Annotated in this window: 43 protein-coding genes and 1 pseudogene; 19 read left to right on the forward strand and 25 right to left on the reverse strand. The window is 45.4% G+C overall.

Translation table 11 applies throughout. The features are described from left to right. Positions 1 to 526: 526 nt before the first annotated feature. On the reverse strand, positions 527 to 922 hold the full coding sequence (locus L5M18_RS16035; protein WP_263149029.1) for a VOC family protein: 396 nt from the start codon (positions 920 to 922) through the stop codon (positions 527 to 529). A 185-nt stretch (positions 923 to 1107) separates the two neighbouring features. Here L5M18_RS16035 and L5M18_RS16040 point away from each other — a divergent pair, with 185 nt between their 5' ends. The 3 genes from L5M18_RS16040 (at position 1108) to L5M18_RS16050 (ending at position 4592) form a co-directional block, all read left to right on the forward strand. After that, a complete protein-coding gene (locus L5M18_RS16040; protein ID WP_028760527.1) occupies positions 1108 to 1689 on the forward strand; it encodes a DUF502 domain-containing protein in 582 nt (193 codons plus the stop codon). A gap of 398 nt (positions 1690 to 2087) precedes the next feature. Next, a complete protein-coding gene (locus tag L5M18_RS16045; protein WP_105249669.1) occupies positions 2088 to 4064 on the forward strand; it encodes a BCCT family transporter in 1977 nt (658 codons plus the stop codon). A 165-nt stretch (positions 4065 to 4229) separates the two neighbouring features. Further along, complete coding sequence (locus tag L5M18_RS16050; protein ID WP_028760525.1) at positions 4230 to 4592, forward strand: YajD family HNH nuclease; 363 nt, start codon at positions 4230 to 4232, stop codon at positions 4590 to 4592. A gap of 26 nt (positions 4593 to 4618) precedes the next feature. On the opposite strand, the gene L5M18_RS16055 is transcribed toward L5M18_RS16050, so the two are convergent. Further along, the gene (locus L5M18_RS16055; protein WP_219256120.1) at positions 4619 to 4852 is read right to left on the reverse strand and encodes a DUF1289 domain-containing protein; all 234 of its coding nucleotides are present in this window, start codon (positions 4850 to 4852) and stop codon (positions 4619 to 4621) included. Positions 4853 to 5011: 159 nt separating this feature from the next. On the opposite strand from L5M18_RS16055, the gene L5M18_RS16060 reads away from it, so the two are divergent. From L5M18_RS16060 to L5M18_RS16085, 6 genes are all read left to right on the forward strand, one after another. After that, a complete protein-coding gene (locus L5M18_RS16060; protein WP_263197728.1) occupies positions 5012 to 6361 on the forward strand; it encodes an SAM-dependent methyltransferase in 1350 nt (449 codons plus the stop codon). A gap of 253 nt (positions 6362 to 6614) precedes the next feature. Continuing rightward, on the forward strand, positions 6615 to 7664 hold the full coding sequence (locus L5M18_RS16065; protein ID WP_028760522.1) for a 3-oxoacyl-ACP synthase III: 1050 nt from the start codon (positions 6615 to 6617) through the stop codon (positions 7662 to 7664). A 168-nt stretch (positions 7665 to 7832) separates the two neighbouring features. Then, positions 7833 to 8744, forward strand: coding sequence for an alpha/beta fold hydrolase (locus L5M18_RS16070; RefSeq protein ID WP_263197729.1), 912 nt, complete (start codon positions 7833 to 7835; stop codon positions 8742 to 8744). Beyond that, positions 8744 to 10600, forward strand: a complete 1857-nt coding sequence (gene oleC, locus L5M18_RS16075; protein ID WP_263197731.1) for an olefin beta-lactone synthetase — start codon at positions 8744 to 8746, stop codon at positions 10598 to 10600. Before L5M18_RS16070 ends, oleC begins: the two co-directional genes overlap by 1 nt. A gap of 149 nt (positions 10601 to 10749) precedes the next feature. Further along, positions 10750 to 11895 (forward strand): 2-alkyl-3-oxoalkanoate reductase, encoded by a 1146-nt coding sequence (gene oleD, locus L5M18_RS16080; protein ID WP_263197733.1) that lies wholly within the window; start codon positions 10750 to 10752, stop codon positions 11893 to 11895. A 35-nt stretch (positions 11896 to 11930) separates the two neighbouring features. Further along, positions 11931 to 12170 carry a DUF3624 domain-containing protein gene (locus tag L5M18_RS16085; protein WP_105249662.1) on the forward strand — a complete coding sequence of 80 codons (240 nt, stop codon included), beginning with the start codon at positions 11931 to 11933 and terminating at the stop codon, positions 12168 to 12170. A gap of 25 nt (positions 12171 to 12195) precedes the next feature. On the opposite strand, the gene L5M18_RS16090 is transcribed toward L5M18_RS16085, so the two are convergent. Further along, positions 12196 to 13821: a peptide MFS transporter gene (locus L5M18_RS16090; protein WP_263197734.1), complete on the reverse strand. Its 1626-nt coding sequence runs from the start codon at positions 13819 to 13821 to the stop codon at positions 12196 to 12198. 690 nt (positions 13822 to 14511) lie between these two features. On the opposite strand from L5M18_RS16090, the gene L5M18_RS16095 reads away from it, so the two are divergent. From L5M18_RS16095 to L5M18_RS16130, 8 genes are all read left to right on the forward strand, one after another. Next, positions 14512 to 15498 carry a TerC family protein gene (locus L5M18_RS16095; RefSeq protein WP_028760515.1) on the forward strand — a complete coding sequence of 329 codons (987 nt, stop codon included), beginning with the start codon at positions 14512 to 14514 and terminating at the stop codon, positions 15496 to 15498. A gap of 195 nt (positions 15499 to 15693) precedes the next feature. Further along, on the forward strand, positions 15694 to 17232 hold the full coding sequence (locus L5M18_RS16100; protein ID WP_263197736.1) for a hypothetical protein: 1539 nt from the start codon (positions 15694 to 15696) through the stop codon (positions 17230 to 17232). Between the two features lie 253 nt (positions 17233 to 17485). Next, positions 17486 to 18364 carry an ABC transporter ATP-binding protein gene (locus L5M18_RS16105; protein ID WP_263197738.1) on the forward strand — a complete coding sequence of 293 codons (879 nt, stop codon included), beginning with the start codon at positions 17486 to 17488 and terminating at the stop codon, positions 18362 to 18364. Positions 18365 to 18376: 12 nt separating this feature from the next. Further along, entirely contained in the window at positions 18377 to 21934 is a 3558-nt protein-coding gene (locus L5M18_RS16110; RefSeq protein WP_263197740.1) for an ABC transporter permease/M1 family aminopeptidase, read from the forward strand. A 172-nt stretch (positions 21935 to 22106) separates the two neighbouring features. Then, positions 22107 to 23828, forward strand: a complete 1722-nt coding sequence (locus tag L5M18_RS16115; RefSeq protein ID WP_263197743.1) for a phospho-sugar mutase — start codon at positions 22107 to 22109, stop codon at positions 23826 to 23828. Between the two features lie 174 nt (positions 23829 to 24002). Continuing rightward, entirely contained in the window at positions 24003 to 24386 is a 384-nt protein-coding gene (locus L5M18_RS16120) for a VOC family protein (protein ID WP_263197744.1), read from the forward strand. An 88-nt stretch (positions 24387 to 24474) separates the two neighbouring features. Further along, the gene (locus tag L5M18_RS16125; RefSeq protein ID WP_173497884.1) at positions 24475 to 24924 is read left to right on the forward strand and encodes a GyrI-like domain-containing protein; all 450 of its coding nucleotides are present in this window, start codon (positions 24475 to 24477) and stop codon (positions 24922 to 24924) included. Positions 24925 to 25033: 109 nt separating this feature from the next. Next, positions 25034 to 25747: a helix-turn-helix transcriptional regulator gene (locus L5M18_RS16130; protein WP_028760503.1), complete on the forward strand. Its 714-nt coding sequence runs from the start codon at positions 25034 to 25036 to the stop codon at positions 25745 to 25747. 116 nt (positions 25748 to 25863) lie between these two features. Here the strand turns inward: L5M18_RS16130 and L5M18_RS16135 are convergent, their stop codons facing one another. The 9 genes from L5M18_RS16135 to L5M18_RS16175 form a co-directional block, all read right to left on the reverse strand. Further along, the gene (locus tag L5M18_RS16135) at positions 25864 to 27174 is read right to left on the reverse strand and encodes an aerolysin family beta-barrel pore-forming toxin (RefSeq protein ID WP_263197746.1); all 1311 of its coding nucleotides are present in this window, start codon (positions 27172 to 27174) and stop codon (positions 25864 to 25866) included. 701 nt (positions 27175 to 27875) lie between these two features. Then, positions 27876 to 28178, reverse strand: a complete 303-nt coding sequence (locus tag L5M18_RS16140; RefSeq protein WP_011789923.1) for an AzlD domain-containing protein — start codon at positions 28176 to 28178, stop codon at positions 27876 to 27878. Further along, a complete protein-coding gene (locus L5M18_RS16145) occupies positions 28175 to 29014 on the reverse strand; it encodes an AzlC family ABC transporter permease (protein ID WP_212599864.1) in 840 nt (279 codons plus the stop codon). Before L5M18_RS16145 ends, L5M18_RS16140 begins: the two co-directional genes overlap by 4 nt. Positions 29015 to 29139: 125 nt before the next feature. Then, a complete protein-coding gene (locus L5M18_RS16150; RefSeq protein ID WP_263197748.1) occupies positions 29140 to 29976 on the reverse strand; it encodes an AraC family transcriptional regulator in 837 nt (278 codons plus the stop codon). Positions 29977 to 30166: 190 nt separating this feature from the next. Continuing rightward, complete coding sequence (locus L5M18_RS16155) at positions 30167 to 30823, reverse strand: Vat family streptogramin A O-acetyltransferase (RefSeq protein ID WP_168823624.1); 657 nt, start codon at positions 30821 to 30823, stop codon at positions 30167 to 30169. Between the two features lie 30 nt (positions 30824 to 30853). Next, positions 30854 to 31369, reverse strand: a complete 516-nt coding sequence (locus tag L5M18_RS16160; RefSeq protein WP_263197751.1) for a ClbS/DfsB family four-helix bundle protein — start codon at positions 31367 to 31369, stop codon at positions 30854 to 30856. 57 nt (positions 31370 to 31426) lie between these two features. Next, on the reverse strand, positions 31427 to 31735 hold the full coding sequence (locus L5M18_RS16165; RefSeq protein ID WP_263197753.1) for a hypothetical protein: 309 nt from the start codon (positions 31733 to 31735) through the stop codon (positions 31427 to 31429). 353 nt (positions 31736 to 32088) lie between these two features. Continuing rightward, positions 32089 to 32541 (reverse strand): hypothetical protein, encoded by a 453-nt coding sequence (locus L5M18_RS16170; protein WP_028760494.1) that lies wholly within the window; start codon positions 32539 to 32541, stop codon positions 32089 to 32091. Between the two features lie 137 nt (positions 32542 to 32678). Next, positions 32679 to 33161, reverse strand: a complete 483-nt coding sequence (locus L5M18_RS16175; protein ID WP_263197754.1) for a DUF2938 family protein — start codon at positions 33159 to 33161, stop codon at positions 32679 to 32681. Positions 33162 to 33259: 98 nt separating this feature from the next. Here L5M18_RS16175 and L5M18_RS16180 point away from each other — a divergent pair, with 98 nt between their 5' ends. Then, positions 33260 to 33649, forward strand: a complete 390-nt coding sequence (locus L5M18_RS16180; RefSeq protein ID WP_263197755.1) for a helix-turn-helix domain-containing protein — start codon at positions 33260 to 33262, stop codon at positions 33647 to 33649. A 366-nt stretch (positions 33650 to 34015) separates the two neighbouring features. Here the strand turns inward: L5M18_RS16180 and L5M18_RS16185 are convergent, their stop codons facing one another. Both L5M18_RS16185 and L5M18_RS16190 read right to left on the reverse strand, forming a co-directional pair. Continuing rightward, on the reverse strand, positions 34016 to 34219 hold the full coding sequence (locus L5M18_RS16185) for a hypothetical protein (protein ID WP_263197756.1): 204 nt from the start codon (positions 34217 to 34219) through the stop codon (positions 34016 to 34018). A 97-nt stretch (positions 34220 to 34316) separates the two neighbouring features. Further along, entirely contained in the window at positions 34317 to 34589 is a 273-nt protein-coding gene (locus tag L5M18_RS16190; RefSeq protein ID WP_263197758.1) for a hypothetical protein, read from the reverse strand. Positions 34590 to 34653: 64 nt separating this feature from the next. On the opposite strand from L5M18_RS16190, the gene L5M18_RS16195 reads away from it, so the two are divergent. Further along, entirely contained in the window at positions 34654 to 34821 is a 168-nt protein-coding gene (locus L5M18_RS16195) for a hypothetical protein (protein WP_263197760.1), read from the forward strand. 110 nt (positions 34822 to 34931) lie between these two features. Here L5M18_RS16195 and panP read toward each other — a convergent pair whose 3' ends face one another. The 11 genes and pseudogenes from panP to L5M18_RS16250 form a co-directional block, all read right to left on the reverse strand. Further along, positions 34932 to 36581 carry a pyridoxal-dependent aspartate 1-decarboxylase PanP gene (panP, locus tag L5M18_RS16200; RefSeq protein WP_263197761.1) on the reverse strand — a complete coding sequence of 550 codons (1650 nt, stop codon included), beginning with the start codon at positions 36579 to 36581 and terminating at the stop codon, positions 34932 to 34934. A 546-nt stretch (positions 36582 to 37127) separates the two neighbouring features. Beyond that, entirely contained in the window at positions 37128 to 38342 is a 1215-nt protein-coding gene (locus L5M18_RS16205) for a glycerate kinase (RefSeq protein ID WP_263197763.1), read from the reverse strand. Positions 38343 to 38574: 232 nt separating this feature from the next. Further along, positions 38575 to 39933 (reverse strand): GntP family permease, encoded by a 1359-nt coding sequence (locus tag L5M18_RS16210; protein ID WP_173245672.1) that lies wholly within the window; start codon positions 39931 to 39933, stop codon positions 38575 to 38577. Positions 39934 to 40258: 325 nt separating this feature from the next. Next, entirely contained in the window at positions 40259 to 41266 is a 1008-nt protein-coding gene (locus L5M18_RS16215) for a catalase family peroxidase (RefSeq protein WP_263197766.1), read from the reverse strand. A gap of 209 nt (positions 41267 to 41475) precedes the next feature. Next, positions 41476 to 42714 carry a sugar diacid recognition domain-containing protein gene (locus L5M18_RS16220; RefSeq protein ID WP_263197767.1) on the reverse strand — a complete coding sequence of 413 codons (1239 nt, stop codon included), beginning with the start codon at positions 42712 to 42714 and terminating at the stop codon, positions 41476 to 41478. A gap of 8 nt (positions 42715 to 42722) precedes the next feature. Further along, positions 42723 to 43421, reverse strand: coding sequence for a uracil-DNA glycosylase family protein (locus tag L5M18_RS16225; RefSeq protein ID WP_263197774.1), 699 nt, complete (start codon positions 43419 to 43421; stop codon positions 42723 to 42725). A 110-nt stretch (positions 43422 to 43531) separates the two neighbouring features. After that, positions 43532 to 44137, reverse strand: coding sequence for a hypothetical protein (locus tag L5M18_RS16230; protein WP_263197769.1), 606 nt, complete (start codon positions 44135 to 44137; stop codon positions 43532 to 43534). A gap of 216 nt (positions 44138 to 44353) precedes the next feature. Then, on the reverse strand, positions 44354 to 46441 hold the full coding sequence (locus L5M18_RS16235; protein ID WP_263197771.1) for an MtrB/PioB family decaheme-associated outer membrane protein: 2088 nt from the start codon (positions 46439 to 46441) through the stop codon (positions 44354 to 44356). 12 nt (positions 46442 to 46453) lie between these two features. Further along, positions 46454 to 47455, reverse strand: a complete 1002-nt coding sequence (gene mtrA / locus L5M18_RS16240) for a decaheme c-type cytochrome MtrA (protein ID WP_028760483.1) — start codon at positions 47453 to 47455, stop codon at positions 46454 to 46456. Positions 47456 to 47523: 68 nt separating this feature from the next. Beyond that, positions 47524 to 49476 (reverse strand): OmcA/MtrC family decaheme c-type cytochrome, encoded by a 1953-nt coding sequence (locus L5M18_RS16245; protein ID WP_263197772.1) that lies wholly within the window; start codon positions 49474 to 49476, stop codon positions 47524 to 47526. A 351-nt stretch (positions 49477 to 49827) separates the two neighbouring features. Then, positions 49828 to 50063: pseudogene (locus L5M18_RS16250) on the reverse strand (IS4 family transposase); the annotation flags it as partial.

A 50063-nucleotide genomic window follows, 5' to 3' on the forward strand; every position in this document is an offset into this window, starting at 1 on the left:
AACCAACCAGCAAGTTGCTAAGACACTTGATTTGATGATGAGACAGTCAGACTGATCTACTAAAAACCTTACGAAAACACAGGCTCTGATGAAGCCGCAGGGATGATAAGGACAGTAGAAGCAAATATCCATCAGGGCCAGAGGAATCCCTCAATAAGAGGCCGAATATATGGGTGCAATGAACTCTTCTCAAAATTGATATCGAATGTCTTGCAAACCGGATGGGTCCATATATGTTTTAGTAGAGCCCTCAAGGATGAGTTTACGGCGAGTCACTGGGGAAGTAATGATAATTAACGCTGCAAAACCCAGTCGTCTTGTTTTGAGCACTCGCTTTTTAGCTGAGCCTATAGGGATACTTCTTAATTAGCTAAAAGGATCGCGAGTTAATCAGGGAAGTAATGACAATAAATGCCACTCAACTGTCGAGAGTCTTATCGCAAACAACAGTGAACCAGTATAACGTCAGCAGCAGTTCTGCTCGCCGCGTGCTAGCAGAACTGCTGCTGATATTGCCCCAATTCGCTTATCCCGTGCAGGCGGGTAGATATTCTGATAACTCAAGCAAGTTATAATCTGGGTCGCGGATATAGACAGAGTTTATCCGGCCTGTGGCGCCAGTTCGTAGCACTGGTCCTTCAATGATTTCAATCTGAAGTGCGTTTAAGTGGACGATCACTTCTTCTATATTGTGGCTGACCACAAAACACAGGTCGGCACTGCCGGGCGTGGCTGTTTCGGCTTTAGGTTCAAATTCTGCGCCCGCTTGGTGCAAGTTAATCTTTTGGTCGCCAAAACTTAACGCAATACGTTGATTGCCAAATACCACTTTTTTCATCCCGAGCACGGTTTGATAAAATTCGACACTGGCGGCGATGTCTTTTACGGTTAAGACCAAATGATCTAAGCGGGTTACGCGCATTTTACTTTCCTTAGAATGGCTCAGAGTGGGCCCTGAATTTGAACGCTGTCTCTATGCTTGAGACTATTACTGCCAGATACCTTACATCATGTGCTGGTGCAAAAGTGACTCTGTGGTAGCATTTGTGGCGTTTTTTGCGTAAATATTTTATGCCTTCTGTATCCCTATGACTGAATGAGAGTGTGATGAAAAAAACCTTAGCCCGCGGCTTAATGAATCTATTACCTATGGCCTTGAGTTTGTGGCTATTTTGGTCGTTGTTTGTATCGTTAGATGGTTTGGGAATTGTGATTTTAGAGTTGGTAGGGATTAACCAACACTTTGTCGGCGCGGGATTTATGCTGGTGGTGGCATTAGTTTTTGCCGTGGGCCTGCTGTTTTCGGTCAGCCCGATTGTGTGGCTTTATGGTTGGCTTGAGCGCCAGTTGATGCGTTTCCCATTGTTTAAATCGGTTTATGGCAGTATCCGTGATATCGCCTCTTTGATGAATCGTGATGGTAAGCCAACAAGCCAAAAGACAGTGTTAGTGAAACAGGCGAATGGCAGTTTTGTGGTGGGTTTTATTATGACGGATACGCCGCCACAGCCCTTGTTAGATGCGCTACCAGAGGGCGATTGGGTGCCTGTGTTGTTCCAATTGAGCTATCAAATGGCGGGTGTGACGAGCTTAGTTAAGCGGGATGATTTAATTATGGTTGATTGGTCGTTTGAGGAGGCGATGCGCTTCAATTTAACTGCTGGTATCTCGCAGTCACCGACTAAGTAATCCGATGAAGGTTTGTGCGTTTTAGCGTTTAAAATTAAATTTGATGATTTTTGTGGTATAATTTTTTGGCGACCAATATGGTTGCCATTTTTTATGCTGAATATTCTAGTAATATATTTGTTTTATGCTAAAGGTGGGTATTAGCTGCCTTAGTGGTGTTAATTCTGTTTATCCATCAATCATTGGCTTAAAAAAGTCGAGTGTTGTTAATCCCGTTGTTCAGATCCTGTCGCGTTTAGCCATAGCGAGTCGTTGCCATGATCTTTGGGATTTCCCCCATACTGGTCATAGATGAGCCACGCAGTATTAACCAAATTTTAAGTATAAGTTTTGTCCTATCTCGCCGTTGGTATGTTGAGATATTTGGAGTGTGAACCCGCTAGAAATAGGGAGAGTCAATGTCAATCAAGTCTAGTATTAATCCGCCGGTATTTTATTCGTCGGTCTTTTTCATCATCTTGATGGTGATGATTTGCGCAGTATGGCCCACAGAGGCAAACACCTTTTTTAGATCAATGCAGTCATGGATAGAAATGAAAGCCGGCTGGCTTTACATTCTAAGTGTGGCGTTTTTCCTGATTTTTATCATATTTGTCATGGTTAGTCGCTTCGGCGATATCAAACTAGGACCAGATCATTCAGTGCCTGACTACAGCTATAAAAGCTGGATCGCCATGTTGTTTTCGGCGGGTATGGGTATTGGTCTGATGTTTTTTGGGGTCGCTGAACCTGTGATGCACTATCTGGCGCCGCCGGATGCAACCCCTGAGAGTCTTATTGCCGCAAAAGAGGCAATGAAGATCACTTTCTTCCATTGGGGACTGCATGCTTGGGCGATTTACGCTGTGGTGGCATTGAGTCTGGCCTATTTCTCTTATCGACATAAGTTACCGTTATTGCCGCGAAGTGCGCTTTATCCCTTAATTGGTGAACGCATCTATGGTCCTATTGGCCATACAGTGGATACCTTTGCTGTGCTTGGCACTATGTTTGGGGTGGCGACATCACTGGGCTTTGGGGTGTTGCAGGTTAACTCGGGTCTGAGTTATCTATTTGAAGGTTTACCTAATAATGCTGTGGTGCAGGTGTGTTTGATTATCGGCATTACTTTATTGGCGACATTATCGGTATTTTCTGGTCTCGATAAAGGCGTGAAACGCTTAAGCGAACTCAATCTGGGTCTCGCGATTATTTTATTGCTTATTGTCTTGATCCTTGGCCCTACGGTTATGCTGTTGCAGGCTTTTGTGCAGAATACCGGTAGTTACTTAAGTGATTTAGTGGGCAAAACCTTTAACTTGTACGCTTATGAACATAAGGAAGATTGGCTCGGAGGCTGGACCTTGCTCTATTGGGGCTGGTGGATTTCATGGTCTCCTTTTGTCGGTACCTTTATTGCGCGTGTGAGTCGCGGCCGTACCATCCGTGAGTTTTTGATAGGTGTGTTATTTGTGCCATCGGCGCTGACCTTTCTGTGGATGACGGTATTTGGTAATACGGCGATTGATTCGATTATGAATCACGGCGCGACCTATCTTGCCGAGGCGGTGAATACCGATGTGTCAGTGGCCTTGTTTGTGTTTTTCGAGCACATGCCGTTTCCTACGTTACTTTCTGGGATTGCGATTTGTTTAGTCGTCACTTTCTTTGTGACCTCGTCGGATTCGGGATCCTTAGTGATTGATAATCTAACCTCGGGTGGTGATAACAATGCCCCCGTATGGCAGAGGATCTTTTGGGCACTGTTGCAAGGGGTCGTGGCATCGGTATTGTTGTTAGCGGGTGGGTTACAGGCGCTGCAAACGGCGGCTATCGCCAGTGCTATGCCGTTCTTAGTGGTGATGCTATTCATGTGTCTGGGCTTATTTAAAGCCCTGAAAAATGATTGGCTGAAGATTAATAGCGTGCAGTTACACAATACTAGTGTGCAATACGCCAAAACTAATATGAGCTGGGAAGAGCGTATTGGGGTTTTAGTCTCGCATCCTACCCATGAAGAAGCGCAAGTGTTCTTGAATAATGTTGCGACGCCCGCTTTGTCTAAGGTGTGCCAACACTTTATGGCTAAAGGCATAGTGGCCGATCTTGAATACTTAGATGGCCGCGTGCGATTAGTGATCAGCAATGAGGTGAATTTGCCCTTTGTTTACGGTGTACGAACGCGTTGTTTTGACATCACTAACCCAATAGGGACTGAAATCGAGCAGGGAAATACCTTGTATTACCGCGCTGAAGTGTACCTTGAACAAGGTGGTCAGCATTACGATGTGATGGGTTATACCGAAGAGCAAATCCTCGCGGATGTGGTGACTCAGTATGAAAAATACTTACATTATTTGCATTTGTCGAATGCCGATCATGCCCACGTAAGCTAAGTAACGTAAGTTAAGTAAGCTAAGCCAGTAACGTAAGTCAGCTTAGCCATTTACGTCTACAAATCGCGCACGATTAACCCGCAAAGTGCGGGAGATATTGCCCCAAGTGATAACTCGGATTATCCTTGGGGCAATTTTTTTAGGGTTTGTTTTAGGGATTACACTATGTCATCAGTGCCAGGCCAGAGTAAGTTAGATAAAGTATTAGCCGATGCGCGGGAGTACAAAGCTAAGCGTGAGAGCGGTTACCGTGAACAAGCGTTAAAACTCTATCCTTGGGTGTGTGGCCGCTGTACCCGCGAATTTACCCCAAAAAACTTAAGTGAACTGACTGTGCATCATAGGGATCATAACCACGATAACAACCCGTCAGACGGTTCAAACTGGGAATTATTATGTCTTTATTGCCATGACAACGAACATTCTCGCTTTGAAGAATTGATCCGTTACGGTAGCACCACAGAAACCAAGCAAGCGGCGGCGACCTACAATCCCTTTGCTGACTTGAAATCAATGCTGAAAAAATAGTCTTGTAGGCTGTTAGCAGGCGGCGTTTAGTCTTTGTCGGTTAAACGCGCTTCGGCAGCTAACCATTTATCACGGCTTAAAATATGCTGGTTTTCACTGCCTTCAAATAACGTTTTACGGGCGGGAAGTTGCTGACAAATGGTCGCCTGTTGCGTTTCGCTACTCGTGCGCCAACTGACAATTTCATCTATATGTCGAAAGCAGCCCATGCAGTAGTCTTCATCATTTAAACCGCAGCGTGCGACGCAAGGTGAAAGCATGTGTGTCCTCTTTAGGTATTGCTGACCGCGGTTTGCAGTTAACAGTCAGGTTGAGTGCTTTTAATGGCCGCGATACTAACATTTTTTCGCATAAAGTCATCCGTAGGGCTGATTCGCTCAGCCTAATACGAGACAAGTATTTTTTACACTGGGCATGACGTGAACCAAGATAATCTGCAGCAACAATTCACTTACTCACAGCAATTTAGCAAGCTTAATCAGTTGCTTGAAAAGAGTGCTGCCCTGTGGCAAGTGCGTGCATTTGAAGTGAACGCTTTGCCTTGGGCACAGGATTTTCCGCTGTTGGCCGAAGCTGTGTGGGCGCTGGCTGATGATGAGCTTGATGGACTCGATGCCGAGCAATCTTTACTGGTTAAGACGTTGTCACCGGCATTAAACCGCGATCTTAGGGCATTAGGCCAAGATTGGGACTTGTCATTGCTTACCACTGCCATTGCTGATATTGCAATTACCGATACCACAAAGGTAGATAAAGCGCAGGACCGCGGTTTGTCCTTTGATGATGAGGCGCACTTTAGTGCTCACATTAAAGGCCGAAAATGGCAGCAAATTACCGCCTTTGTGCAGCATTTACCGCAGCTTAATTTACCTGTGCTGGAATGGTGTGCGGGTAAAGGGCATTTGGGCCGCTTGATTGCTAAAGCTCGCGGCGCCGAAGTGGTGAGCTTAGAGTGGCAGGCGCCGCTGTGTGAAGCAGGGCAGGCTTTTGCTGATAAGTGGCAGTTATCGCAAACCTTTATTTGCGCCGATGCCTTTGCTATTGGCGCTGAGCACAGGGCTATAGCCACTGTCGAAACACCAGTTGAACATCCCTCAGCAGCGAATCCGTTAACAACTAACCCCTTAACTGCTCAGCAGCAAGCAGTTGCTTTGCATGCCTGCGGAGATTTGCATGTTCGGCTGTTAACGCTGGCGGCCGAGGCGGGCACGCAGGCATTGGCTATTTCTCCCTGTTGCTATCATTTAATTCAAGCGAGCCATTATCAGCCGTTATCCATTCTTGCTCAGCAGAGCAGCCTAAAGCTCAGTCGCCATGATTTACAGTTACCGCTGCAGCAGAGTGTGATCGCTAATCCCAAACAGCAAGCGCTACGCCATCAAGAAATTGCGTGGCGCTTAGGCTTTGATGCACTGCAACGTGAATGTCGACAAATCGACGAATATTTGCCTTTACCCTCGTTAAAACAGAGCCAGTTGAGCGGCAGTTTTACGGATTTTTGCCTGTGGGCGGCCGAGACGAAGGCAGTTAATTTAGCGAAAAACAGGGATTTTGAAGCTTGGCTTGACGTTGGGCGACAAAGACAACAATTAACTCGCCGTATTGATTTAGTCGCGCATTTATTCCGCAGCGCACTGGAGCAGTGGTTAATCTTAGATCGCGCTTGTTTTTTGCAGGAACAAGGATATGGTGTTTGCGTGGGTGAATTTTGTGCAAACAGCGTCACACCAAGAAATACGCTGATTTTAGCGCAAAAAATGGCGGTATAATTTTGCGCGTCTAAAAACATACTGTACTGTGATGTTTTTTATGAATTATTTCTATATTAGCGCATTTAAGTTTAGTGATAGTGAATTCAGGGCCGTCGTGTTTGGAACCTGCGCTGTGAGACAAGTCTTACACTCAAGATGGTTTTTTATTGAATCATCGGGCTTTTCTTGTTCAAATGTCGCATTAATGACGAATAACAACTGAAAGCTGACCTGCTGGTCAGTCATTCTAGTGAGCGAATAAAACAGTTTCATGAAATATTCCCGCGTATTTATTAATAGCCTGGCCTATGAACTGGCGCCTGTTGTGGTTTCCAGTAGTGAGCTAGAGTCTCGTCTTGCTCCTTTGTATCAAAAGTTCCGTATTCCTATGGGACAGCTTGCCGCATTGACTGGGATTACCGAACGCCGCTGGTGGCCAAAAGGACATCAATTGTCCGACGGTGCGATTAAAGCTGCCCGTAAAGCCATGGTTGAAACTGGGATTGATGTCGCCGATTTAGGTGCGGTTGTCTATACCGGCGTGTGCCGCGATCAACATGAGCCCGCGACCGCGTGTCGTATTGCTGCCGAATTGGGTGTGTCAAAAGACACTGCGATTTACGATATCAGTAATGCTTGTCTTGGGGTGTTATCGGGTATTTTAGATATCGCGAACCGTATTGAGTTGGGTCAAATCAAGGCGGGTATGGTGGTGTCCTGTGAGTCGGCGCGGGATATTGTCGATGTCACTATCGATAACATGTTGGCCGATCCGACCATGCAGAATTTTGCCCAGTCACTGGCGACCTTAACCGGTGGTTCTGGTGCCGTGGCGGTGATCCTTACCGATGGCAGCTTGCCGCTGACAAATGTGCGTCAGCATCAATTGCTGGGGGCATCGCACTTATCGGCGCCTGAGCATCACCAGTTGTGTCAATGGGGTCTGCAGGAAGTGGGGCATAACCTGTATCGCGAGTTTATGCGTACCGATGCCGTTACCTTGCTTAAAGAAGGCGTTGAATTGGCGAAGCACACTTGGGAGCATTTCCTTGAGCAGCGTAATTGGCTGGTTGAGCAAGTGGACAAAGTGATTTGCCATCAAGTGGGCGCCTCAAACCGTAAGCAAGTGCTTAGCGCGTTAAATATTCCCCCTGAGAAAGAATTTCCAACGTATCAGCTGCTGGGCAATATGGGCACAGTGTCGTTACCGGTGACCGCTGCGATGGCGCACGATCAAGGCTTTTTGCAAGCGGGCGATCAAGTGAGCTTTTTAGGCATAGGCAGTGGATTGAATTGCATGATGTTAGGTATTAAGTGGTAGGGTGCAGTGCACCTTTTCACGCCTTTGCTTGATGGCTAGAATACATTCGAGTCAACCCAGTAAGTCCATGATTCAGTTGATAGCTTAGTCTTTAGTTCTGTCGATAAGCTAAGCCAGCTGTACATAACCCGTTATTCGCTCTCATAAAGAATCAAGATAGGAAGCGTCATGTTAGACACTCTGTTGCCTTTTAAACGTCATTTTCTTAGCCGTAATGGCAACAAGCTACATTATATCAACGAGGGTCAAGGCGAACCTGTGGTGATGGTTCACGGTAATCCTAGCTGGTCGTTTTACTACCGCAATCTTGTTAGCGCCTTAAAAGACACACATCAATGCATAGTGCCAGATCATATCGGCTGTGGTCTGTCGGATAAGCCAGACGATAGCGGCTATGACTATACCCTTAAGAACCGTATCGACGATCTCGAAGCTTTGCTCGATAGCCTGAATATGAAAGAAAACATTACCTTAGTCGTACACGACTGGGGCGGCATGATAGGTATGGGTTATGCGGCGCGTTATCCTGAGCGCATTAAACGCCTAGTGATATTGAACACGGGCGCTTTCTATTTGCCCGAGACTAAACCATTCCCTTGGCCGCTGTGGATCTGTCGTAATACCCTGTTAGGCACAGTGTTGGTACGCGGTTTCAATGCCTTTTCGTCTATTGCTTCCTATGTGGGTGTTAAGCGCCAGCCGATGTCGAAATACATTCGCGAGGCGTATGTCGCGCCGTTTAACTCTTGGGCTAATCGCATTTCGACGCTGCGTTTTGTGCAGGATATTCCACTGCGTGAAGGCGATAGAAATTATCAATTAGTCTCTGATATTGCTGCGAGTTTACCTAAATTTGCTAAAGTGCCGACCCTGATCTGCTGGGGTCTCAAGGACTTTGTGTTCGATAAGCACTTTTTAGCAAAATGGCGTCAGCACATGCCCCATGCGACCGTGCATGAGTTTGCCGATTGTGGTCACTACATTTTGGAAGATGCCAGCGATGAAGTGATTGCCCATATTAAAGATTTTATGGCTGACGACCACGTAGAAGCGGCGCCGTCCGAACAGGCCGCAGGTTAATGTCGACCTTGCTTGAGACTGAAGTGGCTCCTTTGGTTGCTCCTTTAGTGACGCCGTTGGAAACGCCGCTTTTAACGGGTTCTTCTACGTCAGCAACGGTCAGTGATGCCAATATTTGTCGTCATCTCAAGCAAGCAGCCCATGCCATTCCCCATCATCTTGCGGTAGCAGTACAAAGCGCTCAGGGCGCTTCTGTGGCGAATTTGCGTTACAGCGAGTTGGACTTCCTTAATCTGGATAGACAAAGCGATGCGATAGCCTTTGCGCTTAATGCCCATGGCATTGAGCGCGGCATGAAGGCTGTGCTTATGGTCACGCCGAGTTTGGATTTTTTTGCACTTACTTTTGCGCTGTTTAAAGCGGGGGTTATTCCTATCCTAGTTGATCCCGGCATGGGGATCCGCAATCTTAAACAGTGTTTTGCTGAAGCCGCGCCCGATGCCTTTATCGGTATTCCCAAGGCTCATATTGCTAGACGTCTATTTGGTTGGGGTAAGGGCAGTATTAAGTCATTACTCAATGTTGATGACGGCAAAACAGGCTTAGCGGCAAAGTTAATCCGTATCGGTACTGGTGCGATAAGTTTATCGACTCTGCTGCAAAGCACCTCAGTGCAATCTTCTGCTCCAAAGTCTGAATATCCCATGGTGATGCTCAAATCTGATGAGATGGCGGCAATTTTATTCACCAGTGGCAGTACCGGCACGCCTAAAGGCGTAGTGTATAGCCATGGTATGTTTGAGGCACAAATTCAAGCGCTAAAAAACGATTATGGCATTTGCCATGGCGAGCGCGATTTAGCCACTTTTCCGCTGTTTTCACTCTTTGGCCCCGCACTTGGCATGGCGTCTATCGTTCCAGAAATGGATGCCAGCAAACCTATTACTGCTAATCCTGAATTCCTGTTTGCCGCGATTGAGAAATATCAATGCAGTAATATTTTTGTTAATCCCGCTTTGCTCGAACGTTTAGGCCGCGCGGGGGAGCAAAAACAGCATAAATTGCCTAGCGTACAGCGGGTGATTTCCGCGGGTGCGCCAGCCACCATTGCCTCCATCGCCCGTTTTAGTAAGATGCTGAGCCAAGGTGTGCCGATTTTAAATTCCTACGGTGCAACCGAATCTTTGCCTATTAGTATGATTGCCAGCGATGCGTTATTTGCCACGACTGACATCACAGATAACGGCGGTGGTATCTGTGTCGGTCGCGCTATCGATGGCGTGACGATTCGCATTATTGCTATCAGCGAAGAGGTTATTCCCGAGTGGGATGATGCCTTACAGTTGAATAACGGTGAAATCGGCGAGATAGTCGTGCAGGGACCTATGGTGAGTCAGTCCTATTATCTAAACAATAGTCAGCACGCTAGCCAAAACGAAAGCCAAGGCAAACGCGCGACTGCGGCGGCCAAGATTTGGGATTCGGCAACCAATACCGTTAGACACCGCATGGGCGATTTGGGGTATCTTGATGATCAAGGTCTTCTGTGGATGTGTGGTCGTAAGGCCCACAGAGTCGACGCTACCCTTAACGGATTGTTTGCTAAACGTTATTATTCCATTCCCTGCGAGCGCATTTTTAATACGCATCCCAATGTGAAGCGCTCCGCTTTAGTGGGAGTGAAAGTGGCGAACGAGATAGAGCCGTTAATTTGTATCGAACTCGACCAGTCATTGGTGTGCAATAAGAGTCAGCAGTTGTACCAAGATTTGATCGCCATTGCCGAGCAATTTACGCAGACTCAGGGCATAAGGCGGTTTCTTATTCATCCAGATTTCCCTGTGGATGTGCGGCATAATGCCAAGATTTTTAGAGAAAAATTAGCCGTTTGGGCACAATCACAAACGAAAGGTTGATTTAAAACTCCACGGCTTTTTCCTGCATTTTTTACGTTATATTCTGTGTTCATTTGAACAAACTCGCTTATTTTTAAGCCCTTGTGCTTATTTTAAACTTATTACACCGACTTTAAGTTCATGTAAATGTGCTGAAATGGATACCCTTAATGACGAAAGACCCAATCAAGAGCACGACGCTTGCCCAATTTGATGCGGCTGAACAAACGGCACTCGCGCAGCTCGCGCTTAAGGTGCAACACGCCTTTGTCACGGGGGCGGGGGGATTTTTAGGCAAAACGATTTGCCTGAGATTGTTAGCTGCGGGCATTAAAGTCACAGGTTTTGCGCGTGGGCATTATCCCGAACTTGAAGCACTGGGCGTAGTCATGCTGCAAGGGGATTTAGTCAATAAAGATCTGCTGCAACAGGCGATGCAAGGCTGCGATATTGTATTTCATGTGGCGTCTAAAGCAGGTGTTTGGGGTGACAGAGACAGCTATTTTTGTCCGAATGTGAAGGGCGCTGCCAATGTGATTGCCGCTTGTAAGGCATTAAAAATAGATAAGTTAGTTTATACCAGTACCCCGAGTGTGACCTTTGCAGGGCAGGATGAATCGGGTATTGATGAGTCTACTCCCTATGCCACAAGATTCTTGAATCATTATGCCCACTCTAAAGCCATCGCTGAAAAGATGATGCTCGACGCCAATCAAGTGGGTGACATGCCACTTGAAAATCCTAGTGTGACTCAAGTATCTAGCCAAGTGACGACTCAAGCCACTGGACCCTATGCGTTAAAAACCGTCGCACTCAGGCCGCATCTGATATGGGGGCCTGGCGATCCCCATCTAGTGCCACGGGTATTGTCGCGCGGGCGTTTAGGTAAGCTTAAACTGGTTGGCCGCGAAGATAAGCTGGTCGATACCATCTACATAGACAACGCCGCCTATGCCCATGTGCTGGCGGCGCTGGAACTTTGCCAAGCAAAGCCTAAGTGTCAAGGGAAAGCTTATTTTCTGAGTAATGATGAACCCATCACTATGGCCGAGATGATCAATTTGATTTTGGCCTGCGATGCTTTACCGCCAGTGACTAAGCGTGTGCCTCAATCTGTGGCCTATGTAGTAGGCGCAGTATTAGAAAGTGTACATTACCTCCTAAAGAAGCAAGAAGAGCCCATGATGACGCGTTTTGTCGCACGGCAGTTATCCTGCAGCCATTATTTTGATATCAGCGCAGCTAAACGAGATTTAGGTTATCGTGCGCTCGTCTCTATTAATCAAGGGATGGCAAGGCTTAAAGTGTCGCTTTAGTTTTAGATATACTGCCATCATGGTATTGGGGATTTATGAGTTGCGGTGATTGTAAAACGTCAATTTTCAGGCAAAAGATTGGTCGCTGCAAACGCTGTATGTGGCAGCTTACGGCTTTATCGGCCATCGGCTGGCCGCTGTGGTGGTGGCTTTATCGTGATGCGCCTAGGGATGTAAACTCGATTGCATTACTGTTTTTCTGCGCGGCTTTTACGGGGTTACTTGCTTTGCACCTTATCGTATTGGCTTACCGTCGCCTCAGAGGGCGAAAGTAAGCCAACTGACTTTTTGTTTGTATGCTTAAACTGAGTGAGTCGCCATTTTCTCGTGCATCATTTTTTTCATTAATGGCGCAAGGGCAAAGAAGACTAATGCCATCACCACGCCAATTTGCGCCGAGAAGATAAACAGTTGCTCGTATAGCGCCATCGCACTCGGTACGTCACTTATCACGCCGCCTTGGGTATCAATCGCGGCGAGCTTGTTTAATTCGGCGGCTAAGATTTCAGAGTATGAAGTGCCGAGGAACCAAGCACCCATCATCAGGCTGACAACGCGTTTTACCGAAAGCTGAGTCACGGCAGATAAGCCTATGGGCGACAGCAATAACTCCCCGATTTCTAATACAAAATAAGCCGCGACTAAGAACCAAATACTCACTAAGCCACTGCTTAGCGGCATCTGGATCCCGAGCACAAGTACCATAAAGGATAAACCCGCGAACAAAATACCGAGTGCGGTTTTAACCGGTTTACTCGGGTCACAATTTTTACGGGCGAGGGCTGGCCACAGCCAAGCGAAGATAGGCGACAAACTGATCACAAAGAAAGCGCCGAGGAAGGTCAATTGTCCGGCACTCCATTCGAGACCGAGCATGTTACGGTCCATCACACGGTCCGAAAATGCTACCCAAGAGCCATAGGTCTGCTCATATAAACCAAAGAAGACCAAACCAGCAACGATGAAAAGCAGCAAAGCCGACATCTGTTGACGTTCAATCGGATTACAATGTTTCACCATGAACCAGCCAATACCAAGGGCAAGCACTAGTGATACTGAGTGCAAGAACCAAATCACTGGGCTCACAGCGGGTAATAAACTGCTAATCGAAAGTACGAGGGAGTGGGTTTGAATCAACCCCCAGACTATGATTACGCTGCCAATTGCGCTTAAGTAAATCCATTGTTCTGTCGTTATGCCAGCGGTTTTCTTTAAAATCCGCGCAGGATCTCTGGGTTCAGCGAAGCCTTGCAGATGTTTCTTGCCACGAATAAACACCAATAAACCCGCTAACATCCCCAAACCTGCCAAACCAAAACCGTACTTCCAGCCATAGGTTTCACCTAAATAAGCGCAAATTAGCGGGGCTAAGGTGGCGCCTAAGTTGATGCCCGCGTAGAAAATGGTAAAACCAGAATCTCGCTTAGCGGATGATTTAGGATAAAGCTGACCGACTATGGTGGAAATATTGGGTTTTAAAAAGCCCACACCGACAATGATTAAGGCGAGGGATAAATAGAATACTTGCAGCGCTTGTTCATCCCGTTGAACTTCACCCGCAACGATAACCGCTTGATGGCCTTCAAAGGCCATACCTAAGTGGCCGAGCACCAATAAAATACCGCCAAAGATCACCGCTTTACGCATGCCGATATAGCGGTCGGCCAATAAGCCACCCACTACGGGCATGGCATACACTAAGGCACCGTAAGCACCAATCACGTTGTAACCAAATTCATCGGTAAATAGATGATATTTAATCAGGTAAAGAAACAGTAATGCTTTCATACCGTAGAAAGAGAAGCGTTCCCACATTTCGGTAAAAAAGCAGACAAATAAGCCCTTAGGATGCCCAAATAGCATTTCAGCTGGGGGCGAGCCTTGTGGGCCCTGCATTGCGTGCGGCGGGTTTTGTTCTATTGACACTTAAGACTCCCAATGCTGGCACTTTATGCGCCGAGCAGCTAATGATTCATTTTATCGTAATGAATTTTATTAATTATTTTTCATTATTTGTGATTATCGCGGCGCTTTTGATTGCTAAAAGACAGCGCTGTTGCAGCAGTTAATCACACTCGGATGATATGGAACAGCCAAGGGTCTTGAAAGTGATGAATATTTTGTATAACTAACATTTTTAGCCGTTCTTTAAGGCTCGCTATAGCAATACTAAGCGGTTAAATTAATTCATTTTCAGTTAAGAAATGAGTGCTAAATAGTGGCCATAATTCAACTGTGGCAGTTTTATCTTAGCGGCTTTAGCCTTGATTTAGCTGTAGTTCGTCGTTTAATGGATAGTGTAAGTTTTATGATTGATAGCAATTTTGCATTATTGGTAGAGCATCTACGCGCTTGTTCGAGGCTGCTATCTAAAGGAATGTCACGAATGGGTGGGTTAGATGATTTTCTCAGGGAAGCGCTGTGATTGAGAAGTGAACTTATTCGAGGCATAAGTATAAATAAGCACCATAATTATATTGATTGTAAAAGAATTTTAATCTTGATAGTTGCATTTTTCATATAAGATTTCACAGTTTATATTTCTACAATGAGTCAATGTCTATCTGCTCAACTTTACTGATTTAGATCAGTCGTTATGTGTTACTAAGGAGACTTATGGAGTTTTTTACCACCCTATTTGTGGGTTACCCGCTTTGGGTTTGGTTAATGTTTTTCGGTTTTGTGCTGGCGTTATTAGCCTTTGACCTTGGCGTATTGCACAAGGATCAGCATGAAATTACCGTGGCTGAAAGTTTAAAGCTTTCAGCCTTTTATATCTGTATGGGCTTATTGTTTGGGGCCTGGCTCTGGTGGTACAAGGGTTCAACTGCCGGTATGGAATACTTAACGGGCTATCTGATTGAAAAATCACTGTCTATGGATAACGTATTTGTTATCGCGTTAATCTTCAGTAGCTTAGGTATCCCACGTTTATACCAACATAGAGTGCTCTTCTGGGGCATTATGGGCGTAATAGTGTTGCGCGCCATTATGATCGGTCTTGGTGCTGTGCTTGTTGCCCAGTATCAAGGTGTACTTGTGTTATTTGGACTCTTCTTGATTTTCACTGGCGTGAAAATGCTCTTCTCAAACGATGAGCACGGTGATATCCAAGACAATAAGTTTTATAAATGGTTACGCACTAAGATGCGTTTTACGCCAACGCTGCATAAAGAAAAATTCTGGGTTCGTGGCGAAGATCATCAGTTAACAAAAGGATGGTGGGCGACGCCGTTATTCTTGGCGTTGATCTTAGTGGAAACCGCGGATTTGGTGTTTGCAGTCGACAGTATTCCAGCTATTTTTGCGATTACCCAAGATCCTTTCATCGTCTATACCTCGAATATCTTCGCGATTCTGGGGCTACGTGCTTTGTATTTTGCGTTGGCTGCTATGGTGCATCGTTTTGAATACCTTAAATACGCGCTGTCAGTAGTATTAGTGTTTATTGGGGTGAAAGTGGGTTTAGTGTATTTCAATCACGAGGGAATAGTGGACTTTACTATCCCAACAGCAGTATCCCTTGGTGTGACTTTTGGTCTGTTAGTCTTAGGTGTCTTGTATTCGCTGTGGAAGACGCGCGGGCAAGAAGTTGAGAAATAGCTTGGACGGCTAGTCCAATAAGCAATATGTTTCGGCCGTTTAGTCATGCTAAACGGCCTTTTTTATATCCTTAATATGTGAATCGTTAAGCTTTACAGAAGATGTTAAAAATTAGTCTATGCTTAATTTGAGCCGTTGTTAGTTTTAGGCTCACAAAGGGAGTTTTTAGGACTAATACTCTTCAAGGACGATATTATGAAACTCAACATTACCGCCATACTTCTGCTCACCGTTTGTTCATTGACCACAGTCAACGCAAAAGCTGCAGATAAGCAATCGCCTAACACTAGATCTAGCGCAAATTTAACCTGTACTGGAGCCTATCCAAGTTACTTCCAAGATCCTGCTTTTACAAAAACAGGTATGTGGGACAATCAAGTCATTATCAACCAAGCTTATTCTGGCTGGAAGGGGCCTATTTTTAGCCTCAGTGATGCTTATTCGAGTGCTAAACCAGATAGCGCTGCACCTTGGCTTAAATTCAATCCTTTCGATAAAAATCTGAGTGAAAGTGATAAAAATACCCAAGCTGAGCAATACCTCTGGGCTGTGATGAAGTACATCCAAGAGGGAAACATCGACAAAGGCGATGTCAGTAAAGACTGGGATCTGTGTAACAACAAGGTGCGCTCTTGGTACCATATTCCCTATCAGACCTATGATCCCATGAGTGGGCGGGAATTTATCCATGGCTTGACCCGAGAAGCCCCCGTTACTATGGAGATAAAAGGCCAAGGCTCCCTTAAAACCACTATGTGGGCGGTGGGCTTTTATAATCCTCAGGCGGCAAACAGCATTGGCAAGGTATGGACCGGGGCACCATCACCTGTGATGCCCCAGCAAAACTTTGCATTTAATGAAGGCAGTGTGATTGGCAAGTTACTGTTCACAACCGCAACGCCTAATAACTATCCTTTCCTTGAAAATGTACCTGTTTGGCAAGCCAATATCAGTGCCAGTGATTTCTGTGTATGTAAAAACGCCGATGGCAGTGCTTGCAGTTTTCAACAGGAAACAGAGCAATGCCCGCGCTCTGTCGCCGATGTGTACTTATTGCAGTTTGATATTGCAGTGCGCGACAGCCGTTCACCCGTGGGCTGGGCCTATGGCACTTTTGTCGCCGATGGTCAGTTTAAAGCGAAAGAGAAAAATCCTTGGGATCGTATCTCACCTCTGGGATTAATGTGGGGGAATGACACGCCGCCAGCAACAGTGGGAGCGGCAGCATTCCCTCAAAACCCAATCACAGGGCTTAAGGATAGCGCCGTATTTCAAGAGGTCGTTGGCCGTTTGAATGAGCACACCAATGCGGGACACTTAGGGTGTAATGGGCGCCTAAATGGCCCTGCGGATAATGCATTAAGTAGCTGTTTATCTTGTCATCAAACTGCTTCAGTTCCCGATAGTACCAATAATACACCGGCAATCCTGTACCAATTTGCCTCGTATCAAGAGCCGGGCAGTGGTCAATGTTTAACATCGCCCAGCGCCCTCGATTTATCGATTGACCAAGTGTATTTCAAAACCTTTATGTGTTCTGCGTCCTTCGTTGGACCCAGTAACATAGTCCCTGCACCTAAATATACTCAAGGGCAAAAACAGTGGATTTCTACTGATTTTTCATTGCAGCTCAGTATCAGTCTCACCCAGTGGCAAGAATGGCAACAAGACCAAGATAACCTGAAAAAGAATATCAAAGTACGTATATTTGATGGCACTTTACCCTCGCGCTAATGTTGGCGTTTATGTAACTAATTGTATTTGGTACGCCATATTTTAATTCGCAGCATATTTTTACTTTTATATTGTATTTCAATAGCAAGGGACTCAAATAGAGTCCCTTTTGCTATTTTAGGGATTAAGAATATGTAGTTTGTTTTGCTGGCTATCATTCTGTAAGTACATGAATATCTTGATAACTACTGTGAGGGTTAATTTTATGTGATAGTTTGTTGGTATTTTGAACTCACAGACGCAAGAGGGAAGCATGCTGACTATTTCTAATCTCACTAAAACCTATGATAACGGTGTTAAAGCACTCGATGGTGTTGATTTAACGATTTCCAAAGGGATGTTTGGTTTACTCGGACCCAATGGCGCTGGCAAGTCATCACTCATGCGTACCATTGCCGCCCTGCAAAGTGCCGATAGTGGCAGCATAGTGTTTGATGGTATTGATGTATTAGCCGATCCTCAAGCGCTGCGTAAAACCTTGGGATATTTGCCCCAGGACTTTAATGTTTATCCGCGTATTAGTGCCTATGACCTGTTAGATCATTTAGCCATTCTTAAGGGCATTAATCAAAGCAAGCTGCGTAAAGAAGCGGTTGAAGGATTGCTGGCACACACCAATCTTTATCAGCATAAAAATAAAGCCGTGAGTGGTTTTTCTGGCGGTATGCGTCAGCGTTTTGGTATTGCTCAGGCCTTGCTTGGTGATCCTAAATTATTGATTGTGGATGAGCCGACTGCGGGTCTCGATCCCGAAGAACGTAACCGTTTCCATAACTTGCTGGTGAGTTTAGGCGAGGAAAAAGTGGTAATCCTCTCAACTCACATTGTCGAAGATGTGTCTGAACTCTGCGCTAATATGGCGGTTTTGGCATCGGGTAAAATTCTGCTTCAAGGCAATCCACATCAATTGGTGGGTGAATTAACGGAAAAAATTTGGACTAAGACTGTGAGTCAAGCACAGGCGCAGGAGCTTGAGGCGCAATTACCTGTGATTTCTAAGCGTTTATTAGCGGGACGCACAGTACTGAATGTGATAGCTGAAACTTGTCCTGAAGGATTTACCCCTGCGACTGCTGGGCTTGAAGATCTGTATTTTTCGACTTTACTCAGTCACCGCCGTCAGGCTGCCTAAGGAGATATCAATATGTTGTTATCAATGCTTAGGTTTGAGTGGCGTTATTATTTGCGTCAGCCATCCTTTTATGTTGTTTCTTTTCTATTGTTTTTAATGAGTTTTCTATCAGTCGTCTCCAACAATATTCAAATTGGTAGCGGCGGTGAGGTGATGAAAAACAGCCCATTTGGGATTACTCAAACCATGTTGATCATGGGACTTATTTCCATGTTTGCCGTGGTGAATTTTGTGGGTAGCACGGCTATTCGCAATCATCAGCATTTGATGGAAGAGCTGATTTATAGCAAACCCCTATCACCATTTGCATACCAATTTGGTCGATTTCTCGGCAGTTTTGTTGTGGTGATGATGGTATTTGCCTTTATCCCCATAGGGTTAATGCTCGGCTCTTTTATGCCATGGGTCGATGCTAGCCGTTTTGGGCCTTTTGCGTTATCGAATTATCTTGTGCCGTATTTTTTACTCGCCATGCCGACTTTGCTGCTGATCTCGACTCTATTCTATGCGATGGCAAGTCATTTTCGTTCCTTAATGGCGCTCTATCTGACCGCTGTAGCCATGTTGGTGCTTTATACCTTGACGGGCGAAATGGCGAGTCAGCCACAATATCGCACCATAGCCGCCTTGCTTGATCCCTTTGCGCTGCGCACCTTTGCCGAAGTGACCCGTTACTGGACCATTAGCGAGAAGAATAGCCAGTTAATTGAATTCTCAGGACTCGTACTGCAAAACCGGGCGATATGGTTTGGAATTGCCTGTGTATTACTGGCCGTTTCAGGGATTTTCCGTCAGCCGAGTTTGACTAAGAAACGTGAGAAAAAATCCGATAAAGCAGGAAAAGTTCCCAGCTTAGTGCCTTTGGCACAATTGGCTATGGCAACTGATCCTAATGGTCGTCAGCAATTTTGGACGCGGGTTAAATTTGAAGTACGGCAAGTACTATTTACCGCGCCATTTGTGGTGTTAGGTGTGCTGACTATTTTCAATTTAGTCGGCCCCATGTTCGATGATTTTGGTTGGTATGGCACATCTAATTGGCCATTAACCCAAGATATGGTGAATAACATTGCCGGCGCGACGGGGTTATTGATGGTGATAGTGCTGATTTATTACAGCGCAGAAATCGTCTGGCGTGAACGCAGTTCAGGAATGGGAGATATCGTCGATAGCGTTCCCGTATCAAACTTAAGCTTTTGGGGCTCAAAGTTAGTATCTGTGGTCATTGTGATGACCTTGCTCTATGTGCTCGCCATGTGTACCACAATTGCTTTTCAACTGATAAAAGGTCAAGCCAATCTTGAGATTGCTCAATACCTTATCAGGCTCGGATTTTATTACCTCCTGCCGCTGTTGATGACCGCTGTGCTAGCGTTTTTCCTACAAGTGCTTAGCCCAAATAAGTACGCAGGTATGGGACTATTTGTCGCTTATTATCTAACGACATTTGTTATGGCAAGCTGGGGATTTGGCCATAGCCTATATAACTTTGGTCAATCACCGACCTTAATTTACTCGGATATGAACGGCTACGGTTGGGGCTTATTAAGTCATGCACTCTATATGATTTACTGGGGGGCTTTTAGCCTTATCCTGTTTGTTTTAGGTTATGGCTTGTACCATCGCGGACCGCAGCAAAGCCTTAAAACCCGTATGGGATTACTGAGTTATCAGCTTGGTTTTAGTGGCAAAGTCATTGTAAGCGTTGCTTTGGTGGTATTTTTGGGCATGGGCAGTTATTTGTTCTACCAAACAAAAGTGTTGAATCATTATTTAACCCAAGATGAAACCACAGATCTGCAAGCTGATTATGAGAAGGCCTTCAAACAATACCAAAGCATGCCGATTTTAGTGGCCACTAAGGTCAATGCGAATATTGATATTTTCCCTGAAGAGCGAAAAATTGTTGCTAAGGTGATATTCGAATGGCAAAACAAGTCAGATAAACCAATCGAAAGGATGTTAGTGCAGTGGCCCGAGCATACTGAGGCCGAAACGGTAAAAATCAATATCCCGAATACAAACTTAGGTGAGTTAGATAGCCGCTATCGCAATGCTTGGTTGACCTTTTCGACGCCAGTGCAGCCTGGGCAGGTGGTGCAAGGGGACATTCAATTAGTACGTCAGTCTGTGGGTATTGCTGAAGCTGGCTTTGATATGTCTGTGGTTGAAAATGGCACCTTCATCAACAATTTCGAACTATTGCCCCTCTTTGGTTATCAAGACGGCTATGAGCTGATGGATCGCCACGAGCGCGAAAAGCGCGATTTAGCCGAAAAAGCTCGAGCGAACAAGCTTGAAGACAGCCGTTACTACACGCAAAACTTCTTTGGTGTCGATGGTGATTTCATTCAGTTTGAAGCCACTATTTCGACAAGTGCAGATCAAATTGCATTAGCGCCAGGGTATTTGCAAAAACAGTGGCAGCAGGATGGGCGTGAGTATTTCCATTATTCGATGGATAGCCCTATGGTGAATTTCTACGCCATTATTTCGGGCCGTTATCAGGTGGAAAAAACTGAGCACAATGGTGTTGCGGTTGAGGTTTACTACCATGCGGAGCATCCTTGGAACGTTGCGCGCATGATAGAGTCGGTTAAAGATTCTATCGATTACTACACACAAGCATTTGGGCCTTATCAGCATAAGCAAATGCGAATTATGGAGTTTCCGGGTTACCGTAGTTTTGCACAAAGTTTTGCTAATACAGTGCCTTACTCAGAGCGTATTGGTTTTATTACTGATTTACGCAATGAGGATAATATCGATCCTGTGTATTACGTCACCGCCCATGAAGTGGCACATCAATGGTGGGGACACCAAGTGGGCGCTGCCGATGTGCAGGGCAGTGCTGTGATATCCGAAAGCTTGTCGCAGTATTCGGCGTTGATGGTGCTGGAGAAAAAGTATGGCGATAAAATGATCCGTAAATTCTTGAAATACGAATTAGATAGATATTTACGCGGCCGTTCATCCGAGTCCATCAAAGAAATGCCTCTGCTGCGCAGTGAAAATCAGCAGTACATTCATTATCAGAAAGGCTCAGTGGTGATGATGGCGATTAAAGATGTGTTGGGTGAAGAGAAACTTAACGCTAATTTGAAGGCATTCTTAGCGCGTTATCAGTATCGTAACGATCCTTTCCCAACCACATTGGATTTAGTGAGTTACCTTGAGCAAGGGACAGATGAAGCGCAAGCTCGCTTTATCGATGAGTCTTTTAATGACATCACGCTCTACGATCTTAGGTTAACCAATGCGGTCATGACCACTCTGCCCGATGGTAAGACGCAAGTTGACTTGAGCATTTATGCCAGTCGCAAAGTCGCGAGTGGTAAAGGTGAAGAAACCGAACAACCTTTAGATGCCATCATCGATATCGGTGCCTTTAGTGCCGATCCCGATAAGCTAAAGGATGACAAACAGGTGTTATTGATTGAGAAGCACAGGCTGGTCAGTGGTGAAAACAAGCTGACGATCACTTTGGCTGAAAAACCCAGTTATGTGGGGGTCGATCCCTTTGTGAAGCTCATCGACAGAGATACGAAGGATAATATCTTTAAACTCTAAATCCGTTTTGAAACCAGTTTGTTAAAACCAACGCACTATCTGGCATGACCTGTTAGATAGTGCGTTTTTTATGGCAATACCCTTGGCTCATTTTGAAATTAATGCAAATTAGCTTGTTCTTCTACGTGCTTTTTCCTAAGGTGATTGCAAATGATTTTCAATGAGGCGTGATATGAATACCCATCTGCAGTTACAGGTAAACCATTGGCTTGAAAATGATCCAGACCCTCGCACTCAAGCCCAGTTACAAACCCTAATTGATAGCGGCAATGAAGCCGAACTCGCAGCGCGCTTTGCGGGTCGCTTGGAATTTGGCACCGCAGGATTACGCGGTGTCGTCGGTGCAGGGCCTATGGGGATGAACCGTTTGGTGATCCGCCAAACCTCTGCTGGTCTTGGTGCTTATCTACTTGATCAGATTAAAGATACCGCCGAGCGTGGCGTGGTGATTGGTTATGATGGCCGCCATGATTCATTTAATTTTGCCCATGATGCGGCGAGTGTGCTCACCGCTATGGGGATTAAGGTACGCTTAACGTCCAAAGTAGCGCCAACGCCGTTGGTGGCCTTTGGGGTAAAACATTTTAATGCGGCAGCGGGCATTGTGGTGACCGCGAGTCATAACCCGCCGCAATACAATGGCTATAAAGTCTATTGGGAGAATGGCGCGCAGATTATTCCGCCCCACGACTCTGGCATTGCCGCGCAAATTGAGCGCGCCGCGAATCAAGCTATTCCGTTTTTAGAGCATGATGACGCGGTAAAACAAGGTAAGTTAGTTATCCTGCAGGACGATTTTTACCAAAGCTATCGCCATGGCGTGCAGCAAGCTGAGGTGCTGCAAAACCATACCGCTCCTGAAAAGGTGAGTTTAGCCTATACCGCCATGCACGGTGTGGGTGCCGAAATGGCTGAAACGGTATTGAAAGATGCTGGTTTCACCCAAGTGTATTCGGTTGCCTCCCAGCGTGAACCCGATGGGGATTTCCCGACGGTGAACTTCCCAAACCCTGAAGAAAAGGGTGCGATGGATTTAGTGATTGCCGAGGCGAAAAAACACGGCGCTATGCTCGCCTGTGCTAACGATCCCGATGCCGACCGTTTTGCGGTCGCAGTGCGTAAAGAGGATGGCGAGTATCAGATGTTGACGGGCGATCAAGTCGGTGTGCTCTTTGGGCATTACTTACTATCTCACGCTAAAGATCATCAGCGTCTTACGGGCACAACGATAGTGTCATCGAGCCTGTTATCTAAGATTGCTCAGGGTTTTGGCACGCAAAGCTTTACCACGCTCACTGGCTTTAAGTGGCTGATGAATGTAGGGATTGCGAAAACTTCGCCTGAGGATCAGTTCCTGTTTGCCTATGAAGAAGCCCTTGGCTACACAGTTGGCAGCATGGTGTGGGACAAAGACGGCTTGTCGGCGCTGGTGGCATTTGCCCAATTGACTGCCGAGCTGGTGGCGAAGGGGCAAACGATTTGGGACAGACTCGAGCAAATTTACCGTGAGCATGGGTTCCATCTCAATGCGCAGGTGAGCATTGCCTTAAAACCTGACACGCCCAATATTGGCGCCTATTTGCGCGAGCATCCACCTGTGAAGATTGGTGAGTTAGATGTGCTCTCAACCGATGATTTAAAGGCCCTTGAGCGTCGTTTTGTCGATGGAAATGTTGAGAAAATCGACTTACCACCGAGCGACGTATTGACTTACTGCTTAGCGGGCGGGGCTCGGGTGATCGTCAGACCATCTGGCACTGAACCTAAAATTAAGTGCTACTACGAAGTGGTAGAAACTATGGTTGATACAGATACCTTAGCTAGCGCCCAAGCGAGGGCGAGCAAAGCCATGGATGATTTTATTCAGGCTCACCAAGCCAGTTTGCCAAAATAATCTTGGTTGCTGGTTAAGTTAAAACGCCAAAATTCACTTTTATTAAAAGGCTACTGACATCATGCTGTCAGTAGCCTTGTTTTATTCTTGTTGTCGCCCGTTAATGATTCAGTCCTGAATTGTACTAATAAGGTTTTGAATCATTGATATTTTTTCAACAAGGAGAAAGTGAAAATGTTATCTATTGCACCGTTAGTTTGGGGTGAAATTCCTGTCAGTGACATGAACCGTGCCGTTGCTTTTTATCAACAGCATTTTGGGGTCGAGTTTAAACGTGACGATATGGAAGACATGGAATATGCGAGCCTAGTCACTGAGGATGCGAGTGCGGCGAGCATAGGGCTAGTCAAGTGCAGTATGAGCCAGCCGTCAATGCAGGGCAGCACAGTGTATTTGCATTTCAGCACCCACTTACAACCGCTAGTGGATAAACTCGCTGCCGCTAATGTGAATATTTTGCTGCCAGTGACGCCGATTAATGGTGGAGAGTGTGGTTACATCGCGTTATTTGCCGATAGTGAAGGCAATAAAGTCGGTCTGTGGTCTAAGGATAAGTAGTCTCGAGTGTTAAATTTTTAGCGTCGTGCCTTTAAGGCACGACGCTAACATTAACCTATTGGTTTAGATATCTATGGAAGAAACAAAGATGGATGTGGTTTATATTGATGCTCGACCGTTACTTGGACTAAGCACCCGCACGAATAATCGGGCAGAAATGTCTATCGATAGCGCTAAAATTGGCAGTTTATGGCAAGCCTTTTTTGAATCATCCCAGCTGACCGCTATGCTCAATTCGCCCATGTATGGCGTGTATTATGACTATGAGTCAGACATGAATGGCGAGTTTTCTGTGCTGGTGGGTAAGGCAATTGATGCCCCTGTTGATGCAAGTCATTTTACGCCATTGGAGCTTAACGCGGGCAAGTACCTAAAATTCACTGCTCAGGGTGATATGCCCCAGTGTGTTATCGATCTTTGGGGACAAGTGTGGGGTTATTTTAGCGCGGCTGATTGCTCTCATCAGCGACGCTATCAAACGGATTTTGAAGTCTATCTTAGTGCTACTGAGGTTGAGATCTATATCGGGATTTTATGATTCAAATCGTAAAAGCACTCAAGTGTGTATTCAAGGACATACCAGCGATTGACCTAGGGTAATAATACTTAATCAATTGATTGATAGATAAAGGGTTAAACCAGAGCTAATGCGCCGCGCTGATCGCTTATTTCAAATAGTGCAAATTCTTAAACACAAACGCCTGACCACAGCCCAAGAGTTGGCTGAACGGTTAGAGGTTTCTACACGCACGATTTACCGTGATGTGCAGGACCTGTGTTTAAGTGGCATTCCTATTGAAGGGGAAGCGGGTGTCGGCTATTTGTTGCGCCATGAGGTTAATGTTCCGCCCTTGATGTTTAACGAAGCCGAACTCGAAGCGATTCAAGTTGGCATGCGTATGGTGCAAACTTGGGGTGGTAAGGAGCTTGGTAGCGCCGCGAGGCAGGCGATGATTAAGGTCGAAGCTGTGTTGCCTAAACGATTACAAGCCTATCAATCCCTAATGTTTTCACCGGATTTTTACCTCGATTCCAATGAGTTCCAATTCCTCGATCCCTTGCGTAATGCGGCTCAGCGCCGCGAATACGTCAAACTCTTCTACCAAGATGTCAAACTGGATGTTACCGAGCGGGAAGTTAGGCCGCTCGCCATCTATTTTTGGCGTGGTACTTGGACCTTACTGACATGGTGTGAGCTACGTGCTGATTTTCGTAATTTCAGGGTCGATCGCATCACAGGTCTTGTGCGGTTAAACCGTCATTTTGATCTCACTCTCGGGCAAGAGCTTGAAGATTATATTTGCCTGATGGATGAGCAATCGAAGGCGCGAGCAGAAGCGAAAGAAAAGCCACTCGAATGAGTGGCTTTGTATTACATTTCTAATTTGCTAGTAACTTTCTAGTAATTCGCTAGTTGTATCGAGATCTCTCTGATACTGGTGTCATAGTAGTTATTGAGAGCCTAAGCTCACCGTTTTTAATTGTTTAACATGACTTCACTTGATTGCGAAATATTCAGTTTTTTGATTAAACCATCTTCATCATTGTTTTGGAGCTCGCCGACGGCAACCTGAATATTACGACTCAGTCCTAATTTTTGAGCGCTTTTAGGACGATTAGCAATGTCTTCATCCGTTAGTGGATAGGATTCACTGGCATCGATATTAAATTGACTCGAATCTATTGCTGTAAATTTACCGCTGATAGGTGCGCCATGTTGTCTAACAATATTCGCCAATTGCCACTCAAAGCCACTTTTTGACTGTGCCGAATTAATCGCTGCAGGCCAATCCCATACACCATAACCGTTAATATCTTGATGAAGATATTGGTCGACTAAGGCTTCTGGTCCATTAAGATTATTCGCATTCGCATTCGCATTCGCATTCGCTCCGCCAAAGGTGTAAGGAAAGTTAGGTCTATTTGTCGGATGATTAATATGCGCATTACCACCCCATTTTAAGAAGTTCTCATATTTTATATCGTACATCATATATAAACTTGAGGTGTATGGGACATCTGCCTTTTGTTTAAATAGGGTGATTGAAATATAACGTTTGCTGCGAGGCGGCATAATTGCGCGGTACTGCGCCTGACTCGAAATCGTTGTACTTTTGCCGTCGGTTTCACTCCAACCTTGGCTGGCAGAAAATTCGGCGCTGATTTCAGAACTCGCTCCACCTATTCCTGGAATACCCACTTCATATTTATTGGTTACGCCAATTTTCTCGGAGAAGGAGAAATTATCGGTTTTGGCCCAGCTAGTGGTGTAATCATAGTTAAGAGTGGCGACACCGGTATCTTCGGTATCGCCCCAGTTATAGATAACCACAGGAGCAGTATAAATAGCCTCACGATCATAAACTTGAGGTGAACCTAACTTTAGACTTTGAGGATTAGTGACGAAATGAATATTTTGTAAATTTACCTTCAAACGTTCATTCGCTCTGTAGCCGCTTGCATAAGGATCATTACCGTTATAGCGGGCTTTAAGACTGTATTCGTTGCTCGATTCTCTTCTGACTTCGATGTCTTCACCAACATACTGGGATGCTGTACCGCCAGCCCATGCATATCCGAGATGGTGTCCTAAGGAGAATAACGAGCTGATAAACGAGGGGTCGTTAATTGCATCATTTTTAAGCGAATCAAGATCAGGGGCTGCGTGTTCTACCATTGACAGTTTTGGAATAGTATTCGGAATAGCAGCTTCGGCCAACAAAGAAACAGTTCCAAGTGCGGTTAAACAGGATAAAGTTAATATACCCAGGCTAGATTTTGTTCTCATGATTGTTCCTTTATTTTAATAAAATACGTCCTTTCATTGAGAGCGCCGATGGCAATTATATGTAGTCCTGAATCATATAAATAATCATTACTGCTAGGCACATCTAAAAAGCTAACACTTTTATTTTTATTAAACAAAATAAAAATGAATTAATTTTAGGCGTGTTTTAATCTGGTTAAAAATGTTAATCACTTTATTTTTAAACGGTATTTAGAACTTTATAATATAGTGTATTTACTTTAATTTTTAGTGGGTTGGTTTTTGAATGTGGATTAATATTTATGCGGCATTTTATTATGTAAAACTTTTTAAATGGACTCTTCATTCCGAGAACTATACTGAGATGAGTGCTGTAATAGATGCTGTAAATAACATTTCTGAATGGACGTTTTAGATACTAAATAGTTTGAATATGGTTAGGTTAAGTATTTTTTTATTGTTTGAGCCTTTGTTATTGCTGATAAATATCATCACTCTTCCATTATCGTCGATGTGTGAAATACCGTTAAAGCCGATACTGTTAGTTGCACAGACATAAGAGTCTAAATATATGAAGATTGTGGAAAATCAAGATAACGTGGAAGTAATTTTCTAGGGGGCGATGTCTCAGAGGGGTTAGGCTGTGTAAAAGAGTGGTAGGGACAGTGTAAGTGATTGATGCAAGAGTCAGTGCCGTTGCTGAGCACTGACTCTTTGTTGACTTAGTGGATAAAGAAAAACAGTCCCATACTCAGCACTGTGGTCAGCAAGGTATTACGGGTGACGAGCGCCAACACAGTAGCGACTATGGCGCAGATGAGATAGCTGTTGTCTAGGCTCAGATCGAGCTGACCTTCCTGCACAAACACTATGGGCGCAAAGATCGCAGTGAGTACCGCAGGGGCCGAGTAACTTAAAAAGGTTTGGGTGCCCTTACTTAATCGCAGCGGTAGTTTAGGCTCAAGTAGTAAATGACGACTGATAAACACAACCGCCGCCATTGAAAAGATCATTAACCAAATCATGCTTTTTCTCCTGACAATGTTTTTGTCTTAATGTCAGTCCCAGCTCCTGTATCTACTTCTGTTTTGGTCTGTGCGCTTGCTAACTGATTTGCGGATTGTTCTGCGCGTTCCGCTTCCTTGGTCACTTTGGCGTAAAGTACACCTGCCGTCATTCCCGCAATGGCGGCAATGAGCAGTCCCGCTTGCATTTTAAAAACGGCGCATACCACTGCTAGGGTAAGCGAGACTAATACACAGACGAGAATCGATGGCTTTTTTATAGTAGGAACGACCAGAGCGATAAAGGTGGCTGCGATGGCAAAATCTAATCCCATCTCATCTAAATTCTCGATCGCATTGCCCGCCACTATGCCAAGTAGTGTGGCTATGTTCCAACCGATATAGAAACTCAAACCGCCGCCAAGGGCGTACCAAGGGTCGAACTTATGTAACTTGCCTTGATTGGCGATGGCAAACAGTTCATCTGTGAGCAAAAAGCCCAATGTTAGGCGCCACTTTAACGGCAACGGACTGATTTGACTGCGCATCGCCATTGCATATAACAGATGGCGTGAGGTGATGAGTAACGTCGTAATTAAGATACTCCACAGACCAATACCGGCTTTCACCATGCCGAGCGCCACTAATTGAGCCGCGCCCGCAAAGATAATCGCCGACATAGCTTGGCTCTCAATGGGCGTTAGCCCAACCTCAATGGCGAAGGAGCCCGCTAAAATGCCCCAAGGTACAACCGCTATCGTCAACGGCATCATGGCTAATGTACCTTTTAAAAATGCCTTGGATTTCGATGGATGCACAGGATAAACATCAGGTTCTATAAGCTTGTCGGTGGTCACTTTGGCTCCTAAAAATAGCGGCGACGGGGTTGCTGTTAAACAATAAATGCTTGGATAAGGTTGCTTGCTTAGTCAATCGAGGAGAAAGCAAGAATGAGCATGGCAGATTAACTTAAAGTGGTTGTTTAGGCTTGGATAATATTGCGGCCTATTTCTTTGGCAAATTGCCCCGGTGTAACACCGACTGTCTTCTTAAAATGTCGATTCAAGTGACTTTGATCGTGAAACCCACAATCGAGGGCGACATCGAGTAGCCGTGTGCCTTGTTTGATTTTTCCTTTGGCGAGTCTCACTCTTGCCTGAATTTGATAAGCGTGGGGCGGTAAGCCGTAATAACGCTGAAATTGCTTCAGCAAATAATAGGGACTTAATCCCGCGAGTGTTGCCAGCTCTTCAAGGGATATGTCGGCTGCAGGATGATCGTCGATAAAGGATTTCACCAGTGCTAACGCAGGCTTAGCGATTACAGTGAGGTCATCGCTTGGGCGATTCTTGCCATGGCGTGTCATCAACTGTGTCAAGCTTGAATAGACCAAGCTTTCGCGCAGTAAGCGATTGTCCGATGTATCTAAGGTAGTAAAGGTGAAGCGCAGTAATTCGGCTAATTCAGGATCGTACACGACGGGCTCAGGGAAATAGGGCGCACCGCGGTTTGATGCTAGCTCACTGTTAATATTGGCAAACTGTGCGGGTACTGGATACATGGCACGATAGGACCAACCGCCCTCGGTGGCGCTACAGCCATTATGGACTTCATCGGCGTTGACGAGAATGATGCTGTGCTTTGGCGCCACATGGTTGCCACCCGTGCGATAAAAACGCTGCGCCCCCGTTTCAATCACGCCGACTGTATAACCTTCATGGGTGTGCCGACTAAAGTTTTGTTTATGGTAGTGGGCATTGAGTAACTCGAGGCCACCTAATTCATCGGCAATCTGGTAGGCCGCATGTTCTGTGTTCACACTAGGCCTCCGTGTTTAGTGTATGAATGGGCGGGTTGTGCCTGATAGTAACCCAGAAACCCTCAGTGCTTTTGTACAAAATTGCGCATATTGGATTTTGTTTGCGTTTTAATGGTGGTTTTTTAATGTTTGTTGCTTAATGCTTGTCGCTTGAGATTTTTTGTTCAGTCTTGCTCGCGATAGGCGTTATTTAGGTTGCCTGCTGTAATGTTGTGAGTTCTGCCCCCGCGATAGCCTCAAGGTGTTGAGTTATTTTCTCTATCGGCCAATCCCACCAAGCGATGGCAACAAGCTCATCTATCACAGTTTGCTCGAATCTTAGCTTGATCACTGTGGCAGGATTACCGCCAACCACAGCGTAGGGTGGCACATCTTTTGTCACTACGGATTGACTGGCAACAATGGCGCCGTGGCCAATTTTCACCCCAGGCATGATAGTGGCGTTATAACCAATCCATACGTCGTTACCGATACAGGTGTCGCCCTTAAAAGGTAAATCTTCGGGCTTGGGCGCCGCTTTCTCCCAGCCATTGCCGAAGATATAAAAAGGATAAGTCGAGAAGCCAGATACTTGATGATTGGCGCCATTCATAATGAATTTCACGTCTTTCGCAATGGCGCAGAATTTACCGATATTCAGTTTATCGCCAATAAAGTCAAAGTGATAAAGTACATTCGACTCGAACCTCTCAGGACCTGCTGGATCGTCATAATAAGTGTAATCACCGACAATAATGTTCTCGCGGGAAATAAAATTTTTAAGAAAGCCAACCTGAGGAAAGCCTTTCATCGGCGCTTTATCGTTGGGATTTGGACCTAACTGCGGGTGAGTGTGGGTACTTGGCATGAATACCTCCGTGCTTAAAAGAGTTGTTTACTAGGGTAATGCATTGTCTTTTTTGAATCGTCGTACTTTGGTACGCATATTCTTCATCGGGGAGTAAGTATTGAACTGGATCATACGGCCCAGAGTCCATTTATCGTACCAAGTTATGCCGTACAGTTGCTGATCACTGAGACTCGCAATCAGCGTTGACAATTTTTCCATTGTCATTTCATATTCATCAATTAAATCAGTATATTGCCATTGGCTATATTCATGATGAAATCGCTCTGCTAATAATCCCAGTTGATTCCATTTATAACCCGTATCGGGAAAATCAACGGGGAGTGCTTGCGATGTTAACTCGTACCATTTGAGCACTAATTTACCCCAACCAATAAGGTAAGCGACGGTATCACTTACACTAATTTGTGTACCTTTGATGTTTCCTTCTAAGCTGCACACACGGGACATTTGGGCTGGGATTGAACGATAGTCTGCCATCAATTTTGGGAAAATTGAGCGAATAGCCAATTCAAGCTCTTGTTTTGATTTGGGTACAGATGACATCACTACCTCGTCTAAATTAGATGCTTAGGCTGAGTTTAACATCATCTATTGGGCTGTTTAGTATTCACCTGTCACAATAAGCTCTTGTTCAATAGATTCAACAACTAAGGCAAGTGTACTATTGTCTCGCTTAAAGCCGACAGAGCAAATTGCCATCGCGCCGTTACCACAGGTTATTTCGGGATAGTCTTCTGTCATAGGTGCTTCATCTTCCGCTACGGGCGTTAACACCCAGCCTGCAGCCAATAAACTTGATTTCACCTCAGCATACTTTTTACCCCATAACGCGCTGGTGTCCTGTGCTGGAGCATATAGAGGCAATGCGCCAAGACTTAGCATGATCAGTGGGAGAATGATTTTTTGCATATAAAGCTTTCAGTTCCTATGTGGTTTCGATTGGTCGCTTAGCGCTTGTGAGCGTGTTAACAGCATATATTATTCATGGTCCCTCTGTGCATTATCCTTATGTGCATTAGTTGGGGGAATTATGGCTGTTCTTGTTTATTCGTTTTTCCCAATATTTTTCATACAGTATCTGTGTCGATATAAAAATAACAACGAACACACCCGTATCAATAATAAATTTCAATGGTTCAAAAGGATCGCTAAAAATATCGTAGTGAAAATCGAAGTATTTGAATAATAATTTTGAACCAATAAAAGCAAAAATAAAAGAGGTAAAGAACTTCAATGGTTTTTCCTCAAAATATGTTGATAAATTAACCATTCTCTTTGGCGCGTTTGTACTCTTGTTGGGATTGATAAATTCCCAGAATGATCAGGCCAAATACGAAATAGAACAATTTTTGCGCTGAAAACTCGATTGTAAACGTAGGATGTACTAGGTGGCGGTATAGAATACTGTGAGAAATTGCCTCTGTTATCGTCAGAATAAATGGATAGCTAATTAATGCGATAGACGATATTTTCGCGAATTTGTACGTTTGAGGTTGTTTAATGAATTTTGCAATAAATAGTAACGCAAATGATAGCGTCAGATTGCTTATCCATAAAATAGCCGCCGTAATTCGTACTTGAGTATGACTGGCTTGTTCCGCATCGGGATAAACCTCTAATATCTCCTGCAAGTAGCTTGCTGGGCTCACTAATCCCCAAACAGGGTAAAGGCATAGCAGCACGGCAGTGAGCATTAAAATATATCTGATAAACATCCTTTTTCTCCGACAGATTCTGCTTAGAAAGCTATACTTTTTATACGAATCATTACATTAGCATTGTTTTTTACAAGTTGCGATTGCTTTGGCTAAACTAAATTATTGTGACAAAAGTTTTTAATGGATAGCTAAGTTTAAACATGAACTAAATATTTCAGGCTTAAAGCAGCAAAAAATAGCCCTAGGCCATAGACGCTATGTGTCAGTAAACTTAGCCACCGAGCTTTCCATGGTGAAGGTGTTTTATTTGCTGCAATCCTAAATCCAAGACAAGGTTGAATGACATAGAAAGGAAACACTACGGTAACAACACCAGTCATTAGTGCAGGTATCAACGCTGGCTCAAATAACCACATTTCCCCAAAGATTAATACATGAATTAAAACAATAATAATACCGATAAAATAATGCAGAAACCAACTCAGAAAGGTTTCTCCTTTAACAGATGGGGTTGTCATAATAGGCCGATGAACCAACTGACCTCTGTAAATAAAAATAAACCAACGTCCCACAAATGCATAGTCAATAGTTGGATTATGAAGTACGTTTTTTGCCACCATGACCATGAATCCATTATTAATGTGGCACCAATACCCACTAATATTGACTGTAGCCAAATAGAAATCTCCATTCAGTTTTCCCTCTTGGTATTCTTTCCTGATATAGTTCAGGCATGGTACAACTTGAAGTTGACTTTAAGTCAAGAGTGAATGTTATGGATATTGCAGAGGTATCACGCGAATCAGGATTAGCTCCTTCAACATTGAGATATTATGAAAAAATTGGACTTATCCAATCCATTGGCAGAAAAGGACTTAGACGCCAATATGCCCCTAAAATCATTAATAAATTGAATATTCTCTCACTTGGACGTATTGCAGGTTTATCATTAAACGAAATCACTACGATGTTTAATGAATCAAATCAATTGACCATTGATCGTAATTTACTGGCGCAAAAAGCATCTGATATTGATCTCAACATTAAGCGGCTAAAAGCAATACGAGATAGTCTTTACCATGTAGCAAGTTGCCCACAATCAGATCACTTAGAATGTCCATCATTTCAAAAACTAATGAAATCGGTAAAGTCTTTTGAATCTTAATCAGTGATAGAAATCAATCACTCGCTATGCGTATAAGGAATATTGTGGTCACTTAAATTTAGTAATTGAATTTGACACACAAAGGAGTGAATGATCAGTACTTAATCTTGGCAATAACGTTTAACTTATTTCGTGCTAATCAAACTTATTTAAAATAGATAGAGCTGTAAAACAATGGGTGCTACAAGATCTGATGTGCTTATCGTTGAACACCCACCATGTCAACCTTGTGTGATGGAAAAAAATTTATTCTGAAAAGTATTTAACTCAAATCCAACCAGATACTGCCTAATAAATGGATAAGTTTCATATTAGGTCTAAGCTAATTAATTTTAGCCTTAGTCCATCATATATAGTATTAGATTGTTAATTATTTCTCGAAGAAAGATAAGCCATCACAGCTATCATGCTCCCAATTACAATACCTGTAATTCCAAAAAATAAGCCAGCTTCTTGTCCATATATAGCACCTGATTGTAGCAGTGAATAGACAGGTGAAAGACCAAAGTATCCCCCAATCACACAACCAGTTACAGAAAGTAAAAGACCAACCTTAGTTCCAATGTTCATTTTATAAAATCCTTTTTTGGTAAAAATTTAATGGTACATAGACATTACTATTCTCGGTGCAAATGTCTGCCTCCGTATTTTTCGTGGATTAGTTAAACTAAAGTCTGAACTTCCCGTCAAGTCGCAAACAAGCACTTGAGCAACGTAACATAAATAAAATAAAACTAACAAACTTTGGTTTGATTTGTTCAAAGTGAAAGACCATAGACCATAGACCATAGACCATAGACCATAGACCATAGACCATAGACCATAGACCATAGACCATAGACCATAGACCATAGACCATAGACCATAGACACTTAGCCTTAGTGGCGCGTAAGTTAATCTCACTAAAGAGTGATACACCTACACCCTTGGTGTTTTTCAAGCTAGTTTTCATTCTTATGTGTGGAGCATGACTGCCTATGTGATAGTGGTATGTATTTTTCCATATGCAGCAGATTACACAGAAATTAGCAAAGGCGAATTCAACTGCTGACGTGACCTTCGATGACATGGATGTCATCGTAGAGCCGCCATGGATGGCTTCACGGCGTGTCACGGAAGCAGTTGAATTCGGCGGACGAGTGATGGATAAGCGCTTTGTCTTGTCTCTTTAATGTTCAGCTTATTTCGTGTCGCGTAGCAAACAGCCGCAAATAATTTGCGGCTGTTTGCTATTAACACACTGTATTTGAACTGGGATTTAAAGCTTTCGCTAAACAACTCGCTATTCAGCAATCATCGCCATGAGTGCGGGTAAAAACTCGTTATCTAGTGCGGCGATTTCACTTTGTTCGACCAGCACTTGATTGAGAATGTCATGGCTGGTGAGGGGATTGGCGAGTACTACGCGAAATACCACGGTCGCTTGCCTAAAGTAGCGGGCAGGCTGAATGCGGGTGCGGGAGACGAAGGACTTACCCTGTTCGCGTTGGTGCTTTTGAATAAACTGGGTGAGGCCATCGAGCAGCTCGTTAAAGCGGGCGAGTTTTACTGTGTCTGCTTGCTCACAGGCAAGCTGCATGGCAGCTTGGATGCGGGCTGGCACATAACGGTAAGTCAGCAGACAAAGTTCTGGCTCAGTGATTAGCTCAAAATCCTCATGGGCTTTGATTTGTTCGGCAAAATAGCGGGCTTTTTCAAGGCTGTTATTGATTAAGATTTCATAACCATCACGGCCGATGATCTGTAAGCAAGCGTGCACTAACATCGCCATGCCGGGGCGAGAGCCTTCCAGCGTTTGGCTGCCGAGATCCTTTGAACCACGGCGCAGAATATATTCGGCGTGATGGGCAATGGCGTGGGCAAACTCTGGATCTTTAAATAACACCATGCCTGCGCCCATAGGCACGTACATTTGTTTGTGGGCATCGATAGTGACTGAGTCAGCAAGTTCGATACCTGCGAGTAAGTGGCGGTATTTATTGGATAATAAACTCGCGCCGCCCCACGCTGCATCCACATGGAAATGGCAGTTTAACTCTTTTGCCAGCGCAGCTAACTCTGTCAACGGGTCAACATTACCGGTTTCTGTGGTGCCAGCCACGCCAACAATCGCTAATACTTTGATGTTCTTGCTAGCAAGTTCAAGGGCGGCTTGACGCATTTTCGCGACATCGACCTTGTTATTGCTGCCAGTGGGAATGCTGATGATATTGTCGCGACCGATGCCAAGCAGATCGACGGCTTTGCCCAGTGAATAGTGGCCCCGCTCCGACACTAAAATCGCTAAATCGTCATAGCCATAGTGGCGCAGCGCCTTGAGTAAGCCTTCGCGGCTGACGCCTTTAAACTCACCCTTGGCTTTCAATAATTGGTTACGGGCAATCCACAGCGCCGTGATGTTGGCAACCGTGCCGCCGGAGCAAAATGCCCCGAGGGAATGATTTGCGCTGTGCATCCAGCTTTGATAAAAATCCGTGTCTTGGGCGTAAATCAAATGGTGCATCATGCCGAGCACTTGGCGTTCAAGCGGCGTAAATGCCTTAGAGGTTTCTATTTTGACCAGATTTTGATTGAGTCCCACCATCATCTTCGACAGTGGCAACACAAAGTAGGGCAGTGCCGAAGTCATGTGGCCGATAAAACTCGGTGCCGCTGTGTGTACCGAATGCGCCACCAGATTTTGCATAATTTCGTCGGTGTAATCGGAGACAAAACGCGGCTGAGTTGGGATCTCAAAGGCTTGAAAATCGGTTTCAATTTCCGACAAGGGTTTTTCGAGCGCGGCGATACTGTCACCCAAAAAGCCTGCTAAGTCCTCGGAGAGCTTTTGCTCAATAATACTCAGCGTTGAGCTTGCATCTTCCGGTGCAGTAAAAATGCGGAGCAAACTTGCTTCGGATGCGGTGGCTTGGCGAGGGAGTTTCTGGGTCATGGGGCTTGCCGTCTATTAATTTTTATAGTGAAACCGCAAATTGGCTCGAAGAGTATAACGGACCAGTGATGCTCGATCAGTGACTCTCAAATGTTCAATCAGCGGAATACCAAAAAGGGAGCTCACTTTACTGCAAGGCCTTTTAGGCATCAAGCACTAAAATTTCATGTATACCAATCACGTTAAATATCTAATCAGTTCAGAGCCTCACAGGCATCTCAATCCAAGGCGCATTGACGCAGAAATGGTTATTCCCTTTTAAGGCAATGCAACACGGGAGTGGGATGGCTGTGAGGCTCCCGAAGGGCGGCTGATGTTCACTACATGGCAACGCGCTTTATACTGCGTTCAAGGCTTTCGACAGAACACCACTATGCCTTCAAGCCTTCGCCTTGTCTAAAGCGCGTTGAACTCCCGCTGAATGAACAGATATTTAATACGATTGGTATTGCCAAAGCGTTGCGGCCTAAATAAGCAAAGGCGCCGTTATGGCGCCTTTCTTCAAATCATTAAACAGAGGGAATTACTTAAGCATTAGTTCCAGTACTAGCGTTGGCCTAACATGAGTACCGCGCCGATATTTCGGGCGGTATTGCAAAGGTTTAGCTTGGCATTGGCCAGCACATCATCAAGCGGACTTAAGTGCGGGATGATAGGGAAGATAGCCGCCATACCGTGATCCAATATGGCATTGGCGTTTTCACCGAGGCAGCCCGCGATACCGATAGTGGGAATGCCCTGCAGTTTGGCTTGCTTTAACACGCCCATTGGGGTTTTACCAAACACGGTTTGACCATCGATGCGGCCTTCACCTGTGATCACTAAATCGGCGCCACGGATTTTGTCCGCAAGGCCAACGGTTTGCATCACAATCTCAACCCCGGGTTTAAGCTCGGCATTTAAAAAAGCCATCACGCCAAGACCCATACCGCCAGCCGCGCCAGCCCCGGCATGATCGCGGTGATCGCTAATGCCATTGCGGGCAATCACATCGGCATAATGGGCAAGAGCGGCATCTAGCTGCTTAACCATCTCGGGCGTCGCACCTTTTTGCGGACCAAAAATCGCCGAGGCACCGCGTTCACCGCACAGTGGGTTATCAACATCACAGGCAACTTCGAAAGTGCATTGGCTCAGTAGTGGATGGGCGTTGGTCATATCGATACGGGCAAGATTGACCAGTGCCGCGCCGCCAGAAGGCAAGGTTTTACCTTGGTCATCGAGCAATAAAATGTCCAGCGCCTGGGCCATACCTGCGCCACCATCGTTGGTGGCACTGCCGCCTAGCCCCAAAATGATGTGCTTTATCCCCCGATTAAGCGCATCACAAATCAGCTCGCCCGTCCCATAACTTGTGGTAAGCAGCGGATTACGTTGCTCCCTCGGCACATGGTGCAAACCTGAAGCTGAGGCCATTTCAATCACGGCAATCGCGCCTTGATGTGGCGATTTGCTCGTTGGATCTGCACGTGAAACTGAAGCAGAACTTGTATTCATAGCCGCGCCCAGAATGCCTTCACCAAGGATGCCATAGTGCGCTTGCACTCTATGCCCCAGTGGCCCCATGACCTCTAAGCTGACAATACTGCCGCCCGTGGCGTCCACCATAGATTGCACTGTGCCTTCGCCACCATCGGCAACGGGTATTTTGATTATGTCGCAGTCAGGTATCACTTGTTTTAAGCCTTGTTCGATGGCGTTGGCCACTTCGAGCGCGCTTAAGCTTTCTTTAAATGAGTCGGGGGCGATAACTATTTTCATTAAAAATCCTACAGCTAAATGGGATAAAACAGGGCTCAATGTTGAACACTAAACCCAAGGCCACTTACGTTGGGCGCAACAACATCCCTGTGCTAAAACTGAGGTGATATAAGGGCATTTATATCCATCACTGGCACATTAATCTGTTGCAATTATTAGGGCGTATAACAGAGATATATCTTGGGCACGGTATGTGCCCAAGGGACAATATTGAATCAAGAACTCATTAATATTAGAGCAACACTAGGCTTAGCACGTACACAGTTACCATGGACGTCACACCTTGGATTAGGGTCGCCATAGTTTGGGCTTTATAGGCTTGTTTGACACTCATGCGGCTAAATTGGGTGACGACCCAAAAGAAGCTGTCATTGGCGTGGGAAACGGTCATCGCACCTGCGCCAATCGCCATTACTGTTAATACTCGGCCCATATCGCTACCAAGACCAATATCGCCAAGCATAGGCGCAACCAGTGCAGAGGTTGCGACTAACGCTACCGTCGATGAACCCTGCGCTGACTTAAGCGCGGCAGCGACGATAAATGGCATGAAGATACCGATACCCAGTGCCGACAGTGATGTGCCCAAAAAGTCACCGATAGGCGTGGCTTTTAGTACCGCACCAAAGGCACCACCTGCACCTGTGATTAAAATAATCGGCGCGGCAGTGACTAGCCCTTGGCTGATGCGTTCGCTAAATTCGCTGATCTTATTCTCACCCTTTAACAGCAGCAGGGATAAAAACAGGCCAATCATCAGGGCATTAACGGGCTGACCGAGGAACACGAGCGCATCAAACACAGCTTCTTTACCCAAAGGCGCTGAAGGGAAGTTAGCGATAGAACCTAAACAAATTAATACGATAGGCACAAAAATCGGTGCGAAAGCTTTTAATGGACTTGGTAGCGTGCCATAGCTTTTTTTCAGCGTTTCATAGTCACTGGCCTGCGCTTTAAGTTCTTCTGCGCCTTCACCATCGGGCTCAACATCGGCAAAGCGGTTTGCCCATAACATACCTGCGAGTGCCGCAACAGCTGCCACAAAGAGACCCACACCGATCACTAAGCCTAAGTTGGACTCTAAGCCTAAGTTGCCTGCGGCGGCGATAGGGCCTGGCGTTGGCGGTACAAAGGTGTGAGTGGCGTACAGACCTGTGGCTAAGGCAACGCTCATGGAAACACTAGAGACCTTCATGCGGTTCGCCATCGATTGTTTCAGTGAGTTTAAGATCACAAAACCCGAGTCACAAAAGACCGGAATAGACACGAGATAACCGATAATTGACATAGTGAGTGTCGGGAAGCGTTTACCTAATATCTTGATCACCACATCGGCCATGGTGATGGCGGCGCCACTTTTTTCCAGAATAATCCCTATGATAGTGCCTAAGACGATCACTAAGCCGATATAGCCTAAAATATTGCCAAACCCTGTAGTAATGGTTTTAGCGATTTCTCCGCTCGGCAAGCCATAGGCGAAGGCTGCGATAAAGGCGGCCAGAATTAAGGTTAAAAAGGGGTGGAGTTTAAATTTTGAGGTCGCGATAACAATAAATGCAATCACGCCGATGAGAATAAGCACTAAGTTCATAGTTTGTCCCGTTCAGTTCTTGGCTGAAGTTTTTGAGTAAGTTTTTTGACTTATAGTGTAGGGCGCAGTGCTTATTTGGGCCTGAGTCCAAATGAGGGCTGCTTTAAGGTCATCCTATTATTGTGCAGGTATGTTTGAATAGCTTTGGCTAAATCCACGGAATTACCGCGTTATGTTTCGCCATTTTTGTGCTCATGCACAAAAATGCTTAGGTGAATTCGAATGCAGGAGGAGGCGTTTTGTCGGTAAGGGAGGCGCTTGTCGATAAGGATTGGCAAATAGGGCTATTTGCCAATCCTAAACAGGAGGGACTTAACTCGACTCTTTATTGACGACGAATAAAGGATTCTACATAGGCTGCGGTGCGGGCATTGAGTATCGGATCGGCAGATGCAGTAATGCCCTTAGGCAATAACAGTGGGTTAAATATGCCTTTATCACACTGCTGTACTTGGGGATCGCTATCTCGTTCACCGTTAATCATCACTTGGCCTACCAGTAAACGCTGGCGAGTTTCAGGCCAGATCACGGTTGGGTCATTAATCTCATCACCCATTTCGGCGAGTTGAATATAAAGGTTCCATTGTGCTGGCTGGTTTTTAATGCGCTCGAGTAATTCCGCCTTTAAAAAATCATCACTGAGATTGGCAAGTTCACTGGCTGACAGCGCGGCAGTACCAGTGACAGATTCAAAAATCCATTTACCCGCGACCGTTTCACCTTGTTGAACACTGTTTTTTTGCGTGCTGAACAGGAAACTATTTACACCGAAGTAGCGGCTGTTGGCAAAACTTGGGCTGGGAGGCAACTGTTTAACATGGTCGAAAAAAGCTTTGGCGCTGGGTTGATTATCAATAAGCCACTGTTTACCTTCAGGACCTTGTTTCACTTTGGTTTGAAAGTTAAAAAACTCTTCGAGATTTTTGGCAAAGAAAACAGGAACGTTAGTGGTGACAAAGTTAAGGTTCTCTTTATCGCCATCAATTTTGAGTGACATAAAGCGCCCAGCGGTTTTATCGGAGATCTGCGGATTTGTACCGCCGAGGGAAAAGCGGGCTGTAACCTTGATACTATCTTGATTAAAAAATGGAATTGCCAACGTTTGTTGTAATTGTGGATTCGGTTTAAAACTGCCCGAGGTACAAAATCCCTTAGTGTGATTACGCAGTTTGACATTTTTACCCGCCTCGCGACTTGCCACATCGGGTGTGCCGTTGACGGCATCGATCAGTTCGGGAATGGTTTTCTCGGCCGCGATTAACGAAGGTGAAGTCAGCGCTAAGCCGCTAATGAGACAAGCTTTGGCGAGTAAAGTCAGTTTGATTGAGGTCATTATCATTCCTTTCAATGGACTAAGTAGAGAGCGCTAGCATATCGACGCGATACTATATGAAAGGATAGGAAAGGGGATACGGTATAAATCTTTCAATTAATTTTTTAGTACAGGCCAAGTTTTACTCAATTGATCTGGCCATCAGGTCGGCGCCGTCATCTGCGGGCTTTTTTCTGGCGAATCTGTTGAGTTGCTCAGTCATTTGAGCGTTAAGTTAAGCGAGTCGAAGTATCAATTAATTGCCCAAGATACAGGCTTAATAATCCATGCAGGGATTGAATGTCGGCTTGGGTGATTTGCTGAATTTTATCAAGGCGATATCTGAGTGTATTGCGATGAATAAACAGGGCATTCGCGCATTGCTGTGCATCGCCAAAGTGGGTGATGTATGCCGCTAAGGTTTTGCGTAATTGGCCGTTTTTGTCCGCCTTGGCGAGTTGCTGATAGGGCGTTGCCAGCGCCTGACCGCGCCAGTCATGTTTTAGCCCTGCAAGTAACACTTGTAGGGAATAATCTTCAAACAGGTATTTATTCCCTTCTGCATTGAGCTGCTTACCGAGTGCCAAGGTTTCTTGAGCCGTGTGATAGGAGCGCGCTATCCCACCTTTTTCCGGGAAGAAATGGCCTAGGGCAATTTTAAAGTTTAAATCCATTTGGGCGGGTAAGCGCTGCAACAGCTTATCGATGCGCTGATTTTCAAGCTCAGGATCCCATTGTTTTCCATCTAAAAAAGCAGGCTTTAGGATCACCAACTGCGACATTGAGGTCATGGCAATCAAGTTACCACGGTCTGGGTATTGCAATAGATGCAGCACTTGCTTGAGGGTTTCACTGACTCTGGGGCTACGTTCATCGGCGGGCTGAGTGGATGCCTCAGCTAAGTACAAGGCCGATGGGGGGGTGTCGGTCTTTAAGTGGTGTTTCTGGATGTTTTTCTCGCTGATCTCAATAATGGCCGCGACTCTTGGCAGGCTGATATCAATGTCGAGTTGTTTTGCCCAGCGGTGCAATTGTGCATCATCGGTTTCAGCTTTGATCAGTTGCAGAATAAACTCTTCACGCTGGCGATTCTCCCATTGCAATTTATCCTGCAGGTTGGCTTGTTCGACAATTATTTCGGCGGTCATTTTGAGTAACTCACCATAATGGGTGAGCTCACGTGGATCACCGGTAATGCCGACGACGCCGATAATTTGTCCTTGATAATGTAAGGGTAAATTGATGCCTGGCTTAACGCCATGCAGCCCTGAGGCGACTTCTTGACTGATCTCAACATTGCGATTTTGGGCAATCGCCAGCAGCGCGCCTTCGTGGGTTGACCCTATACGCTTAGGGTCGCCTGAGCCTAAAATCACCCCTTGGCCGTTCATCACATTGATATTGTGGCCAATGATTTTCATTGTGCGACTCACAATTTGCTTAGCAATGGCAGAATCAAGCAGATACATACAGGCGCCTAGTGGGGTTGAAGGTTTAACAGGGATGCAATACGCATTCTTAATCTGGGTAGCATATCGCGTTCAAACTCAGGATGCTGCTTAAGCCAAAGATTATTACGCGGGCTTGGGTGCGGCAAGACAAGATACTTAGGCCAATATTGCTGCCATTGCGCGCATGCTTGGGTCACAGTTATTGGTTTCAGTTTGGGGATGGCTTTTACTTTAGCGCTGGTCGAAATTTTACTGCTGGTTGTTTGAGGCTCAGTGATCGGCGAAGTGAGGTTTACGGCCTCGGACGATTCGCGCGGTAGATGATAGTCGATGGCATATTGGCCGAGGATCACAATTAGCTCTATTTGCGGCATTAGGGCGAGCAAGGCCTGATGCCAAGTGGCAGCACATTCGGGGCGCGGTGGTTTATCACCCTGCTTTTTACCGTTTTTTTCGATACTGCCCGGAAAACAAAATCCCATAGGGATAATGACAAAAAGATTGGGGTCGTAGAATTGCTCCCGCGTGACATTCAACCAAGTGCGCAGCCGTTCACCGCTGGCATCGTCAAAAGGTATGCCTTTATGGTGGGTTTTCACGCCCGGAGCTTGGCCTGCAATCAAAATTCGCGCTTGGGTACTGGCCTGTAATATCGGCTTGGGCGCTAAGGGTAAATGGGCCTTACATAAAGTACAGGCGCTGATTTTTGCCAGCAGTTTAGCCATTGATGCCGAGCATGATGGCGATACAGTTACGCAAAGTGGCGATGGCGCTTTAGTGAGATTCGTCTTAGTCAATTTAATCGCTAATTTTATCGTTGCTCATTCATTTTCAATCAGGATTGGAGCATCATCACTGTTTGATATACCCAGTAGCCAAAAAGAGAATAGCCAAGGATTAAACTGATATAACTTAATATCTTAGGAATTTGATTTGTGCTTGAAGCCAAACAAATGTGGGCCAGCACAATCGTAAAGAGGGCTAATGGCGCAATCACATAGCTCAGAGCTAAGATGAATAATGCCCCTAGGCTGATGATCCAATCAGCATTGCGATTGGTGGGTTTATCGATTTGGCAAAGCTGTAGTGGCAATAAAATCAGTCCAATACCGACACAGATAATGCCTAAGTTAAGGGCGAAATCACTCCAACCTCTATGATCATAAATGGCTAACGCAATGGCAATTAATGGCACTATTAGTGCGCTTAATACATGGCGTTTGGCAAAAGTGGCGCTACGATACTGACCCGCAAAAAAGAATAAGCCCTGTAGAAACAGATTGATTAAGGTAAAACCACCTAGGCCTAAAATGATAAATAGGCTCGCTGTGCCACCCGAAGGGTCGAACGCCATAGCGGGTAAGGGTAATAGGCTTAGCCCCAATAGTACGGGAATTGATAACAGCCACTGAGATTGGGAGATTGAAGAATAAATACGCATGGGCTCAGAGGATTAACTAAAAGATTGAATTAAGATCCGCTAAAGTGAGCCAAAACTCAAGGATTAAGGTTTTTATGGGTGGACTTTCGCGCCAGAGTCTGATCTTATTCAAGATTTTTACTGTTATCTGCCATGATGTTATCGCTTTAAAAGATCCTGCTGCACTTAAACAAAAGCCCGCAACATGCGGGCTTTTCGTGTTATGAACAGGATCGATTAGAGTTTGTAACTCATGCTCAGCATGATCATTTGCGCTGTGTAGTCATGGCTATTGCTGCCAAAGCCTACGACGTTCCAGATCCCATCGACGGCGATATCATTGGCGGCATCATTGTCTTTATAATTCTCAATTTTATAATCCAAGCGCAGCGCCATTTTCTCGGTGGCTTGATATTGAGCATATAAGTTAATGTTGTGCACTTTGGCAAAATAATCGCCATAGTCGCCTGTGATACCTTGTCTGACTTGAGTGTTACTGTCGGAGTTTGAATAAGTGTAATCCAATCCCATGCGTAACTTGTTCTCAAGCAAGTTGTTGTAGCTCAGGCCCGCCCCGACCACATCTACATTGTCTTCAATGAATCCTGTCCACGTTGGGGTGCTGTAATTACTGCTTCCCGCTTGTTCAGACTCAATGATTTGGTAGTTGTAGAAGGCTGTCGCCAGTAAATCATCGGTGATCATGTAGCTGATGTTGGCATCATAACTGGTGTCTTTTGACTCAGTTAAGCCAATAACTGTGTCAGAGTAGTCATCTAATGCGTAACGGGCACCGAAATCTATGGTCAAGCTGTCGATTGGCGAGTGGGTGACTCTAGCTTCAATCTGGGTTCTGTCGCGGTTAGCCAGATTGTACTTACGTAACAGGCTGTTGGTTTCAGAAGATGTCCATTCAGAAGCTTGATATTGCGAACCATCACGCTGACCGTAACTGCCCTTAACCCACATATCCCAAGTTTCAAAGCTGTTAACGCGCAAACGTGCCCAAACGGTATTTTCATCCGTGGTTTCACGGTCTTGATAATTACGGTCGTCACGTTTGAAGTCATAGCCGCCATCAAGCTTCAGTCCATGGGTAATACGATAATCCGCCACCACTTTGAAGCGTTGGCTAGTGTTATCGTAAGGGGTGTTATAGGCCACCTTACCATTGACATTGTTGATGCTGACTTGGGTCCACTCTTCAATTTGAGTATTGTTATCACGGTCGCTATAGTCGTAGCTACCACTTAAGCGCAGTGAGTTAGTCACTTTACTGACGACTTTTAAGTTCAACCCTGTGAGGTCAACTTTGGCATCAACGGCCTCTGTTGGCACTTGATAGCCATAGCCTGAAGTGACTAATGCTTGGTCTTGACTCATTTGTCCCGCAAGCACACGACCTGTTAACACATTGGTATTGTCGTTGTATTGACCCATGAGCGACACTGTGTGTGACTGGTTGTCAGGGTCAAGGGCGAGTGTGCCAGAGGTTTGAGCACCAAAGGTCGGATTGAAGGCACTGTCGAAGTTTAACTGGTTGTACTCGTTCTTAAAAATTGAGCCATTGTAGTTAAGTGCCGTGAACCAACGATCGCCTTTGAGTTTAATGCCGGCTTCAATGGAGTCAGTGGTGTAATCAACTGGCTCTGCTAACATCATGGATTGGTTAAAGAATCCACCTGATGTTTTTTTCAAGCCAGTTTTTTCTTCACGCATGTAGCTCACATGCGTACTCCACAGCGATTCACCTTGATAGTCAAAACCTAACCCTGTGCGCTCACGTTTGAGCGACAGTTCTAAGGCATTTAGGTTGTCCATCAGTAACGGCATCTGGCTGCTTGAACCCGCAGTTACCCAGTTGTCTGGCAAGGTTAAATTATCGCTGCCGACACCAGAGTAGGGCGTTAAGGCACTATTACTGTTGTAAGTGGCGATTTGGCGATAGTTTACATTGACATTATACTGGCCTTGTTTGCCCGCATTGACATCTAAACGGCCACCATCCATGCCCAGTTGATAAGCTTCAACGCTAGCTTGATAGCCTTTCTCACCACGGAAGGTGACATCGGCATCAAATTTACCCGCAACTTCGTTTGAAGTCCCAAAGGCATTCGCCGAGCGAATATCCTCTTCGCTGTTGTAACCCACGCCAACACCCACAGTGCCAGACGTACCCGTTTCAACAACGCAGCCTTTACAGCTCCAAGCGGACATTTTGACTTTTTCTGTATTGGCATTGGCTAAGCCATACCCGTCGGCTGCTATTGCAAAACCTGTGTTTGCTAGTAACGCCAGAGTGATCAAATTGAGTTTAAATTTCATTTTCTCGTCTCCTTAGCGCTGTAATAGCTTGCCAGATGGATGGTTTGAACCATGGACCTGACTGTGGCAATTTAAACAGCTTCTTCCACCCGTAAAGGCATTGTCGCCGACGTTTGAACCTAAACCAGTGTTACCTAAGTAAGCATTGCTGGCGTGGCCATCGCTAGCGTGACATTGCTGACACAGCTGCGGTGCGCGGGTTTTCAACATGGCATCATTCACACTGCCGTGAGGATTGTGGCAAGTCACACAGTTCTCAGTGACGGGTGCATGTTCCCACAGTTTTGGGCCGCGTTTCTCGGCGTGGCAGGAGTAACAGGTTTCGTTAATGCTAGGCTTGTTTAGATCGGAATCTGTCATGCTCCCATGGGGATTATGGCAATCGCTACAGGTCATTTGAGCCCATTTTAGTGGGTGACTCGAGCGTTTATTCATATCTGCTTTTTGCTTAGTGTGACAGCTAGTACAGACTTCCATTTCGGTGTTTTTTGATAACACAGGATCTTTTGCGACATGCACTTGGTGGCATGAGGCACAAGCGACATCGGCATTGTCATGGTGACTACCGTTCCAAGATACGCGTTTATCATCTTGGTGACAGCTCATACAGACACTGTTTTGTTTTTCTGCACTTAAGGTCGATTGCTTACCAAAAGTGATCATCGGCTCGTTGCCGCCTTTATTGTGTTGACCCATAGGACCATGACAGGCTTCACATTGCAGGCCAGCCATTGGGCTCTTTGATGAATCAATGGCGCCATGAACACCTTTGAAGAGGTCCATCACTTTTTCAGATTTTTTGTGGCACATCAAACAAGAATCGGCACCTTTAGGGGAGTAGCTGCCTTCGGCAAACTTCTTATCTAAGGTGGCTTCGACTTGTTCTGGAGTCATTTTGTCATCCCACTTTGAGGCGTGTGCACTCGGTGTGATGCATAAAGACATCACTGCAGACATTGCCATGGAGATGACAAGTGCCGGCAGTAGGTTTTTCATTTTTAGGCTGTTCTTCATAATAGGCTTCCCAATTTGTCCCAACAAAATTCAAGAAAGGGGGAGCGAACTCCCCCTGCTTGGGCAAATTACATCTTCACCTGAGTGTGATCTGTTGGTGTGGGTTTGTGACAGTAGAAACAGGTTTCTGACTGCGCCGCTTGATTGGCTTGAACATAATCACCGTTCACAATCGCGCCCATATTTTCTAAGCCGTGGCCAATAGATTCTGGCGCGTGGCATGAAGTACAAGTGGCAGTGATTGGCGTGGTGTATTTACCCGCAGTTGTTGCCAGAGCGCCTTTGACCTTGAATGCATCTAGGTTGAAGTCGTTATGACATTGGGTACATTCTTTGATGACACCTTGTTTACCATGAACAACGTGTAATTTCATCTCCAACGCACCTTTGTTAGCACCACTTGCATAGGTACCATCTGGGGTATGACAAGCGACACACGCATCCACACCGACGATTGGCTTACCACTGGCATCTTTTGCATGTGATAGCTGTTCTGTCATCACAAAACCTGCATGGTGGCCTTTGTGAATTTCGAAGCTATCACCGTGACAACCTTGACAGGTACCAAACTCAACTGAGTTAACATGACGCATGCTCGGTGCTTTACCAGACTTAGTGCCAAAAGCTAGTTCGGCTTTCATGCTCGTTGTTGCGCTGTCTGCGGTACATGCGGTTAAGCTTGTACCAGTGCTACACACTTCTAAACCGATAATGGTAAAGGCGGTATCAGTATCGCCTGCACCGAAAGGTAGAACGGGTGTTGTAAAGACCAATTTACCGTCAACTAAGGTTACACCTTCTTGCAGTGCGCCATCTTTGACTAAGTCTTTCGCTATTTTCGCTTTACCGCTACCTGGACTTGGGTTGTAGCCCATGATCGGGAAGTTAGGGCCAACGTTGGTAACGGACTCTAAACGTTTAATCTTATCTTGAACGGTTGCCGCATCAATTGCGTTACCATCTTTGTCTAAGATAGACACGGTTAATACTGCAGTATCATCAGCTTGACCAGCAAGTGCTGCTGACATACCTAACTGAGCGATAACGGCTTTTTTGTCTGCAGTCTTACCTGTGTGCAGTTCTGCAGTCCAATCGCTGTTATGACAGGCGATACAGTTAGAGTTATCTAACTGTTGTGAGTGACCTTTACCGGCAGCAAAGTCCACTGTGCTATGGCAGCTTCCACATGAGGCAGCAGTTGGGATACGTGACCAATTACTCCAATCAGGCGTAGCTTCATTTGCTGCGTGACAGCTTTGACAGCTTTCTAATGAGCCTAAGGTAAGGTCTTTGTGTTTAGCGTGAACGAGAACATTGAACTCTTTACCTACGCCAACTTTTCCGGCTGTGTGGCAAGTTGCACAGTAATTAACGTCAGAATACGCGCCGCCATGTTTAACATTGGCTAAATCTTGGTGACAAGTATTACAGCTTTCTGTGGCGACAATTTTGCGACTGTATGTTGGCAGTGCGCCAGTATCGGCAGTGAAGTCGACAAAGGCGTTACTGTTTGGTACTTGAGTACCATCGGGAAGCGGAGTGTTATAAGCGCGGATTAATACCCGTTGAGCTAACTGTTCGTTATAGGTGACTTTAGTGTTAGCAGTCAGGTTCATGCTAAAAGTATAACTGTAGTGACCGTTTTTCTTGTCAACGAAAGTCCCAGGGCATGTTGCAGCGACATCACAGGTTTCATCACCAAAGTATTGCCATTGTGACGCATTACCTGCACCAGTTGCGCCTTGTGGGATTAATTGTGCTGCGGCAAAACGCATTTTTTGTAGGCCAACAACGGGTAAATCATTTTCGTTAGTGACGGTAAACTCAACACTCGGAATACCGTTAGTGACGACAGATTTGTCAAAGGCGAAATTAAGGGTTTGAATCGCTGGAGCAGGTTCGCCACCAGGTTCACCGGGATTACCATCATTACCATCGCTGCCACCACAGCCAGCTAAGGCCATAGTGACTGCACTTGCTGCTAACAGCAGTGCGATTTTAGTTGTTTGTGCGTTCATCATTTTTTTCCCTGCATAGGTTTGGCATTGCTTAAACGCTATGTTCTAGAGCCAACAGATTCTATGTCTGTGTTTTTGGTCATTAGAAGCGACTTAAGTGGATGCTGGAAATAGAATTCCCCAAGGAAAGGCTAACCTAACATGACCTTAAAATCTCCAAGGCCTTTGCTAATGTGTGACTTGGATCTTTCTATTTCTAAAGAGGTATTTAAAGCGAGAGGTAAAAATGATTTTAGAACAAAAAAACAGCGGATTTTATCTGGGTAATGTGCGTTGACTTTATACTATAAAAGCAAGGTTTGAATGGGGTTGCTGTTATGTAAATAAAATCCCCCGCACTGCGCTGTCTCTTGATCACATCTTTTGCTCAAGAGACAAGGCTAGCTGGTAACCTTCAAGGATGGTTTGCAGTTTAAACCATCCTTGCCATAACCTTTCCCAGCCCACAATTCCGCTTCGTTTGCTGTCATTCCAGCCCGCGAGTTTTCCTAATCTTAGATAAGCCCAATGCACACTGGGGACTTGTTCGGGCGGTTGGCTTTTTTCCGTCTTTAGCCATAACAACTTCCAGGCCAATGGGCTTAACAGGC

Source organism: Shewanella sp. SM20, from assembly GCF_025654545.1.
Classification (GTDB): Bacteria; Pseudomonadota; Gammaproteobacteria; order Enterobacterales; family Shewanellaceae; genus Shewanella; species Shewanella oncorhynchi.

What these genes read in the sequence shown, in the direction of transcription:
- L5M18_RS16135 (WP_263197746.1), bottom strand. Translation starts at nt 27,174, where the DNA reads ATGAGAACAAAATCTAGCCTGGGTATATTAACTTTATCCTGTTTAACC.
- L5M18_RS16170 (WP_028760494.1), bottom strand. Translation starts at nt 32,541, where the DNA reads ATGTTTATCAGATATATTTTAATGCTCACTGCCGTGCTGCTATGCCTT.
- oleC (WP_263197731.1), top strand. Translation starts at nt 8,744, where the DNA reads ATGTCGACCTTGCTTGAGACTGAAGTGGCTCCTTTGGTTGCTCCTTTA.
- L5M18_RS16050 (WP_028760525.1), top strand. Translation starts at nt 4,230, where the DNA reads ATGTCATCAGTGCCAGGCCAGAGTAAGTTAGATAAAGTATTAGCCGAT.
- L5M18_RS16065 (WP_028760522.1), top strand. Translation starts at nt 6,615, where the DNA reads ATGAAATATTCCCGCGTATTTATTAATAGCCTGGCCTATGAACTGGCG.
- L5M18_RS16220 (WP_263197767.1), bottom strand. Translation starts at nt 42,714, where the DNA reads ATGTATCTGCTTGATTCTGCCATTGCTAAGCAAATTGTGAGTCGCACA.
- L5M18_RS16225 (WP_263197774.1), bottom strand. Translation starts at nt 43,421, where the DNA reads ATGGCTAAACTGCTGGCAAAAATCAGCGCCTGTACTTTATGTAAGGCC.
- L5M18_RS16115 (WP_263197743.1), top strand. Translation starts at nt 22,107, where the DNA reads ATGAATACCCATCTGCAGTTACAGGTAAACCATTGGCTTGAAAATGAT.
- L5M18_RS16155 (WP_168823624.1), bottom strand. Translation starts at nt 30,823, where the DNA reads ATGCCAAGTACCCACACTCACCCGCAGTTAGGTCCAAATCCCAACGAT.
- L5M18_RS16165 (WP_263197753.1), bottom strand. Translation starts at nt 31,735, where the DNA reads ATGCAAAAAATCATTCTCCCACTGATCATGCTAAGTCTTGGCGCATTG.
- L5M18_RS16105 (WP_263197738.1), top strand. Translation starts at nt 17,486, where the DNA reads ATGCTGACTATTTCTAATCTCACTAAAACCTATGATAACGGTGTTAAA.
- L5M18_RS16070 (WP_263197729.1), top strand. Translation starts at nt 7,833, where the DNA reads ATGTTAGACACTCTGTTGCCTTTTAAACGTCATTTTCTTAGCCGTAAT.
- L5M18_RS16160 (WP_263197751.1), bottom strand. Translation starts at nt 31,369, where the DNA reads ATGTCATCTGTACCCAAATCAAAACAAGAGCTTGAATTGGCTATTCGC.
- L5M18_RS16095 (WP_028760515.1), top strand. Translation starts at nt 14,512, where the DNA reads ATGGAGTTTTTTACCACCCTATTTGTGGGTTACCCGCTTTGGGTTTGG.
- L5M18_RS16140 (WP_011789923.1), bottom strand. Translation starts at nt 28,178, where the DNA reads ATGATTTGGTTAATGATCTTTTCAATGGCGGCGGTTGTGTTTATCAGT.
- L5M18_RS16180 (WP_263197755.1), top strand. Translation starts at nt 33,260, where the DNA reads ATGGATATTGCAGAGGTATCACGCGAATCAGGATTAGCTCCTTCAACA.
- L5M18_RS16055 (WP_219256120.1), bottom strand. Translation starts at nt 4,852, where the DNA reads ATGCTTTCACCTTGCGTCGCACGCTGCGGTTTAAATGATGAAGACTAC.
- L5M18_RS16040 (WP_028760527.1), top strand. Translation starts at nt 1,108, where the DNA reads ATGAAAAAAACCTTAGCCCGCGGCTTAATGAATCTATTACCTATGGCC.
- L5M18_RS16235 (WP_263197771.1), bottom strand. Translation starts at nt 46,441, where the DNA reads ATGAAATTTAAACTCAATTTGATCACTCTGGCGTTACTAGCAAACACA.
- mtrA (WP_028760483.1), bottom strand. Translation starts at nt 47,455, where the DNA reads ATGAAGAACAGCCTAAAAATGAAAAACCTACTGCCGGCACTTGTCATC.
- L5M18_RS16215 (WP_263197766.1), bottom strand. Translation starts at nt 41,266, where the DNA reads ATGACCTCAATCAAACTGACTTTACTCGCCAAAGCTTGTCTCATTAGC.
- L5M18_RS16035 (WP_263149029.1), bottom strand. Translation starts at nt 922, where the DNA reads ATGCGCGTAACCCGCTTAGATCATTTGGTCTTAACCGTAAAAGACATC.
- L5M18_RS16185 (WP_263197756.1), bottom strand. Translation starts at nt 34,219, where the DNA reads ATGAACATTGGAACTAAGGTTGGTCTTTTACTTTCTGTAACTGGTTGT.
- L5M18_RS16245 (WP_263197772.1), bottom strand. Translation starts at nt 49,476, where the DNA reads ATGATGAACGCACAAACAACTAAAATCGCACTGCTGTTAGCAGCAAGT.
- L5M18_RS16205 (WP_263197763.1), bottom strand. Translation starts at nt 38,342, where the DNA reads ATGAAAATAGTTATCGCCCCCGACTCATTTAAAGAAAGCTTAAGCGCG.
- panP (WP_263197761.1), bottom strand. Translation starts at nt 36,581, where the DNA reads ATGACCCAGAAACTCCCTCGCCAAGCCACCGCATCCGAAGCAAGTTTG.
- L5M18_RS16230 (WP_263197769.1), bottom strand. Translation starts at nt 44,137, where the DNA reads ATGCGTATTTATTCTTCAATCTCCCAATCTCAGTGGCTGTTATCAATT.
- L5M18_RS16100 (WP_263197736.1), top strand. Translation starts at nt 15,694, where the DNA reads ATGAAACTCAACATTACCGCCATACTTCTGCTCACCGTTTGTTCATTG.
- L5M18_RS16085 (WP_105249662.1), top strand. Translation starts at nt 11,931, where the DNA reads ATGAGTTGCGGTGATTGTAAAACGTCAATTTTCAGGCAAAAGATTGGT.
- L5M18_RS16110 (WP_263197740.1), top strand. Translation starts at nt 18,377, where the DNA reads ATGTTGTTATCAATGCTTAGGTTTGAGTGGCGTTATTATTTGCGTCAG.
- L5M18_RS16130 (WP_028760503.1), top strand. Translation starts at nt 25,034, where the DNA reads ATGCGCCGCGCTGATCGCTTATTTCAAATAGTGCAAATTCTTAAACAC.
- L5M18_RS16210 (WP_173245672.1), bottom strand. Translation starts at nt 39,933, where the DNA reads ATGAACTTAGTGCTTATTCTCATCGGCGTGATTGCATTTATTGTTATC.
- L5M18_RS16120 (WP_263197744.1), top strand. Translation starts at nt 24,003, where the DNA reads ATGTTATCTATTGCACCGTTAGTTTGGGGTGAAATTCCTGTCAGTGAC.
- oleD (WP_263197733.1), top strand. Translation starts at nt 10,750, where the DNA reads ATGACGAAAGACCCAATCAAGAGCACGACGCTTGCCCAATTTGATGCG.
- L5M18_RS16125 (WP_173497884.1), top strand. Translation starts at nt 24,475, where the DNA reads ATGGATGTGGTTTATATTGATGCTCGACCGTTACTTGGACTAAGCACC.
- L5M18_RS16195 (WP_263197760.1), top strand. Translation starts at nt 34,654, where the DNA reads ATGCAGCAGATTACACAGAAATTAGCAAAGGCGAATTCAACTGCTGAC.
- L5M18_RS16045 (WP_105249669.1), top strand. Translation starts at nt 2,088, where the DNA reads ATGTCAATCAAGTCTAGTATTAATCCGCCGGTATTTTATTCGTCGGTC.